The organism is Candidatus Polarisedimenticolia bacterium (genome assembly GCA_036004685.1).
Lineage (GTDB): Bacteria > Acidobacteriota > Polarisedimenticolia > Gp22-AA2 > AA152 > DASYRE01.
Genome location: DASYRE010000008.1, coordinates 57,672 through 115,342 on the forward strand (window position 1 = coordinate 57,672; position 57,671 = coordinate 115,342).

General features: G+C 65.2%; 49 protein-coding genes and 5 tRNA genes (2 of these 54 cut by a window edge). 32 read left to right on the top strand and 22 right to left on the bottom strand.

The window, feature by feature from the left end; genetic code table 11:
* Together VGR67_01660 and VGR67_01665 are read right to left on the bottom strand one after the other, a co-directional pair.
* Positions 1-1,346, bottom strand: partial view of an ATP-binding protein gene (locus tag VGR67_01660; GenBank protein ID HEV8335110.1) — the beginning only. Its footprint begins 2,890 nt before the window's first position; only the first 1,346 of its 4,236 coding nucleotides appear in the window; it begins with the start codon at positions 1,344-1,346; the stop codon falls past the left edge of the window.
* A 56-nt stretch (positions 1,347-1,402) separates the two neighbouring features.
* A complete protein-coding gene (locus VGR67_01665) occupies positions 1,403-1,906 on the bottom strand; it encodes a hypothetical protein (protein HEV8335111.1) in 504 nt (167 codons plus the stop codon).
* A 70-nt stretch (positions 1,907-1,976) separates the two neighbouring features.
* On the opposite strand from VGR67_01665, the gene VGR67_01670 reads away from it, so the two are divergent.
* The 4 genes from VGR67_01670 to VGR67_01685 all read left to right on the top strand — a co-directional run bounded on the left by VGR67_01670 (position 1,977) and on the right by VGR67_01685 (position 5,776).
* On the top strand, positions 1,977-4,220 hold the full coding sequence (locus VGR67_01670; protein ID HEV8335112.1) for a M28 family peptidase: 2,244 nt from the start codon (positions 1,977-1,979) through the stop codon (positions 4,218-4,220).
* 64 nt (positions 4,221-4,284) lie between these two features.
* A complete protein-coding gene (locus VGR67_01675; GenBank protein HEV8335113.1) occupies positions 4,285-4,596 on the top strand; it encodes a sulfurtransferase TusA family protein in 312 nt (103 codons plus the stop codon).
* Positions 4,583-5,650 carry a thiamine biosynthesis protein gene (locus VGR67_01680; protein HEV8335114.1) on the top strand — a complete coding sequence of 356 codons (1,068 nt, stop codon included), beginning with the start codon at positions 4,583-4,585 and terminating at the stop codon, positions 5,648-5,650. Before VGR67_01675 ends, VGR67_01680 begins: the two co-directional genes overlap by 14 nt.
* Positions 5,651-5,701: 51 nt before the next feature.
* Positions 5,702-5,776: transfer RNA gene (locus VGR67_01685), tRNA-Val, on the top strand.
* Positions 5,777-5,835: 59 nt separating this feature from the next.
* Here the strand turns inward: VGR67_01685 and VGR67_01690 are convergent.
* Positions 5,836-6,207 carry a cyclophilin-like fold protein gene (locus VGR67_01690; protein HEV8335115.1) on the bottom strand — a complete coding sequence of 124 codons (372 nt, stop codon included), beginning with the start codon at positions 6,205-6,207 and terminating at the stop codon, positions 5,836-5,838.
* Positions 6,204-6,773 (bottom strand): HDIG domain-containing protein, encoded by a 570-nt coding sequence (locus VGR67_01695; GenBank protein ID HEV8335116.1) that lies wholly within the window; start codon positions 6,771-6,773, stop codon positions 6,204-6,206. The genes VGR67_01690 and VGR67_01695 overlap by 4 nt, the downstream gene beginning before the upstream one ends.
* Positions 6,774-6,846: 73 nt before the next feature.
* On the opposite strand from VGR67_01695, the gene VGR67_01700 reads away from it, so the two are divergent.
* Positions 6,847-6,922: transfer RNA gene (locus VGR67_01700), tRNA-Ala, on the top strand.
* A 159-nt stretch (positions 6,923-7,081) separates the two neighbouring features.
* Here the strand turns inward: VGR67_01700 and VGR67_01705 are convergent.
* Entirely contained in the window at positions 7,082-7,714 is a 633-nt protein-coding gene (locus tag VGR67_01705; GenBank protein ID HEV8335117.1) for a hypothetical protein, read from the bottom strand.
* A 175-nt stretch (positions 7,715-7,889) separates the two neighbouring features.
* Positions 7,890-8,504: a hypothetical protein gene (locus VGR67_01710; protein ID HEV8335118.1), complete on the bottom strand. Its 615-nt coding sequence runs from the start codon at positions 8,502-8,504 to the stop codon at positions 7,890-7,892.
* Positions 8,505-8,875: 371 nt separating this feature from the next.
* Here VGR67_01710 and VGR67_01715 point away from each other — a divergent pair, with 371 nt between their 5' ends.
* Together VGR67_01715 and VGR67_01720 are read left to right on the top strand one after the other, a co-directional pair.
* Positions 8,876-11,254, top strand: coding sequence for a thrombospondin type 3 repeat-containing protein (locus VGR67_01715; GenBank protein HEV8335119.1), 2,379 nt, complete (start codon positions 8,876-8,878; stop codon positions 11,252-11,254).
* Positions 11,255-11,418: 164 nt separating this feature from the next.
* A complete protein-coding gene (locus tag VGR67_01720) occupies positions 11,419-14,682 on the top strand; it encodes a putative metal-binding motif-containing protein (GenBank protein ID HEV8335120.1) in 3,264 nt (1,087 codons plus the stop codon).
* A 30-nt stretch (positions 14,683-14,712) separates the two neighbouring features.
* On the opposite strand, the gene VGR67_01725 is transcribed toward VGR67_01720, so the two are convergent.
* Both VGR67_01725 and VGR67_01730 read right to left on the bottom strand, forming a co-directional pair.
* Positions 14,713-15,831 carry a DNA recombination protein RmuC gene (locus VGR67_01725; protein ID HEV8335121.1) on the bottom strand — a complete coding sequence of 373 codons (1,119 nt, stop codon included), beginning with the start codon at positions 15,829-15,831 and terminating at the stop codon, positions 14,713-14,715.
* Between the two features lie 57 nt (positions 15,832-15,888).
* Positions 15,889-17,064 carry a class I SAM-dependent rRNA methyltransferase gene (locus tag VGR67_01730; GenBank protein HEV8335122.1) on the bottom strand — a complete coding sequence of 392 codons (1,176 nt, stop codon included), beginning with the start codon at positions 17,062-17,064 and terminating at the stop codon, positions 15,889-15,891.
* A gap of 141 nt (positions 17,065-17,205) precedes the next feature.
* On the opposite strand from VGR67_01730, the gene VGR67_01735 reads away from it, so the two are divergent.
* Both VGR67_01735 and VGR67_01740 read left to right on the top strand, forming a co-directional pair.
* On the top strand, positions 17,206-17,997 hold the full coding sequence (locus tag VGR67_01735; protein HEV8335123.1) for a dienelactone hydrolase family protein: 792 nt from the start codon (positions 17,206-17,208) through the stop codon (positions 17,995-17,997).
* 1 nt (position 17,998) lies between these two features.
* A complete protein-coding gene (locus VGR67_01740) occupies positions 17,999-19,177 on the top strand; it encodes an aminotransferase class V-fold PLP-dependent enzyme (protein ID HEV8335124.1) in 1,179 nt (392 codons plus the stop codon).
* Here the strand turns inward: VGR67_01740 and hutU are convergent.
* Both hutU and hutH read right to left on the bottom strand, forming a co-directional pair.
* Positions 19,174-20,838: a urocanate hydratase gene (gene hutU / locus VGR67_01745; GenBank protein HEV8335125.1), complete on the bottom strand. Its 1,665-nt coding sequence runs from the start codon at positions 20,836-20,838 to the stop codon at positions 19,174-19,176. The genes VGR67_01740 and hutU overlap by 4 nt on opposite strands.
* A gap of 31 nt (positions 20,839-20,869) precedes the next feature.
* On the bottom strand, positions 20,870-22,405 hold the full coding sequence (gene hutH / locus VGR67_01750; protein HEV8335126.1) for a histidine ammonia-lyase: 1,536 nt from the start codon (positions 22,403-22,405) through the stop codon (positions 20,870-20,872).
* Between the two features lie 191 nt (positions 22,406-22,596).
* Here hutH and VGR67_01755 point away from each other — a divergent pair, with 191 nt between their 5' ends.
* The 8 genes from VGR67_01755 (at position 22,597) to VGR67_01790 (ending at position 31,575) form a co-directional block, all read left to right on the top strand.
* Positions 22,597-23,913 (top strand): adenylosuccinate synthase, encoded by a 1,317-nt coding sequence (locus VGR67_01755; GenBank protein ID HEV8335127.1) that lies wholly within the window; start codon positions 22,597-22,599, stop codon positions 23,911-23,913.
* Between the two features lie 682 nt (positions 23,914-24,595).
* A tRNA-Lys gene (locus VGR67_01760) sits at positions 24,596-24,671 on the top strand.
* 112 nt (positions 24,672-24,783) lie between these two features.
* Positions 24,784-25,746 (top strand): hypothetical protein, encoded by a 963-nt coding sequence (locus VGR67_01765; GenBank protein ID HEV8335128.1) that lies wholly within the window; start codon positions 24,784-24,786, stop codon positions 25,744-25,746.
* Positions 25,747-27,008: 1,262 nt separating this feature from the next.
* Positions 27,009-27,314, top strand: a complete 306-nt coding sequence (locus VGR67_01770; protein HEV8335129.1) for a hypothetical protein — start codon at positions 27,009-27,011, stop codon at positions 27,312-27,314.
* Positions 27,315-28,296: 982 nt separating this feature from the next.
* On the top strand, positions 28,297-29,334 hold the full coding sequence (locus VGR67_01775) for an AAA family ATPase (protein ID HEV8335130.1): 1,038 nt from the start codon (positions 28,297-28,299) through the stop codon (positions 29,332-29,334).
* 208 nt (positions 29,335-29,542) lie between these two features.
* A complete protein-coding gene (locus VGR67_01780) occupies positions 29,543-30,046 on the top strand; it encodes a phage terminase small subunit P27 family (protein HEV8335131.1) in 504 nt (167 codons plus the stop codon).
* Positions 30,047-30,120: 74 nt separating this feature from the next.
* Positions 30,121-30,759 (top strand): hypothetical protein, encoded by a 639-nt coding sequence (locus VGR67_01785; GenBank protein ID HEV8335132.1) that lies wholly within the window; start codon positions 30,121-30,123, stop codon positions 30,757-30,759.
* Between the two features lie 75 nt (positions 30,760-30,834).
* Positions 30,835-31,575 carry an HK97 family phage prohead protease gene (locus VGR67_01790; GenBank protein ID HEV8335133.1) on the top strand — a complete coding sequence of 247 codons (741 nt, stop codon included), beginning with the start codon at positions 30,835-30,837 and terminating at the stop codon, positions 31,573-31,575.
* Positions 31,576-32,238: 663 nt separating this feature from the next.
* Here VGR67_01790 and VGR67_01795 read toward each other — a convergent pair.
* On the bottom strand, positions 32,239-32,889 hold the full coding sequence (locus tag VGR67_01795) for a hypothetical protein (protein ID HEV8335134.1): 651 nt from the start codon (positions 32,887-32,889) through the stop codon (positions 32,239-32,241).
* Positions 32,890-33,341: 452 nt separating this feature from the next.
* On the opposite strand from VGR67_01795, the gene VGR67_01800 reads away from it, so the two are divergent.
* The 4 genes from VGR67_01800 to VGR67_01815 all read left to right on the top strand — a co-directional run bounded on the left by VGR67_01800 (position 33,342) and on the right by VGR67_01815 (position 37,201).
* Positions 33,342-33,992 carry a S1C family serine protease gene (locus VGR67_01800; protein ID HEV8335135.1) on the top strand — a complete coding sequence of 217 codons (651 nt, stop codon included), beginning with the start codon at positions 33,342-33,344 and terminating at the stop codon, positions 33,990-33,992.
* Positions 33,993-34,691: 699 nt separating this feature from the next.
* Positions 34,692-35,519: a DUF5677 domain-containing protein gene (locus VGR67_01805; GenBank protein ID HEV8335136.1), complete on the top strand. Its 828-nt coding sequence runs from the start codon at positions 34,692-34,694 to the stop codon at positions 35,517-35,519.
* Between the two features lie 414 nt (positions 35,520-35,933).
* The gene (locus VGR67_01810; protein HEV8335137.1) at positions 35,934-36,437 is read left to right on the top strand and encodes a hypothetical protein; all 504 of its coding nucleotides are present in this window, start codon (positions 35,934-35,936) and stop codon (positions 36,435-36,437) included.
* Between the two features lie 194 nt (positions 36,438-36,631).
* Complete coding sequence (locus tag VGR67_01815) at positions 36,632-37,201, top strand: hypothetical protein (protein ID HEV8335138.1); 570 nt, start codon at positions 36,632-36,634, stop codon at positions 37,199-37,201.
* Positions 37,202-37,280: 79 nt separating this feature from the next.
* On the opposite strand, the gene VGR67_01820 is transcribed toward VGR67_01815, so the two are convergent.
* Positions 37,281-37,502, bottom strand: a complete 222-nt coding sequence (locus tag VGR67_01820) for a hypothetical protein (protein ID HEV8335139.1) — start codon at positions 37,500-37,502, stop codon at positions 37,281-37,283.
* Positions 37,503-37,681: 179 nt separating this feature from the next.
* Here VGR67_01820 and VGR67_01825 point away from each other — a divergent pair, with 179 nt between their 5' ends.
* Positions 37,682-38,887, top strand: coding sequence for a site-specific integrase (locus VGR67_01825; protein ID HEV8335140.1), 1,206 nt, complete (start codon positions 37,682-37,684; stop codon positions 38,885-38,887).
* 193 nt (positions 38,888-39,080) lie between these two features.
* Positions 39,081-39,158, top strand: a tRNA-Glu gene (locus VGR67_01830).
* 80 nt (positions 39,159-39,238) lie between these two features.
* Here VGR67_01830 and VGR67_01835 read toward each other — a convergent pair.
* Together VGR67_01835 and VGR67_01840 are read right to left on the bottom strand one after the other, a co-directional pair.
* Positions 39,239-40,792, bottom strand: coding sequence for a pitrilysin family protein (locus tag VGR67_01835; protein HEV8335141.1), 1,554 nt, complete (start codon positions 40,790-40,792; stop codon positions 39,239-39,241).
* Positions 40,789-42,168, bottom strand: coding sequence for a pitrilysin family protein (locus VGR67_01840; protein ID HEV8335142.1), 1,380 nt, complete (start codon positions 42,166-42,168; stop codon positions 40,789-40,791). The genes VGR67_01835 and VGR67_01840 overlap by 4 nt, the downstream gene beginning before the upstream one ends.
* A gap of 365 nt (positions 42,169-42,533) precedes the next feature.
* Between VGR67_01840 and VGR67_01845 the strand changes: the two genes are divergently transcribed.
* Positions 42,534-43,250, top strand: coding sequence for a hypothetical protein (locus VGR67_01845; GenBank protein ID HEV8335143.1), 717 nt, complete (start codon positions 42,534-42,536; stop codon positions 43,248-43,250).
* A gap of 357 nt (positions 43,251-43,607) precedes the next feature.
* Here the strand turns inward: VGR67_01845 and VGR67_01850 are convergent, their stop codons facing one another.
* Together VGR67_01850 and VGR67_01855 are read right to left on the bottom strand one after the other, a co-directional pair.
* Positions 43,608-44,375 (bottom strand): enoyl-ACP reductase, encoded by a 768-nt coding sequence (locus VGR67_01850; protein HEV8335144.1) that lies wholly within the window; start codon positions 44,373-44,375, stop codon positions 43,608-43,610.
* 24 nt (positions 44,376-44,399) lie between these two features.
* Entirely contained in the window at positions 44,400-44,744 is a 345-nt protein-coding gene (locus tag VGR67_01855; protein HEV8335145.1) for a hypothetical protein, read from the bottom strand.
* 30 nt (positions 44,745-44,774) lie between these two features.
* Here VGR67_01855 and VGR67_01860 point away from each other — a divergent pair, with 30 nt between their 5' ends.
* Both VGR67_01860 and rlmD read left to right on the top strand, forming a co-directional pair.
* Positions 44,775-44,993 carry a hypothetical protein gene (locus VGR67_01860; protein ID HEV8335146.1) on the top strand — a complete coding sequence of 73 codons (219 nt, stop codon included), beginning with the start codon at positions 44,775-44,777 and terminating at the stop codon, positions 44,991-44,993.
* Entirely contained in the window at positions 44,962-46,380 is a 1,419-nt protein-coding gene (rlmD, locus tag VGR67_01865; protein HEV8335147.1) for a 23S rRNA (uracil(1939)-C(5))-methyltransferase RlmD, read from the top strand. The genes VGR67_01860 and rlmD overlap by 32 nt, the downstream gene beginning before the upstream one ends.
* On the opposite strand, the gene VGR67_01870 is transcribed toward rlmD, so the two are convergent.
* Positions 46,335-47,057, bottom strand: coding sequence for a DUF4388 domain-containing protein (locus tag VGR67_01870; GenBank protein HEV8335148.1), 723 nt, complete (start codon positions 47,055-47,057; stop codon positions 46,335-46,337). The genes rlmD and VGR67_01870 overlap by 46 nt on opposite strands.
* 301 nt (positions 47,058-47,358) lie before the next feature.
* Between VGR67_01870 and VGR67_01875 the strand changes: the two genes are divergently transcribed.
* The gene (locus tag VGR67_01875; protein HEV8335149.1) at positions 47,359-48,084 is read left to right on the top strand and encodes a hypothetical protein; all 726 of its coding nucleotides are present in this window, start codon (positions 47,359-47,361) and stop codon (positions 48,082-48,084) included.
* 49 nt (positions 48,085-48,133) lie between these two features.
* Here the strand turns inward: VGR67_01875 and VGR67_01880 are convergent, their stop codons facing one another.
* Genes VGR67_01880 through ileS form a run of 5 tightly spaced genes read right to left on the bottom strand, consistent with a single transcriptional unit; the run spans position 48,134 to position 54,156 of the window.
* Positions 48,134-49,012: a Rossmann-like and DUF2520 domain-containing protein gene (locus tag VGR67_01880; GenBank protein HEV8335150.1), complete on the bottom strand. Its 879-nt coding sequence runs from the start codon at positions 49,010-49,012 to the stop codon at positions 48,134-48,136.
* Complete coding sequence (locus VGR67_01885; GenBank protein ID HEV8335151.1) at positions 49,009-49,959, bottom strand: RluA family pseudouridine synthase; 951 nt, start codon at positions 49,957-49,959, stop codon at positions 49,009-49,011. Before VGR67_01885 ends, VGR67_01880 begins: the two co-directional genes overlap by 4 nt.
* A gap of 12 nt (positions 49,960-49,971) precedes the next feature.
* Positions 49,972-50,751: a prolipoprotein diacylglyceryl transferase gene (gene lgt / locus VGR67_01890; protein HEV8335152.1), complete on the bottom strand. Its 780-nt coding sequence runs from the start codon at positions 50,749-50,751 to the stop codon at positions 49,972-49,974.
* A gap of 7 nt (positions 50,752-50,758) precedes the next feature.
* Complete coding sequence (gene lspA / locus VGR67_01895; protein HEV8335153.1) at positions 50,759-51,268, bottom strand: signal peptidase II; 510 nt, start codon at positions 51,266-51,268, stop codon at positions 50,759-50,761.
* Positions 51,265-54,156, bottom strand: coding sequence for an isoleucine--tRNA ligase (ileS, locus tag VGR67_01900; protein HEV8335154.1), 2,892 nt, complete (start codon positions 54,154-54,156; stop codon positions 51,265-51,267). Before ileS ends, lspA begins: the two co-directional genes overlap by 4 nt.
* A gap of 193 nt (positions 54,157-54,349) precedes the next feature.
* On the opposite strand from ileS, the gene VGR67_01905 reads away from it, so the two are divergent.
* The 5 genes from VGR67_01905 to VGR67_01925 all read left to right on the top strand — a co-directional run.
* Entirely contained in the window at positions 54,350-55,519 is a 1,170-nt protein-coding gene (locus VGR67_01905; GenBank protein HEV8335155.1) for a cysteine desulfurase family protein, read from the top strand.
* Positions 55,516-56,628 (top strand): tRNA 2-thiouridine(34) synthase MnmA, encoded by a 1,113-nt coding sequence (gene mnmA, locus VGR67_01910; GenBank protein ID HEV8335156.1) that lies wholly within the window; start codon positions 55,516-55,518, stop codon positions 56,626-56,628. Before VGR67_01905 ends, mnmA begins: the two co-directional genes overlap by 4 nt.
* Positions 56,629-56,673: 45 nt before the next feature.
* A tRNA-Gly gene (locus VGR67_01915) sits at positions 56,674-56,749 on the top strand.
* Between the two features lie 40 nt (positions 56,750-56,789).
* On the top strand, positions 56,790-57,182 hold the full coding sequence (locus VGR67_01920) for a polymer-forming cytoskeletal protein (protein ID HEV8335157.1): 393 nt from the start codon (positions 56,790-56,792) through the stop codon (positions 57,180-57,182).
* 225 nt (positions 57,183-57,407) lie between these two features.
* On the top strand, positions 57,408-57,671 hold the 5' end (the start) of the coding sequence (locus tag VGR67_01925; GenBank protein ID HEV8335158.1) for a sigma-54 dependent transcriptional regulator. 1,209 nt of this gene lie beyond the right edge of the window; only the first 264 of its 1,473 coding nucleotides appear in the window; its start codon is at positions 57,408-57,410; the stop codon falls past the right edge of the window.

Genomic DNA, 57,671 nt, shown 5'->3' on the forward strand with positions numbered 1-57,671 from the left:
CGGGCCCAATCGGGTGGCGAGAACTCCATCCTCAGAAGCTCGAAGCTGGCGTCCCGGGGCGCCTCATCCGAGAGCTTGACGAGGAACGCGCCGAGCAGCGCCAGAACCGGCAGGTGAATCCATGCCGAGAGCCGACGCGTGGAGGAGCCGCGGGCGCATTCGGAGGCCCAGCGATTCCATGCGCCGACATGGATTCCCAGGAACAGGGCGGTCAGGAAGAGGTCCGCCGGCGACATGAGAAGGTCCCAGGCGAGCCAGCAGGCGAACTTTCCGGGGTCGAAGAACGGAAAGCCCCGCAACAGATCGTGAAAGGCGAGAAGCAGAAGTCTTCCGCTCCACAGGAGCAGCGTGAACAAGAGGAAGGAGAGGGCGGGGCGGCGGCCTCGGAAGGAACGATGCAGGAGCCTCGACGAGGCGACCCCGATCGCCAGCAGCGCGAGGATCAGCCCCGCCAGCTGGCAACCGTCAAGCAGTTTCTCGCGAACGGCGTCCACCCGGGAGTCCTGGATTCGGACCACCGCCAGCTCGGGGCCTCCGGGCTGGCGCAGAGAGATGGAGGCGACTGCGGGACCCCCGGCCGGCTCGTCCCAGCGGACGGCTTCGGACTGCCGGGCGGCCCCCGCCGCGAAGGCGGGCTCATCCTCGCGAATCGGCCTCAGGAAGACCCGCTCCTCGCCGGCGATCTTCGCGAGAGTCGGAAGCGGCAGGTAGGGCTGCTTTTCGAGAGGGGACTGGAGGAGATACTCCCCCTGAAGGGTGTATCCTTCGCCGAGTGGAGCGGTCGCCACCAGAAAGACGGCCGCGCCGCTTTGAATCACCCGATAGTCCTTCTGCCCCGAAGCGTCCCGGGCGCCGAGCGCGACGGAAGAGCGGCCCGCCCAGGAATCGAGCTCCCCCGAACGCCACAGAGTCCATCCATAGCGGTCGCGCGTTTCCCCGTACGACGTCACGCGCCGCTCGAGGTCGCGGAAGCGCTCGAGACGGCTCGCCGCCGGGACCCCGGAACGCCAGGAAGAAGGAATTTCGAGGAGCCCGGCGAGGAATCGGTCGAATTCCTGGCGGATTCCCCGGATCGGCGCGACGAGACGAGCCTTCCCCCTTTGGACCCAGACGGAACGCAGCTGATGCTCGGACACGTGGAAGGTCAGGGCGATCGCGGCGAGCGCGACGGAGAGGGCCAGAGCGACGGCCGTCAGGAAGCGCAGCGGCGGAGGGCCTTGGGGCTCTCGGAAGGAAACCATGGCCACGAGGGAGATGAGTAGCAGAAAGGCGCCCTGGTGCCAGGCTGAGAGAAGCGCGAGATCGCCGCGCAGATCCAAGATCTGAATCACCAGGGCGAGAATCATCGCCCCCAGAAAGACCGCGGCGGTCCACCCGTTTTTCAGTCCGGAGCGAGGTTCGGCTACAGGAGCTCCCGGATTTCCTGAAGACACCAGGCGTTCTCCCGGAGGACAAGGGTGAAGGCAATCTCCGCGGTGAAGTCCCGCGAGCCGCCGACCCGGTAGACCCAGCGCGCGACGGCCGTGAGGTTCTGCGAGCGCGGCGGAACGTCGGCACCCTTGAGGAAGTTGAACCTGATCGTCCTGCGTCCCTTGAAATGATCACGGAAGAGAAAATAGACCTGATCCCCGCTGTAATAACCGGGCTCGATCCCGAGGGCCGGAAAGGAGGCATGGATCTTCCCGTCCCCATGCAGCAGGCTTCGCAGGAGGTTTGGGCTGCCGGCCCGGAAGGCGCGAGCGAGCACGTCCAGCGGCGCGGAGAGCGAGGGTCTCTCTTCTTCGGAGTCCGTTCCATCGGCTCGCGTCGGAGTCAGATATCCCGAAAGAAGGATTAGTCCCAGCCAGAGACCAATCCAAGCGGCCGAGGAGGGGGAGCGCTGCGGTTTGCGTCGTTGCCGGTTCAATGAGGCTCCAAGTATTTTAGTTCATTGAAGTTATGCTAAACTCTGCGGCCTTGATCGTCAAGGAGGGGCGATGCAACCCCTGAGAATCGTGTTGGTTTCGGGAGCGATTTCCCTGCTGCTGCCGCTTGGCGCATGCCGATCCCGGCTATCCCAGCGCGACGCTCCGGGAATGGACCGCCTCCTCAGCCACGTGCGATTCCTGGCCGCGCAAATCGGCCCCCGGCCCGCGGGAAGCGCGGCCGACCAAGCCGCGCAGGACTACATCCTCGAGCAGTTCCAGAAAGCCGGCCTCGAGGCCCGGCGGGAGAGCTTCGATCGGGTCTTCCTGCCTTCTGGAGCGCAAGTCGCCGTTTCCACCGCCAACCTGATCGGGATCCTGCCGGGGAGCGCTCCGGAGGCGATTCTGGTGGGGGCCCATCACGACAGCAGGAATCCCTCCTGCCCCGGCGCCGCCGACGACGCCTCCGGGGTGGCGGTGATGCTCGAGGCGGCCAGGATCTTCGCCTCCCGGCCCCACCGCCGCACCCTGGTGTTCGCCTCCTTCGGAGGCGAGGAGACCTTCGGGCTTCCCGGCTCGCGGCATTTCGTCGAAACCTGGCAAGGTCCGCCTCTCCAGAGGGCGATCACCCTCGACTTCGTCGGATCGGGGCGGATTTTCGTGGCTCCTTTTCCGGTCCCGCCGCAGCTCTGGGCGAACCGCATGCTGGCGCGGGCCGAGGGGCGCGCCAAGACGGGGCGCGTGTCGTTCGATCCGTGGCTCGCCATCGTGCCGCGGTTCATCACGATCCCGCATGCCGCCGATCACGAATCGTTCCTGGAGAAGGGGATTCCCGCGCTCAACCTGAGCTGCCAGTTCCCGAGCTGGATCTACCACACCTCCGAGGATCTCCCGCAACGCGTCGAAGGCGAGACGCTTCTCGCCGCCCGGGATCTGGTCGTCGAGATGGTGTCGGAGGCCGACGGGGGGGCGCTCCCGCCCGAACCCGAGGATCGCTTCCATGTTCCGCTCGCGCTCTTCGGGCGGCCATGGTTTCTCACGCGCGAAGCGCTTCTCGGCCTGCTCCTGGCTGCGGCGATCCTCGGGGCCGTCACTCTCGCACGCTTCCGGCGCGAAGTGACTTCTTTCGCGGCCCTCGGAGAGGGGTTTCGCGGCGTGCTGGTCTGCCTTCCTCTCGCCGCCCTGGCGGTCTCCGGCCCGTTTCTGATTGAAACCCTGCTCGGCGCCAGCCGCGGCCTGCAGCATCCTTGGTTCGCGCACCCTCGCCTGCACGTCGCGGGCGCCACCCTGGCGGGAGGGTTCACCCTGTGGCTCTCGCTGTTCCTGTCGCGCTTCCTGAGACCGACGACGCGGCCGGGCGCCTACCTCACGCCCGCGATCCTTCTCCTGGGAGCGATGGGCGGCTCCTTGGTCGTCGTGAATCGCCTCGATGCGTCCTGGCCTTTCGTTCTGGGGGCGGCGGTCATGCTCGCCGGAGCCTGGAGCCAGTTCGCCATCCGGCGCTTGGCGCTCGGATTGATGGGCGCGGCCGCCTTCCTTCCTTTCCTCTCGCCGACGACGTATCGGATGATCCTGGAGCTTTCGGGAATCCCCTTGCCGCCGCATGCGGCGGCGATCGGGGCCGGTATTCTCTTCTTCCCGTGGTTCCTCTTCCTCCAGCATCTCCTGTGCATGCCCGAAGCGCTCTACGCCCGGGCCGGCGGCCCTCTCTTCCGCCCCCTCACCGGGCTGATCCTGGCTTTGCTCGCTCTCGTCGCCGCCTCGGCGAACGCCATCCGTCCGTCGTACGACCGGAACCACCGCGCCTTGGTGGAGGTGGCCGAAACGGTCGACTTGCAGCGCCGCCGGGCGGAGGTCGCCCTCGCCTCCCTCGAGAGCCTGAGATCCGTGCGCCTCGAAGGGATCGGCAAGCTGCCCGACGCGCCGGCGGCCGATCGGATCGTCCCATTTCCGAAGCTTGATCTCCCCGGGCTCCAGGCGGACGTCGAGAGCTTCCCGGATGGGGAGCTGGCGATCCGGATCCATGGCTCGCCTCCGGGCGGCCCGCGGCGCGTGGCGCTGCGCATTCGAGGCGAGAAGGGGCTTCAAGAGGAGCGCGACGGAGGCTGGCGAGGGTTCGAAGAGGTGCGGCGCATCGTTTTCCCCGCAGGAAGGGAAGTGGACGAGACCTTTCGCCTGCGCCGGCAGGGCGCGCAGCACGTCGTTCTGGAGGCGGACCTCTCCTACGATTCGGACCTCCTGGGGCTCCGGCCCCAGGGACCGTTCCAGACCTTCCGCATCGAGGCGAGAGTCCATTATCTCAAACGACTCTCGTGACGGCGGATTTTGTTGCTATACTCGGCAAGGAAACGCATCAGTCTCAGGGGACGGCGGAGCAGCGATGCGCGCGGAAGAGGATGGCTCGGGAGGCCCGGCCCTGCCGCGACCGGACGAGGTTCTCGATACGGTCGGCTTCTTCTGTCCGATTCCGATTATCAAGACGGCGGCGCGGATGCGGGACATGCGCCGGGGGCAAATCCTCGAGGTTCTCTCGGACGATCGCGTCATCCTCGTGGACATGCCGTCGTGGTGCAAGTCGGCGGGCCACGAGTATCTCGGCGATTCGCAGCAGGCGGGAGAGATTCACCTGTTCGTGCGCAAAGTAGGCCGGCCGCGCCGGAGCGGGGAGCAGATCGACGATGGAAAGGAATGAAACGGCCCCAGCCCGGCCCGGGACGATCCGCGCCGTCGGCCTGATTTCCGGCGGACTGGATTCGACGCTGGCGGCGCGCGTCTTGATGGAACAGGGGATCGAGGTCCACGGCTTCAACTACGCCACCGGGTTTTGCAGCAACGATCAGCGAAGGGCCGTGGGCCGGCCCGGCGAAGCCCTGCACCGGCTGCGGAACGAGGCGCTGCGGGCGGGGGCCGATCTGGACATCGAGGTGCGTATCGTCCCGGTCGAGAAGGAATACTTCCAGATCGTCACCCATCCGAAGTTCGGCCATGGGGCCCACATGAATCCCTGCATCGACTGCCGCATCTTCATGCTGCGCAAGGCGCGGCAGGAGATGCTCGAGCTCGACGCTCATTTCGTGTTCACCGGCGAAGTGCTGGGCCAGCGTCCCATGTCGCAGCATCTCGCGGCTCTCCAGACGATCGAAAAGGAAGCGGGCCTCGAAGGTCTTCTCCTGCGCCCCCTTTCGGCCCAGCACCTTCCGGAGACGATCCCCGAAAGGCGCGGCTGGGTGGATCGCGCCCGGCTGCTTTCGATCTCCGGCCGATCCCGGCGTGGTCAGCTGGCGCTGGCGCAGACCTTTGAAATCGGGGAGTTCCCCCAGCCCTCGGGGGGATGCTGCTCGCTGACCGATGACACCTTCTCGCGGCGGCTCAAGGACGTCCTCTCCCACCAGGTGCCGTTCGAGCCCGGCACCGAGGACGCGGTGATTCTCAAGGTGGGCAGGCATTTCCGCGTCTCCCATGAGGTCAAGGTCGTGGTCGGGAGGGACGAAGCGGAGAACGTCTTCCTGGCGAAGCATCGGGCGGGGCGATGGTGGTTCGAAGTCCCCGACGCCGGCAGCCCCCTGGTGATCGTGCAAGGGGATCCCGATCCCGAGCTTCGCCGGCTGATCGCGGCGATCGCGGCGCGCTATTCTTCCCGGCGCGACGAGACGGAGATCGAAGTGACCGCCCGCCGCGACGATTTCGTCGAGCGACTGCGGGTCTCTCCGCCCGCGGACGAAGTCCTGGATCGATACCGGATCTGATCGGCTTCCGGCCTCATGATACAATCGGCCGGTTCCGAAGAGTCCTCCAGTGGGGCGTTAACTCAGCGGGAGAGTGCTATCCTCACACGGTAGAAGTCGCTGGTTCAAATCCAGCACGCCCCACCAGCCGCCCCTTTCCACCGCCCGCCGGTGATCCTTGATTGGGAAGAGAAACGGAAGGTCTTTCAGGCCGGCTCGATGCGGATCGTGGGCGCTCCGGCCGAGCGCCGGAACGCCCCGGGGTCGCCCTCGAAGCGGCCGACCCGGATCACCGGGCTGAAAGCGACCGGCTCCGCGCCGGGGCTGATGGGCGTGGGGCCAAAGAAGATCGCCAGCGCATTCCCCTCGGGCCAGTAGGCGATGTCGCCCACCTGCATCTCCACCCCCGCGCCTTCTTCCGGCGGAAGCGGGTGCATCGGAACCGACAGGTAGAATTCATCGCCCCACGTATTGAAGGAAGTCTCGAGAGGCAGGACCTCGGCCACGGCCCTTCCGGCGGGCGAGTCGAAGAGCTCGCCGCCGATCGCCTCGCTCCCGACCCGCAGGCGTATTCTCATCCGAGACCCAGGCTCGCCGCGATGGAGGCAAGGGCCCCCAGCACGAACTCGATGTGACGATCGAGATCCACTCCCAACGCCTCCGTCCCCTCGCGAATGTGCTCCCGGCTGACGCCCCGGGCGAACGCCTTGTCGTTGAGCTTTTTCTTCACCGAGCTCACGCGCACCTCCGAGAGCTTCTTTCCGGGCTGCACCAGCGCGCAGGCGGTCAGGAAGCCGCAGAGCTCGTCAACGGCGAAGAGCGTCTTTTCCATCGGGGTCTCGGGAACCACTCCGGTGTGCGGCGCGTGGGCCAGGATGGCGCGCAGGATCTCCTCCGGGTAGCCGAGCCGGCGAAGCAGATCGACTCCGAAGGCCGGATGCTCTTCGAGGGTGGGATGCTTCTCGTAATCGAAGTCGTGGAGCAGGCCGGCGATGCCCCAGAGCTCCGGGTCGGCCCCCGCGGCGCCGGCGTAGGCGCGCATGGCCGCCTCCACTGCCAGAGCGTGCTTCCGCAGCCCGTCGCCTTGGGTGTGCTCGCGAAGAAGATCCCACGCCTCGGCGCGCGTCGGGCGGTTAGGGATCATGCTCGCGAGATCCCGCGCGCGCTTGCGACTCTTGACTCCAGGCCCGCTGCTTCCATAGAATCGGTCTTCGTCCGGGCGGTTAGCTCAGCTGGGAGAGCGCTGCGTTCGCAACGCAGAGGTCGAGGGTTCGATCCCCTTACCGTCCACCAACCCCTTTCCTCACATCTCACGACCATCGTCACGACCATCGCGCGCCGGCGCCTGAAGCGGGAAAGCGTGCCGGCATGGGCGCAAACAGAATCGCGGCCAGTCCCAGAGGATCTGGCCGCGAGCTGGAAATCAGAACGGAGCGTGAGGCGCTTGGCGCCCTAAGGAGTCGGCTCCGAGGCGCTCACGTTTCTCGACTTCGTGTTGCACGCCTTGCCGCAGATGCGATTCGTGTGGCTGTCGCTCTGGGCGCCACCCAGGAGATCGCGGCAGCAGGTCTGGCAATCCTGCGTTTTCGGGAGGTTCTGGCATTCGATGATCGACTGCTCGAGCATCGGGGCCGGCGCGCTCGAGGAGAGATCGGCGCCCCCGGTTCTCGAGAAGGCGGGCGAGACGGTTCCCACTTTCGCGGAGAGCGTGCTGCCGAAGATCCCGAGCAGCGAGAGGGCCCGGTCACGGAGCAGCGGGGAAGCGGGATCCTGCGCAGCGAGAGAGATCCCGAGCTGGCCGAAGATGTCGGCGGCGTCCGCTTCGGTCATCGTCGAGGAAAGCTCCGGACGGATCTTGATCCCGGATCGTTGAAGAACCATGACGGCCGCTTCCTGGGTCAACGCGGGCTGGCTGGCATCCGGAATCTGCAGGCGGGAGGCGACGAGGACGGCGAAATCCCCGACGGTGATGGTGCGGGCGGCCGGAACGGGCATCGCCGCAAGAAAGCTCGCGGCCGCCAGGCCCAGGACGACCCGGACCAGAGTGAGTTGTGTCCTTCTATCCGATTTCCCGATACGGCTCATGAGTTGGTCTCCTGAGGAAAAAGGGAAGCGTCGGAAAAACCCTTCTTAATATATTGCGGATTACAAAACAGTCAACACAAAAAAGCGGCGCCGGACGGGCACTTTGACACAAACGAAAAAAGCGCACCCCGCCAAAGCACGAGGTGCGCTTTTTTGTAATTCGTCAGGCGAAATCTTAGGGCGTCGGCTCCTCGGGGCTGACGACCAGGTTCTTCTTCTGGCAGAGACGTCCGCAGGTCTTTCCGGTCAGGCCGAGCTGGTTCTTGCAGCAGTCCATGCAGGGGTTGCACACCGACTGCGGCCCTGAGCAAGGGGCCGGAGGCCGCGGCAGCGACTGGCAGTCGAACGGCGTCGTGTCCAGGGAGGCCGCGTTCAGCGTGGCTCCCGAGGTCTTGGAGGCGAACGAGGTCGTGCCCTTCTCTCCGGCCGCCGCGAGGTTGCTGCCGAAGATCTCGATGAGTCTGGTGGCCCGCTCGTGGTTGAGAATGTTCTCGGGATGTTCCGTCTGCAGCGAGATGCCGAGCTGCGCGAAGAGGTCGGCCGCGTCCTTCTCCGTGAGCCCGCTGTTCAGCTCGGAGCTGACCTTCAGTCCATGCTTGCGCAGGATGTCCGCGGCGACGCCGGGGGTCAGAGGTTTCGAGGTATCGCTCGAGTCGATTTTCGACGCGACCAGGACCGCGAAATCACCCACGGAAATCTGGCTGGTTGGAGCAGGTGAGCCAGCCAGAAGCGTGGTCAGCGCAAGAAGACTAACGAAGAAGCCGGCGAGCAAAATCCTTCTGCGTCCCATATAGAGTATCCCCCTCTTTGGCTGGATTGCCTGTCCGGGCAGGATAGTACGTTGATCCGGGAATGCCGTCAAGGGAGAAATGGCCTGCGATGGTCGTTTTTTGTCGGCGCGGTTCGGGGAGGCTCCTTCCTCGGCAATATAGCCTTCAAGCATGATTCTACCGAAGCAAAATCACCTTGACAACGAGCACTTTAGCCGTATCTAAAGAGTCTCTGACTTGCGCTTCGCCTGTTTTCCACAGTCTGACCGCACCTTCGATGAGGGGCCGGAGAGTCGCCTCGCAGAGAGGGCTTCCGGCGAAGGTGAACGTTGTGCGCTATTTCCCTGCCTATCTTCCGCGCCCCGAGCGCGGCCGAAGGCTATTGAGCCTGTTGATCTTAGCGGCAGCGTTGGGCTGCCTGCTGCCCCCTCCGTCCGCCTTGTCGGATTTTACTTTCTACGCAGATATCGTCTCCTCGGCCACCACCGACTGCGTCCCGACCAGCAGCGGCTGCACCGGCTCCTGCGCCGCTCCGACTTGCGGGAGCCAGGCCCAACCCTGTCACAAGATCCAGGACGCCATCAACATCGCGAACTGCACCATCGGCTCGAACAACGCCTTGCAGGCCGACGTCCTGGTCGCGGCGGGAACTTATCCCGAACGGCTCTACGTCTACCCCAATATCAACTTGATCGGAGCGGGCCGGGACGTCACGACCGTCGACGCCAAAGGGCTGAACCGCTCGGCGGTCATCCTCGCCGGCGGCGGCGCCGTGGGCTTCAACCGGCCGCGCCTCAACTTCTCGATCTCGGGCCTGCGGATCATCCACGGCAGCGGCGATCGCCTGACGCTCACCGACTCGGTCGGGAACCAGTACTTCAATATCGGCGGCGGGGGAGTCATTCTGTTCGGAGAGATCAACCTGCCCGGGTGGCCCCGCGTCACCAACTGCCGGATCGAGGACAACACCCTGGCGAACAACACGGGACTCCCCGCCCCCGACTGGAACGGGGCGGGAATCTACATCGCCCAGGGGCAGCCGGTCATCTCGGGCAACATCGTCCAGCGCAACACCACGACTCCTCCCGATCAAAGCGGCCAGGTATCCGCGCTGGGCTGGGGAGCGGGCATTTTCTCCCTGAACTTCGACTGCCGGCCGGTGATCACCCACAACATCATCCGCAACAACGTCACGGTGGCGCAGCAGGGGAGCGGCGCGGGCATGTTCATCGCCGCCGGCAACGGCACGGTGCTCAGCAACAACCTCATCGTCGCCAACTCAGCGAACATCCAGGGGGGAGGCATGTACCTCTACGCCTCCGGGACGTCGGCCTACGACAACGTCGTGATGGGGAACATCGGCGGAAGCGCCGGCGGGGGGCTCAGCACGGGAAGTCCCTTGGAGGATCTCAACCTGACGAACAACTCGATCGTCGGAAACGTGATGACGGTCCATACCGTGCCGAAGGGGGCCGTCTTCTCCGCCATCGGCGGCGGCGTCTACGCGAGCTTCATCCTCAGCCAGCAGGTCAGCCCGAAGAACCACCTCACCAACAACCTGATCGCCCAGAACGACGCGACCACCGCGGGGGGCGGCGGCGGGCTGTACAGCTTCAACGCCTTCGCGACCAACGACCATGGCGATTACTTCGGGGACCTCCCCAACGAGATCCGCGGCGACTACACCGACGCCGCGGTGATCGGGATCAACGGGAACATCGGCCTCAATCCGGTTTTCACCAATGCCCCCGTCTTTTGGGATCACACCAACGCGAACGGGACCTCCTCGACCGTCGTGGTCTTTGCTTCGACGCGCTATGCGGTCGGGAACCGGATCGAATACAACGACGACGGCGTGTCGCGGCAGATCACCGCGATCAACAACACCAGCAAGACCCTGACCTTCACCCCGGCGTTGTCGTACAAGGTCTGCAGCAACGCCCTGAACGCCTTGTGCACCGTCAACGCCGACTGTCTCTCTCCCGGAACGTGCGCCACCGCCACGACCCGCGCCAGCCGGATCCTGGCGAACTGGGGGAGCGGCACGAACGTGGCCGAGGATCTTCGCCTGACCTCCAGCTCTCCGCTGCGTGAGATGGGAACGAACGCCCCGGGGTTTGGAACCCTGCCCGCCGCCGATTACGACGATCTGCCGCGCCCGGCCGACGGCGATCTCAACGGCTCCTCCCTGAGCGACATGGGAGCCTTCGAGTTCCGCTACCCCGACACCGACGGCGACGGGTTCGTCGACCTCCAGGATTGCGCGCCCGGGGTCAACAGCGTCTGGACGGCGCCGGACCAGGTTCCGGACCCGCTGGCGATCTCGGCCAGCGGCGACCTCTCCTGGCCCCACGTTCCGCAGTCGAACGTCTACAACGTGTATGGAGGGACGCTCACCCTCCCCTTCGCGCCCAACCCGAGCTGCCTCGCCGCCGAGGTGCCCGCCTGGTCCTGGTCTTTGGCGGGGTCGGTGCCGGTGCCGGGCACCGCCTACTACTACCTGGTGGGCGGAAGGAACACTTGTGGCAGCGGCCCGATCCACGGCCCGCCGAGCCTCTACCCGTCCACCGTCTGCCCTCCGTCGGGAGCCGACGGCGACGGGGACGGAGCTCAGAACGTCAACGACAACTGTCCGGCGGTCTCCAACGCCAGCCAGCTGGACGGCGATCACGACACCGTCGGGACGGTCTGCGACAACTGTCCGTCCGTCTACAATCCCTCCCAGGCCGACGCGAACGGCAACGGTCTGGGGGACGCCTGCGATCCGTGAAGCCAGGGCGGCGGAGGAGAATCCGCTTGACTTCCAGCGCCTTCGGGGTATTTAAGTTACCCAGATCCCGGCCATTCTCGCTTTGAGGAAGAGCAAGGAGGGGGGATTTGCCGCGCCCACCGCGAAGTGTTCTCCGGAGAGTGGGGACTCCGGTTAGCCGGTTGATGAAGACGCTCCGCGGAGGCAGCTGGCTCGTCCTCTGCCTGCTCGCCGCCGGGGTGGTGTCCTTCCAGCCCCCTCCCGTCGCCGTGTCGAATTTCACCTACTACGTCGACGCCGCCTCCGCCGGCACGACCGACTGCACCCCCGGCGCGAGCGGTTGCACGGGATCCTGCGCCGTCCCCGCCTGCGGCTCCCAGGCAACTCCCTGCCACACGATTCAGGCCGCCGTCAACATCGCGAACTGCAACATCGGCTCGAACGCCGCCTTGGAGGCCGACGTCCTGGTCGCGGCCGGGACCTATCCCGAGCGGATCTTCGTCTACCCGAACATCCACGTGATCGGGGCCGGCCGGGACGTCACGACGATCGACGCCAAGGGGTTGAACCGCTCCGCGGTGATCTTAGCGGGCGGCGGAGCTTTGGGCTTCAACCGCCCACGCGAGCATTTCTCAATATCGGGAGTCCGGATCATCCATGGAAGCGGTGACCGTCTCACGCTCACCGACTCGGGCGGCAACCAATACTTCAACATGGCCGGCGGCGGCGTCCTGCTGTTCGGGGATGTCCTGACGCCGGGGTGGCCCCGGGTCATCGACTGCCGGATCGAGGACAACACGCTGGCGAATTCCGGCTTGGGCGCTCCCGACTGGAACGGGGCCGGAATCTACGTCGCCCAGGGGCAGCCGGTCATCTCCGGCAACCTCATCCAGCGCAACACGACGACGCCCCCCGATCAGTCGGGCCAGGTCGAAGCGCTGGGATGGGGAGCGGGCATCTTCTCCCTGAACTTCGACTGCCGGCCGGTGATCACCCACAACACCATTCGGAATAACGTCACCGTGGCGCAGCAGGGTAGCGGCGCGGGCATGTACATCGCGGGCGACAACGGCACGGTGCTGAGCAACAACCTGATCGTCGGCAACTCGGCCAACCTGGAAGGGGGCGGGATCTACCTCTATGCGAACAGCGCCTCCGCCTACAACAACGTGGTCATCGGGAACATCGGCGGAGGAGCGGGCGGCGGATTCAGCACCGGCGCCCCCTTGAGCGAAGTCACCATCACGAACAACACCATCGTGGGGAACGTCCTGACGGTCCACACCGTCCCGAAAGGCGCGACCTTCTCGTCCATCGGCGGCGGAATCTACTCCAGCTTCATCCTCAGCCAGCAAGCCGATCCCAACAGCCACCTCACGAACAATCTCATCGCCCAGAACGACGCGACGACCCTGGGCGGGGGGGCGGGACTTTACAGCTTCAATTCTTTCGCCACGAACGACCACAATGACTTCTTCAACGACCGCCCCAACGAGATCCGCGGCGACTACACCGATGCCCAGGTCATCGGCACGAACGGGAACGTCTCGGTGAATCCGGTCTTCACGAACGCTCCGACCTTCTGGGACCACACCAGCGCCCTGGGCACCTCGACCACCGCGATCGTCTTCGACTCGACGCGCTACGCCGTCGGCAACCGGATCGAGTACAACGACGACGGGGTTTCGCGGCAGATCACCGCCATCAACAACACCAGCAAGACCCTCACGTTCACGCCCGCCCTGGCGTACAAGGTCTGCAGCAACGCGATCAACGCCTCCTGCAACGTGAACGGCGACTGCCTTTCTCCCGGCACCTGCAACACCGCGGTCACCCAGACGAACCGGATCCTGGCCAACTGGGGAAGCAACACCGACGTGAGCGAGAACCTGCGCCTTACCTCCTCGTCGCCCCTGCGCGACGCCGGCACCAACGCGCCGCTGTTCGGGACGACGCCGACGACCGACTACGACGATCTGCCCCGGCCGACCGACGGCGACCTGAACGGATCGTCCTTGAACGACATCGGCGCCTTCGAGTTCCGGTTCGGCGACTCCGACGGCGACGGCGTGCCCGACAGCGTCGATTGCTCCCCCTTGTCGAACAGCGCCTGGGCGCTCCCCGATCAGGTCCCGTCGCCTCTGCAGATCAACGCGAGCCAGGTGCTCTCCTGGCCGAGGATCCCCCAGTCGAACGTCTACAACGTCTACTCCGGACTGATCCAGAACCCCTTCAACTACGGCGCCGCCTGCTTCGCCGCCGAGGTGCCCGGCCTCTCCACCTCGATCAATCTCCCCCCCAGTCCCGCCTCCGGAGTCGGCTTCTATTACCTGGTGGGGGGGGTCAACGGCTGCGGCAACGGACCGATCCATCTGCTGCCCACGGTGAATCCCGCGCCCGCGTGCGCGGCCCAGAACCACGACACCGATGGAGACACCGTCTTGGATCTCAACGACAACTGTCCGGCGCTGGCGAACCCCGGCCAGGAGGATCCCGAGCACGACACCGTCGGCACCGCCTGCGACAATTGCCCGGCGCTGTACAATCCGGCGCAGACCGACGTCAACGCCAACAGCCTCGGGGACGATTGCGAGGACGCCGACGGCGACACCTACGTCCTCACGCTCGACTGCAACGACAACAACCCCGCCATCCACCCCGGGGCCGCGGAGGTGTGCAACGGCCTCGACGACAACTGCGCCAACGGCGTCGACGAGGGCGCCGACGCGCTGTGCGCCGACTCCAACTCGTGCGATCAGGATTCGTGCGGCGGCGCCGCGGGCTGCGTGCACACGCCGGTCGCCGACGGCTCGCCGTGCACGGACGCCAACGCCTGCACCCAGACCGACTCGTGCCAGACGGGAGTCTGTCTGGGCGCCAACCCGGTGATCTGCCCGACGGCCGACGCCTGCCACGATCCGGGGGTCTGCGACACCGGCACGGGGGTCTGCTCGGCGGCCACGCCGAAGCCCGAAGGCTTCCCTTGCGAGGATGGGAACAACTGCACGGTCGGCGACAGCTGTCTTTCGGGAATCTGCCAGGCGGGCGCGGCCCGGGACGGCGACTCCGACACCCATCCCGATCCGCTGTGCGGCGGGGACGATTGCAACGACGCGAACGGGCTCGTCTGGCACGTCCCGGCGGAAGTCACGAACCTGACTCTCAGCCAGGCGAGCCCGGCCAATCCGACGTGGGATTCCCAGGCGGTCGCGGCGGGCAGCGAAACGACTTACGATCTCGTCAGCGGGTCGCTCTCGACGCTCAGCGGCATCAGCTTCCCGCCGGCCACCTGCTTGCAGTCAGCCGATCCGGCGACCAGCTACAGCGACGGCCGCCCCAATCCCGCCTCCGGAACCGGCTACTGGTATCTGTCGCGGGCGCGGAATTCCTGCGGCGTGGCCACCTACGGGAGCGCCGCCCGGGACGCCGAAATCCCCAACTGCCCCTGAGCCGCGCCTTCCCCGGGCGCCGCTCCGAACCTACGAGCTGACCCCGCGCCCCGCCTTTTCCGCCGTCTCCGATCCGACCTGGCCGAGCTTCCAGTCCAGCCTGTCGAGCTTGGAGCGCGCCTCCTCGAGGTTCTTCGCGGCGTTGATCAGGTGCTTCGCGAGCAGCTCGAACGATTCCCGGAACCCCTCCAGATCGCCCTTGAGCGCGAGCAGCGCCGAGAGAACGCGGCGGGCCCCTTCTTCGACGCGCATGCCCCTGAGCCCCATGTGGAGCGTCGAGAGATAAAGGGAGAAGGTGTTGGGCGAGACGGGGAAGACCCGCCGGGCCAGGGTCTCCTGCCACAGATCCTGAGCCTCGCCGGAATCGGCGCCGGCCACGAAAGCCTCGTAATAGACGTTCTCCGCCGGGACGTACATCAGCGCCAGATCGAGCGTCCCCTCAGCGGTGCGGATGTACCTCTCGGCGATGTGCCGGCCGTGGCGCCTTACGTCGTCCCGGAACGCCCGGCGGGCGCGGCGCAGCTCCTCGTCCCCCTGGGCGGACAGGATCTTCTGGAAATTCTCCAGCGGAAATTTCGCGTCGACCGGAACAAGCCCGCCCGGCAGGCGGATGGCCGCGTCGACCCTCTCGCCCCCGGCGAACGCATGCTGCAGCGAGAAATCGCCCGCCGGAAGCACGTTCCCGAGAAGGTTCTCGAGGAGCTGCTCGCCGAAGCCGCCGCGCAGCTTGGGCGCCCTCAGGATGTCCTGGAGCCGCCGGAGATCGCGCCCCATCTCGGAGAGGTGCTGAATCTGCTGATCGAGCTGGGCGAGCTTCTCTTGCAGCGAGCCAACCTTCTCGCCCACAGTGCGGGAATGCTGGCCGACCTGCGCCGTCACGCTCATCTGGGAGGATTGCACAAGATCGGTGAGGGCCTTGGTCCCCGCCTGGAGCTGCGATCCCGTCTCACGCGTGATCTGGTGACCCGTCTCCTGCAGGCTGCGGACCAGATCGGTGACCTGATGCTGGAGCTGCAGGAGCGCCTGCGTCCATCCCGCTTCCGCCGCCGCGCCGGGCCGCTTCCGGAAAAGCAGCACGACGACGGAGAGAAAGACCGCCGCGACGACGAGCGCCAGGAGCGCGATGATGAGAATCGATTCGGATGGCATGAGGCGGGTTCCCCGTGGCGGACGTCGCGGGGAGTGTAGAGGCGGGATCGCGGCCTGTCAAGACACGTGAAGGACGGCGAACTTCAGGTATGAGGTCTCCGGAACGCCCGGAAGAACCGGATGATCGGGCGACTGGCCCGCCACCGAGACGAGGCGGGCCGTCCTCCCCGAGTCGGCCACCGCCTCCCGGATCAACGACAGGAAATCGGCGAGCGACAGGTGATAGGAGCACGAGGACGTCAGCAGGCACCCGCCCGCTTCGAGGATCTTCAGCGCCCGGAGGTTGATCTCCTTGTAGCCTCGGCACGCCGCCTCGAGGTTGCGGGCCGACTTGGTGAACGCCGGCGGATCCAGGACGACGATGCCGAACCGGCGGCCCTCGCGATCGAGGGCGTGAAGCCGATCGAACGCGTTCGCCTCTTCAAACTCGCACCGCTCCCCGAAGCCGTTCAGGGCGGCGTGCTCCGCCGCCCGGGCGACGCACAAGGCGGAGATGTCCACTCCCAGCAGCGAGCGCGCGCCGCCCCGGAGCGCGTAAAGCCCGAACCCGCCCGTATTGCAGAAAGCGTCGAGGACCGTCCGGCCGGCGGCCAGCGGAAGAAGCGCCCGGCGGTTCAGCCGCTGATCGAGATACAGGCCGGTCTTCTGGGCCTCGGCCAGCCTCACGTGGAACTCGAGGCCGTCCAGCCGGACCGGTATCGCCGCGGGGACCTCTCCGGCGACCGGCCCGCCCGCCGGCGGCAGGCCTTCGTGCGCCCGGCTGCTGAGATCTCCCCTCTCATAGATGCCGGCCGGATTCAGCCGATCCCGGAGGACGGTCAGCAGGAGGGCGCGGTGCCGATCCATCCCCAACGTTCCGATCTGCACGCAAAGGTAGGCGCCATACCGATCCACTACCAACCCCGGAAGGAGATCGGCTTCGCCGTAGATCAGGCGCAGCGCCGTCTCGCCCGGAAAGACGCGCTCCCGATAAGCCAGGGCCTCGTCGATGCGCCGCTCGAAGAAGGCGCGGTCGATCCCTTCCTCCGGCTCCCGCGTCAGCAGCCGGACGGTGATCGTCGAGGCCGGATTGTAGGTTCCGCGCCCCAGGAACCGCCGCCGGTGATCGCGCACGTCGACGACCTCTCCGGGCGCGGCGCCCTCGTCCACCGAGGCGATCTCGCTCGCGTAGACCCAGAGGTGCCCTCCCTTCAGCCGGCGATCTTTTCCTTTCCCGAGAACCACCGAGGCCATGCCGTTCCCCGCGCCGAAGCGTTTCTTGACCCGAAGCGAGACGCGAGGCTATCATCCGCTCCGCTTCGACGCCAACTGATTTCCGCTCATCGCTTCGAGCGATTGGTCTTCGCCTCGAACGATTCGCCAAAGGAGGGAGCCATGTCGACGAACCCTGGGACGTTCCGCCGCCTGCTCGCCGCCGCCGGTCTGGCGGCGCTTTCGCTCTTGCCGCTCCTGGCCGCCGGGGCCCCGGCGACGCGGCCGGCCCATCCGGGCGCTCTGGTGGATTTGCAAGGGACCCAAGGCGCCTTGAAGGCTTACCTGGTGAAGCCCGCGGGGAAGGGGCCCTTCCCGGGAATCGTCGTCATCCAGGAATGGTGGGGCTTGAACGATCAGATCAAGGGGGTCGCCGATCGTCTCGCGGCGCAGGGATATGCGGCGATCGCCCCCGACCTCTATCATGGGGCCGCCACGGCCGATCCCGAGAAAGCCCACGAGCTCATGCGGGGTCTCGATGAGAAGGTGGCGCTCGCCGATTTGGGGGCGGCGATCGATTTCCTCCGCTCCCTGCCCGAGGTGGGAAAAGGAAGGATCGGGTCGATCGGGTTCTGCATGGGCGGCGGCCTCTCCCTCCAGCTGGCGCTTCATCGCCCGGACCTCGCCGGCACCGTGATGTTCTACGGCCAGCCGGAAACCGACCCTGCTCTCCTGAAGGGGGCGGCCTGCCCGATTCTCGGATTGTTCGGGGAGGAGGATCAAGGGATCCCGCGTGAGAAGATCGAGGCGATGAAGAAGGGGCTCGACGAAGCGGGGAAAGGGGCCGAGGTGAAGATCTATCCCAAGGCCGGGCACGCCTTCTTCAACGAGACGCGCCCCTCCTACTCGCCCGACGCGGCCGCCGACGCCTGGAAGCGCACGCTCGCCTTCTTTCAGTCCCGGCTGAAGGGATGAAGTGAGCGCTTTCTCCGGATGGCGGCCGGCGTTCGATCTCCACCCCGGCGCCGTCTACCTGAACGCGGCGAGCGAAGGCCCCCTGCCGCGCGTGGCGCGCCAGGCCTTGCTCGCCGTCCTCGATCGCAAGGTCGACCCCTTCCGGCTCGGCGGCGAGGAGTATTTCCAGATCCCGCAGCGCGCCCGCGAGTGGTGCGCGCGGCTCGCCGGCTGCCAGGCCGACGAGATCGTCCTGACGACGGGAGCGGGAGCGGGCATCAACCTGGCGGCGGCCGGACTGCCTCTCGAGGCGGGGGACGAGGTCCTGCTCCTCAAGGGCGATTTCCCGGCCCTCTTGAATCCCTTTCTACACGCCCGCGGGCGCGGGATCGTCCCGATCGAGGTCGCTCCCGCGACCAAGTTCCCCGCCGTCTCCGACTTCGAGCGCGCCGTCACTCCCCGGACCCGCGTCCTGGCGCTCAGCCACGTGCACCCCGCCAGCGGCTTTCGGAACGATCTCACCGCGCTCGGGGGCTTCTGCCGCGAGCGCGGTCTGTGGTTCGTAGTGGACGCGGCCCATTCCGCCGGCGTGCTTCCCCTGCGATTTCAGGAGGAGCCGATCGACATCCTGGCGGCCCCGGGGCACAAGTGGCTCCTCGGCTTCACGGGGACCGGGTTCGCCGCCATCCGCGCCTCGGTCATGGAGCGGATGAGGCCCCCCGCCGTGGGATGGATGGGATCGCTGAGCAACGCCGCGCAGTTCATCTCCATCCCGCCGTTCGATCTGACGCTGTTCCGCGGCGGGCGGAAATTCGAGGTCGGGACCACGCCCTATCTGCAGCTGGCGGCCTGGAACGCCGCGCTGCAGCTGCTCGCCGAAATAGGGCCCGAGGCGCTCGAGCGGCATGTCCTGTCGCTGCTCGAGCCGCTGCGCGACTACCTCCGGAACTCTCCTTACAAGACGATCTCTTCCGACGAGCCGGCCTGCCGGTCGGGAATTCTCTCCTTCACGGGAAAGTTCCCGGCGAAGCTCCTGCGCCTCTTGAACGAGCGCCGGATCTTTCCGGCGTTGCGCGCGGGGGCGCTGCGCGTCTCGCCGCATCTCTACAACACCGCGGAAGACATCGACCGGCTGATCGAGGCGCTCCGCGAGCTGGAGAGCGCCAAGCTGGAAGGGGAGCGGAAAGGGGAGAACCTCTAGATTTCGGAGGGAAGATCGATGCCGTGACGCCGCGCCGCCTCCAGCGCCTCCGGATAGCCGGCGTCGGCATGGCGCATCACCCCGGTCCCGGGATCGGTGGTGAGCACCCGCTCGAGCCGGCGCGCCGCCTCGGGACTCCCGTCCGCCACGACGACCATCCCGGCGTGCAGCGAATAGCCCATTCCCACCCCGCCGCCGTGATGCACCGAGACCCAGCTCGCCCCCGACACGGCGTTCAGCAGGGCGTTCAGGATCGGCCAGTCGGCGATCGCGTCCGACCCGTCCTTCATCCCCTCGGTCTCCCGGTTCGGCGAGGCGACCGATCCCGAATCGAGATGGTCCCGGCCGATCACGACCGGCGCCGAGATCTCCCCGCGGGCCACGAGATCGTTGATCGCCAGCCCGAACTTGGCCCGCTCGCCGTACCCGAGCCAGCAGATCCGGGCGGGGAGTCCCTGGAACTGAATCCGCTCTCCGGCCAGCCGGATCCAACGGCCCAGCGCCGCGTCACCGGGGAAGAGCTCGAGAATCGCCCGGTCGGTGCGCCGGATGTCCCGCGGATCGCCGGAGAGAGCCACCCATCGAAAAGGCCCCTTGCCCTCGCAGAAGAGAGGGCGTATGTAGGCGGGGACGAAGCCGGGGAAGCCGAAGGCGTCCTCGACCCCGCCTTCGCGGGCGGCCTGACGGATGTTGTTGCCGTAGTCGAAGGTGACCGCTCCGGCGCGCATCAGGTCGAGCATGCCGCGGACGTGCGCCGCCACGGATTCTTTCGCCCGCTTCTGGTATTCGGCCGGATGCGCCGCCCGCAGCGCCAGGGCCTCCGCGAGCGGCATCCCGTGGGGCACGTAGCCGTTCAGGAGATCGTGGGCCGAAGTCTGGTCCGTGAGAAGGTCGGGGATCACCTTCTCCCGGGCGAACCGTGGGATGAGATCGGCGGCGTTGCCGTGCAGGGCGATCGACCGAGGGCGCTGGTCGCGCAACGCCTGGCGCGCCTTGTCGACCGCTTCCTCGAAGCTCTTCGCCTCCTCGTCGCAGTAGCCGGTCGCCAGGCGCCGCCGGACGCGCTCCGGATCGACCTCCACGGCGATCAGGACGCCTTCGTTCATCGTGGCGGCCAGCGGCTGGGCCCCGCCCATCCCCCCGAGTCCGGCCGTCAGGATCAGTCGCCCTTTCAGGCTTCCGCCGAAATGCCGGCGCGCGGCCGCCGCGAACGTCTCGTACGTCCCTTGGAGAATGCCCTGCGTGCCGATGTAGATCCAGGAGCCGGCGGTCATCTGGCCGTACATCGTGAGCCCCATCCTCTCGTACTCGCGGAAATGCTCCCAGTCGGCCCAGGCGGGAACCAGCATCGAATTGCTGATCAGGACCCGAGGCGCCTCCTCCTGGGTGCGGAAGACCCCGACCGGCTTGCCCGACTGGATCAACAGCGTCTCGTCCGATCCGAGCCGCTTGAGCGTCTCCACGATCCGGTGGTAGGCCTGCCAGTTGCGCGCCGCCTTGCCGGTGCCGCCGTAGACCACCAGGTCGGCCGGCCGCTCGGCCACCTCGGGATCGAGGTTGTTCATGAGCATCCGCATCGCCGCTTCCTGGACCCACCCGCGGCAGGTCCGCGCGGCGCCTCGCGGAGCCCGAATCGTCGTCTGAGGTCTCGGCTCGGTCATGACACCCTCCGCGCGGGGCGGCCCCGGGAGCTCATCGCAAGGAGCCGGTCGTCCGCTCGACCGCCTCGCGGAGCCGGCCGGAACGCATCAGCCCCACCATGCTCTCGATGTCCTTCGATAATACCCGGTCTTCCTCGACCCGCGGGACGACCCGCCGCACCGCTCGCTTCCCGGCCTCCAGGGCCGGAGAGCTCTTCAAAGGCGCGAGGAAGTCGAGGCCCTGGCAGGCCGCGAGGATCTCGATGGCCAGGACGCGCTCCGCATTCTCCAGCACCTGATGCGCCTTGCGCGCCGCCCAGGCCCCCATGCTCACGTGATCCTCCTGCGAGGCCGACGTCGGGATCGAGTCGACGCTGGCGGGGTGGGCGAGGCCCTTGTTCTCCGAGACCAGCGCCGCGGCGGTGACCTGCGCGATCATGAAACCCGAATGCAGCCCCGGATCGGGGGTGAGGAAGGCGGGAAGGCCGCTGAGATCGGGATTGGTCAGCCGCTCGATGCGCCGCTCGGAAATCCCGGCCACCTCCGCCACGGCGATCGCGAAGTAGTCCAGGGCGATCGCCACCGGCTCCCCATGGAAGTTCCCGGCGGAGAGCAGCTCCCCGGCTTCGGGGAAGAGCAGGGGATTGTCGGTGACGGCGTTCGCCTCCCGCTCCAGCACGTCCCGCACGTGCGACAGGGCGTCGCGCGCCGCGCCGTGGACCTGGGGCATGCAGCGCAGGGCGTAGCTGTCCTGCACCCTGCCGCAATCGGCGTGGGAGGTCTCGATCTCGCTGTGCGCGAGCAAGGCGCGCAGGTTCGACGCGGAGGCCGCCTGGCCCGGATGGGGGCGCAGCCGCTCGATCCGGGCGTCGAAGGCCCGCCGCGAGCCCCGCAGGGCCTCCAGCGAGAGCGCCCCCGCCAAGTCGGCGTGCACCAGGAGGCTTTCGGCGCGCAGCAGCGCCAGGATCCCGAGGGCGGTCATCATCTGCGTCCCGTTGATCAAAGAGAGCCCTTCCTTCGCCTGGAGCCGCAGCGGGCGGAGGCGCGCGCTCCGCAGAGCGGCGGCCGCCGCCACCCGGCGCCCCGATTTCACGACTTCCCCCTCCCCGAGCATCGGCAGGACGAGGTGGGCGAGGGGCGCGAGGTCGCCGCTGGCGCCGACCGAGCCCTGCGACGGGATGACCGGCAGGAGGTCCCGGTTGAGCATCGCCAGCAGCAGGTCGACGACGCGCGGCCGGACTCCCGAATGCCCGCGGGCCAGGACGTTGGCGCGCAGCAGCATGACCGCCCGGGTCTGAGCGGCGGAGAGAGGCGCGCCGACTCCCGCGCAATGACTCCTTATCAGGTTGGCCTGCAGCGCCTCCAGCTGGTCGTCGCGTATCCGGACGTCCTTCAAGCGCCCGAAGCCGGTGTTGACCCCGTAGATCTGCTCGTCACTTCCGACCAGCCGCTCGATGACGCCCCGGCTGCGCTCCATCCGGCGGCGGGCGGCGGGCGAGAGGGCGACCCGGGCGCCGCCCGAGGCGACGCTTCCGACTTCGGAAAGCGTCAGGGATTTCCCGTCGATCTGGATGGTGCGGCGGCGCATGGTCTTCATTTCCGGGGGAGTTTAGTCGTTGTCCCGGCGGAGTGTAAAGCGCCCGCCGGGCGGGTGCGGGCGCCGGTTGAAGGCGCCGTTCGGGCTCTGCTAAGATCCGACGCCCAAGAGATGCCGCAGAAAACATCGAGCCTGCCATCGACCCTGGGAAAACGGATCCTCGAGAAAGACAGGTGAAGGCCATGCCGTGTGTCGTCGTCGTGGGCGGACAGTGGGGCGACGAGGGCAAGGGGAAAATCGTCGATCGGCTCACCGAGCGGGTCCACGTCGTGGTCCGTTATCAGGGGGGGCCCAACGCCGGGCACACCGTGGTGGTCGGCGGAAAGCGCTTCGCGCTGCGCCACCTCCCCTCGGGAATCCTCCGGCCCGAGGTCCTGTCGGTGGTCGGCAACGGGGTGGTCCTCGACCCCGCGTCGCTGCTGGAGGAGATCCGCGAGATGCGGGAAGCGGGAATCCGGGTCGACGACAACCTGCGCATCAGCGATCGGGCCCACGTCATTCTCCCCGAGCACCGCACGCTCGACGCCGAGAGCGAGGACGCGATGGGAGAGGCGAGAATCGGCACGACGCGGCGCGGCATCGGCCCGGCTTACGAGAGCAAGGTGGCGCGCCTCGGCATCCGCGCCGGCGACCTGCTGAACGCCACGCTCCTTCGCGCCAAGCTGGAAGCCTATCACGCGGCGCGATTCGCGCCTCTCTCGCGATCGGCCGCGCCTTCCGATCCCGCGAAAGTGCTCGACGATTATCTCGAATACGGAGCGACGCTGGAAGCTTTCCTCACCGACGCCACCGACCTTCTCCATCGCCAGCTCGACGCCGAGAAGAGCATCCTTTTCGAGGGGGCCCAGGGCACCTTGCTCGATCTCGATCACGGCACCTACCCGTTCGTGACCTCGTCGTCGTCGACGGCGGGCGGCGCCTGCACCGGCTCCGGAATCGGGCCGGCGCACATCACCGGCGTGCTCGGGGTCTTCAAAGCCTATTCGAGCCGCGTCGGCTCCGGCCCCTTTCCGACGGAGCAGAAGGGAGAGGTGGGAGAGCGCATCCGGCAGCGCGGCCGCGAGTACGGGACGGTGACCGGCCGGCCGCGGCGCTGCGGCTGGTTCGACGCCGTCCTGGCCCGCTATGCGGTCCGGGTGAACTCGATGAAGGCCGCGGCGCTCACCCTCTGCGACGTGCTGGACGACTTCGACAGCATCCTCGTGGCCGTGGCCCACGAGCACCACGGCGAGAGAATGCCGAGCGTCGCAACCGACGCCGAGACGCTCGAACGCTGCCAGCCGGTGTACGAAGTGCTTCCCGGGTGGAAGCAGCCGATCGGGGACGCCAAGAGCTTCGAGGAGCTGCCGCACCAGTGCCGCGCCTACATCGACCGCCTCGAGCAGCTGATCGGCTGCGAGATCGCGCTCGTCTCCGTCGGGCCGGAACGGGAGAAAACGCTGCACCGCGCCGGGAACCGCGTGGAGCAGTGGCTCCCGCCGGGCGGCGCGGCGTCCTGAAGGACTCCGTCAATCCCGTTTGTGAACGACGATCTTCCTGCCTTCGACGATTTCGACTTTCGGCATGCACCAGCACCCCGGTCCGACGACGTGCTGGTCCTTCTGCCTCGAGTAGACGTGCACCACAGGCTTCGGCTTCTCGGGGGGCTTGGCCGCCTGGGGCGCCGCGGCCGCAGGCGGTGCCGGCTTGGATGCGGCAGCCGCGGGAGCCTGGGGAGCGGCGGCTCCTTGAGTCGCGGCGGGCGGCTGAGCGGCGGCCGAGGCCGGAGGCGGCGCCGGCTTCGAGGCGGTCGGAGCCTGGGAAGCGGCCGGGGTTTGAGCGGGGGCGGGGGGTTGCGGCGCGCTTGCCACGGGCGGAGTACCGGCGTTTGGGTTTGCCACCGGCGGTTGAGCCGAGGCGCCAGCGGGGGCCGAACTCGGCGATGCGGCCGGGGCCGGAGTCGCAGCAGGACTCTCGGCCGGCCCGGGGCTTTGGCTCGGTTTCTCGTCGGGTGCGGCGGGTTGGGGCGGTCCGGCCGGAGTCTTTTCGTCGCTCATTCAGCCCTCGGGAGTTCGAAAAGTCCCGCGCATTCTAAACGAATCCGCCGGGTCTTGCAGCCTAGGATTTCACGGGAATCGTGGCTTCTTTCGTCGGTCGGGGGCTCTGCTATAATCGCCCCCCTCTTTCGTTCCACGACATGATGGGCCGTTAGCTCAGTCGGTAGAGCGTCTGCCTTTTAAGCAGAGGGTCGCTGGTTCGAGTCCAGCACGGCTCACCATTCATTATACTGCATTTAGAGGACTTACGGCGTTCCGCCCGGTCGGTCCGGTTTCCCGTTATGCGCGTTATGAGCAATATTGTGGGCGCCATTGTGACCCATGAGGGAGCCCATGGAAAAGTTCGAAGAGATGGCAAAGGAAAAACTCGGAGAGATCGCGAAGGCTCTACAGCAAACCGCGAAAGAGAAGCCTCCTGATTTCGTCTCGTGGAGGACCTTTCTGGAATCCAGTCCGCCAGGCAGCAGCAGCCTCATAGGCGATCTTCTCGTCCCCAGACGCTACCAAGGATCTGAGAGCTATCAGCTCTGGCTTCCCGACCTCCTGCTCCATTGCCCTTCACAGGTTTGCAACGGCGAGCGCATTTTTTCAGGCACGACGAGCTCGGTCTTCATTAGCGATTGGGAGCCGCGGTTCCTCAGTTACGTTTGCAAGAACTGCGGAGGAACAAACAGGCTTTACGCTGTTTTTATGCGTCAGAAGATGGGCAAGATTGGCGAAGCGATCAAGGTAGGGGAGTGGCCGCCATTCGGTCCGAGGGTCCCAAACCGCGTTCTGGATCTTCTTGGAGACGATAGGCAGCTTTTTCTTAAGGGCCGCGGCGCTGAAAATCTCGGGCTGGGCATCGGCGCTTTCGCCTACTATAGGCGCGTAGTCGAGAACCAGAAGAACCGCATTCTCGATCAGGTCATCCAGGTGGCAAGTCGCATGAACGCTTCCTCAGAGATCATTTCCGGTCTCCAGAAAGCGAAGACGGGCTGGCAGTTCTCGAAGTCCCTTTCCGAGGTTAACCTGCAGCTTCCCGAGCAGCTGATGGTCCGTGGTCAGAACCCCTTGCTCCTGCTTCACGGTGCCTTGAGTCGCGGATTGCATGAACAGACGGACGAAGAGTGCCTCGGGCTCGCAACCAGCATCCGAGTCATGCTAACCGCTCTCGCCGAAAGGATCGGACAGGCCCTCGCCGACGAGGAAGAGGTAAGGCAGGCGGTTGCGAATCTTCTCGAAGCTGGACGTCCCGAAAAGAAAGAGCCAGGGGAGGCCATCGTGGATCCTAAGAGACTCCCCGCCGACTCATGAACGTTCGGCGCCGGCCTGATTACGATCGGGGCCCGCTCCGTGGTGTAAGCTTCACCGAGATCGCCCGCCCCGCCGGATAGCTACCGGGGCCGGTACTCCGACCGGCCAGGGGCGGGTGAGACTTCCCCCGGAGACCTCGCGCGGAGGCGAGGATGCCAGCCAGACGAAAGACTCCCACCTCGAGGAAGGTCCGTGTCCCCGTAGTCACCGGCTGGGAAGAGCCGTTGACAGAGAGCGAGCGCCTCCTCCTTCATTCGAAAAACTTCATCGCTGGGGATCGCAGCACTGTCCCGCCCGAGTGGTGGCGCGAGGTCTGGTCGCATCAACTGCAACCGGAAGAGTGGCTCCTCCGATTCGCGAACACAAAGGTTACCTGGGAGAATTGGAGGGAGATGGGCGTTCCGCCTGGCGATCAACGGCTCACGCTGGAAAACTGGGGCCTCCCGCTAGGAGAAGGAACTCCAAAACGGAAATCTCTTTCGATCGCTGGGCTAGAGGTGGTGGAACTCGAGAAGCAACGAGATCCTCGCTTGTTACTCAGATTTGAGGAGATGCGCGAGTGCACTCGCAGGATCCTTAAACGCTCCATCGAAGGTGGAACATCGGATCCATGCTTTACCCCGAACACCGATCGTCCAGATTTTGTTGTCGCAAAAAGGGAGCCGGCGGGCCGCTTCGGGCTCGGCCCTTCTCCATCTTTCACCCTGGCTGCTTCGCGAAGCTCTCGGATTGACACCATGGACATTCAAGATCGGCATTGGAATGCGCTTCGCCTCCTGGTTGCCGTCCTGAAGGGAGAAGCCGATCCAGTCTTTCCGCAAGGTGCGAAAATACCTCGGTGGTCGCTGCATCTTTGCGAAGCACGCTCCTGCGGTTCCTTCTTCTTCTCCTCGCGCGTTCACGCAAAAACCTGCTCCCATGCCTGCCGAAGCTCTCTGTCCAGGAAGCGCGTGACGGATAAACGGGAAAAGTAGGACTAACCGTCACATTCCGGCCATTTTCTAGTAATTCCTGATTCAAAAAGCGACGTGAATTTGGTTGAATCACGTCGTGGATATGAAGACGCGGGAACTTGGCCGAATGATCGCAGGACGTCGAGTCCATCTCGGGCTCAGGCAATCCGAGGTTGCCAGGCGGGCGGGAACCTCCGCGGCTTATCTGAGCCGCGTTGAGCGTGGCATCGCCAGGCCAAGCGAGGCTCTCGCTCTTCGCATTCTGGACGCTCTCGGAATAGCAATCATCTCGTCTGGGAAGAGCTCCTGATGGGCACCCCTTCGCCCGCCCGTACCGAACCAGAAACCCTTCGAATAATCGAAGTCATTCAGGCAGCTGCAAGGCCCGAGTCGCTCGCAATTCCCAAGGCGATCAGCGCCAGGACGCTCGCCGACCGTCTCGACATCTCTTTGAGCTGGGTACGCGGCTGGCACGCGGCCGGGTTGCTTCCCGGGATCGTACTTCGCGCGGAGTCAGGGCGGGGAAGGGGCCGACTTCTCTTTCTAGAGGCAGACGTCGTCCGGTTCCTCCAGGAGCGCGGAATCGCCGCGCAGAGCGAAGAGGTGGCCGAATGAGCGCAGCGCTCCTTTCGGTCGATTGGTGGCTGCGATCCCTTTCTCTCTGGAGTGTCCGACGCGAAAAAAGAAACCTGGAGCAGTCGATACCTTCCATCAGGCTGACTCAGTCTGTCTCTCAGCGTCTCGATGATCTCGTAATTGCCATCGAAACCCTTGAGCGCCTGCGATGAACGTCGATTCCGCCCTCTCCTATGCCAAGCGCTCCTGGCCAGTGTTCCCCCTCCACAAGCCAGTCTCGGGCGGATGCTCTTGCTCTAACCCCGAGTGTCAGAACGTCGGGAAACATCCGCGCACCTTGCACGGCCTGAACGACGCCACGGTAGAGGAAAAACAGATCCGCGCCTGGTGGACGAAGTGGCCTGACGCGAACATCGCGATCGCGATCCCCGCCGGGTTTGTGGCTGTAGACGTGGACGGCGACGAAGGTGACAAGGCTCTCCAGGATGCCGGCCACGAGCTACCGAGGACTGTGACCTCCCGGACTGGACGGGGGAGGCATCTGCTATTCCGAACAGGAGAGCCGGTCGCTCCGAAAGTCGGAGTCCTTCCCCACGTCGATCTCCGTGGGCCAGGGTCCTACATCGTGGCGCCCCCCTCGCGTCACGCGAGCGGGAAAACGTACGAATGGATCTTGTCGCCCGAGAAGGTGGAGATCGCTCCGGCGCCGGCCTGGATTCACGCTCTCTCGAAGACGAACGGCAACGGGAACGGAACCGCCGTTCCGATCGGCGAGGTCATTCCCCAGGGACAGCGGAACCGAACACTCGCGAGCCTCGGCGGTACGATGCGCCGGCGGGGAATGAGCCCGGAGGCCATCGAGGCGGCCCTCCTCTCAGAAAACCGGCGATGCAATCCTCCTCTTCCGGACGGGGACGTGCGGCGAATCGCCAAGAGCGTTTCGAGGTACGAGCCGGCGCCGCGACCGCAGGAGCAACCTCGCCCTGGAGGAAGCGTCCTCGAGGAGATGGACGTGCGCCGGATGCTTCGCGAAGGGATCCCCAAGCCGGTTTTCGACCTCGAGGACTTTCTGGTCCGGCGAACCGTGACCTACCTGACCGGCAGCCCGAAAGGCTTCAAGACCTGGCTCGCTCTGGCGTGGACAGTTGCCCTCGCCGCGGATTGCAGTTGGGCCGGGCTCAAGACTCAGGGGAATCACCGCGTCGTATTCGTCGAAGCGGAATCGCCGGCCCAGATCCCGGAAAGATTTCACCGCTCCTGCCTCGCGTATCAGGTCAACCCGGACCGCGTCCTCGACCGAGTGAAGTTCCTTTTTCCGAAGCGCGGCCGCCTCCGCCTCGATTTCCCGGATCACTTTCAGGAGCTGCGCCGAATCATGGAGGAGTTCAAGGCTACCTGGCTCGTGATCGACTCGTTCATCCGCATCCACGGCATGGACGAAAACTCCTCCAGGGACATGGCCGGCCTCGCCAATAGCGTCTTCCTCCCGCTCCGGGATCAGCTCGGATGCGGCGTGCTCATCCTCGACCATCCGCCGAAGCCGCTTCATGAGGGTCACCGGACCCGGAAGGAGCAGATTCGCGGGAGCTGGGAAAAGCTCGCGGCCGCCGACGTCCAGATCCATGTCGAGACCAGGGATAGCGAGACCGGGAAGATCGCCGGCGTCTCGGTCGGCGCCTCTCGGATGGGACCCGAACGGGATGAACCGCTCTGGGTCCGATTACGTGATACCCCGAACGGCGGGACGCGCTTCGAAGTGGCCGAGAGTCCAGAGGAATTCAAGGCAGGACGGCCCGGGAGGCCGCCCACTGCGAAAGAGAAGGCGGCCACGGTCATCAACGCGGAAGTGGAGCGAAACCCAGCGCTGACCTTCAAGGAGGCCATGCAGGCCGTGGTAGGCGCGGGCGTATCAAAGGAGACCGGAAAGCGAGCATGGCGGGAGATGAAGGGTCAAGGGTCAGGAGGGTCACAAATGGTTTTGACCCCTGACCCTGGAGTGGAGGGTCGGTTGGGGTCAAAAGGGTCAACCCCCCTTATAGGGGGTGACCCTGACCCCTGACCCCGCTCCGAGATTTATGAGCTCGAAAGGAGGCCGAATGTATGACCCCGAAAGCAAGGACAGCCAGCCGCCCGGCGACGGCCCTGGGGAGCAGGGGAGGGGGTGGGGGTGGGAGGGATATGGGGGTCAAATCTCTGGAGCTTTTCATTGGAACCGGCGCCCTACCACTTCTCGCGCGGTCGCCATCTAACGAAAAAGGAGCACGTTGATGAAACCAGGCCGAAGGACAGAGCCAGTTGAGTTGAAGCTCTTGAAAGGAAACCCAGGACGGCGACGCTTGCCGCGGCATGAAGCCAAGCCACCCGCTGGCGTCAGGGCGCCACGCTTTTTGACGAGCACCGCGCGGGCGGAATTCAAACGTCTGTCGCCCTGGCTGGAGAGACACGGCCTCCTCACGCAGATTGATATCGCCCCCTTCGTCTGTCTGTGTCAGGCAATTGTGGATCATCGTTGGGCGGTCGCCACCCTGGAAAAAGAAGGGATGGTCTCGATGACGAGCAAGGGGACCCCGACCATACACCCCGCTGTCCGGATTCAGAGATCCGCAGCGGACGCCATCTTGAGATTCTCAAATGAATTTGGATTGACCCCAGCCGCGCGAGCCGGCCTCGACATTGTGCCCGTCGACGATGACGATGACGACGAAGCTTTTTTCGGTCAGCTGGCCCGACACCACCGGAAGAGGGCCTTGGCTCAGGAAAAGAAGCGTTGACGAAGAGGACAGAGAGTTTCGGCGACTAAAATCTGGCGCCGGGCGAGGCGCCAAAAACCTGGGAGGAGAAGCATATGGTGCCGTCGCGGTCGGAAGTACAGAGGCTCTTCGCTCAACTTGATTCCATGAAGCTCCTGGACGACGAGATCGTGAAGGCGTGGTCGAAAGCGGTAGACGCAACGGCTGCGGCGACCGCGGTGCCAGGACCTCCCGAGTACTACGAGCTCCAGAGTGCGCGGACGAAAGTCGAGCAGGCTGGCGAGTCTGGGGATCGGGACAAGTTGCGCAAGGCGCTCTCGGAGCTCACCGGGATCAACCGGCTGCGCACGGACCTCGTAAAGCGGAAGGAACGGGCAGTCGAAGATGCATTCAGCGCCCGCTACGCCGCTGCGCTCCTGACCAGAAAGCGGATCGGGAAGGTAACCAAGGAGTGCGGTCTGCGAATCGATCGCCTCTGCAAGGAGACCCTGATCGAGGGGGTGATTATGCCCGCGATGATCCCTCGCGAGGTGGTGGATCTTTATCATCGCGCGAACGCGGCGGCCAGGATTCTCATGGAAAACGTCATGAGCCTTCCGAATGACATAGCTGCCGGAGAGCCAGTGCTGGGAGCGATCTCCTACGTCGGGTATCCGTACCGGAAAAGCGTGGCGACGTGGGCCGGATTCAAGGTGCGCGAGACGAGTCCCGCAGGCGCCGCCGGCGCCGTCTGAGCGCGCAAAGTCTCGCGCCGCACAAGGGCGAAATCGGATTGCGTGCGCCGTGGCGCGGCCAGGAGAAGGAAGGCAATGCCCAAGAGGAATCACGAGATCGAAAAACGAACCTTCCCCGCCTCGCTGCAGCTGCGCGGCACGGCACGCGAGCCCGTCCTCGAGGGGCATATCGCCGTCTTCAACCAGCTCTCGGAGGACTTCGGGGGTTGGCGGGAGAAGATCGCCCCAGGCGCCTTCTCGGAGACGATCAAGCGCGACGACATCCGGGCTCTCTGGAATCACGAGGACGGCCTGGTCCTCGGGCGCCTCTCGGCCGGCACTTTGAACCTCTCCGAGGACGCGACAGGACTAGCTTTCAGGAACACTCCCCCGAATACCACCTGGGTGAAGGATCGGCTCGTGAGCGTTCGCCGCGGCGACGTGACCGGGGCGAGCTTTGGATTCTTCACCGAGGATGACCGCTGGGATCAGCAGGCCGACGGGACCAAGCTGCGGACACTTCTGAAGGTCACGCTGGTCGAAGTTTCCCCCGGCGTCACGTTCCCGGCGTACCCCCAGACGGACGTCGCACAGCGTTCGATGCGGGAGTGGTTCGGCTCTGGAGCGCGCGCCGGCGTCGACCCGAATGGCCTCCGGGAACGCCAGCTCCGGCTGCACGAGATGTCCTTAGGATTGCCCAAGGGCTCGTCGCAGTCTCCGAACCTGGCACGGATCATCCGGCTCAAGGAAATGGAGCGGCAGCTCGAGGCGGACTTGAAGAGGGCCGGCCAGGAGATCGCCGAACGGGCGCGCCGGCTGCGCCGTGAGAACCTCTGATGAAGACCTCGGACCTTTTGGAACACCGTCCGCGTAGCTTGGAACATCGCCGGGGCCACGCCGTCGAAAACGTTCGACGTCACAGCCTACGCGAAATAGGTCTCAGAATCCGCAACAGGCGACAGGATGAAGGGAGCCGGAAACTCCGCAGTCAGAGTGCCCGTCTCCATCATGGCAGATGATCGGCGCATTACCAGATGGTTCCGTCATAATCCACGCGACGGTAGCGAACGCAGGGGGCGGTGGAATGGACCTGGCAAGGTCAGTATCTTCACACACTCTTGTATTAGCGAACTCGGCGGCGCAAGCACGACTCAGCACGACGATCTTCAGTCCTTGACCTGCAACCGAAAGCGTGCCGCTAGTCAGGCCTACGAAATGCGGAATGAATGTTCCTCCCACCCTAATGTTCCCGTTACCGTCGACCGGGAGATTCCCGACGCTTACGGTCCCGGAAACGCTTTGCACGGCCGGGAAATTCGTCACCTCGACTTGAGCTGGTTTCGAGGCTGCGGCCAGGGTCACAGCTCCATCCGGAAGCAGGGCTCTCCTCTCCACGGGAACGCCGGCGAGGAACGAAAGCGCGGTGACGCAGGCGAGGACGATGCCGAACAGGACGACCTTTCGCATGATGAGCCCCCGAGAGATTTGATGAGCGAGAATCTACGACTTCGCCTGCCCTTGCACGCCCTTGACGTAGCACGTAACGCCCGCATCGCACTTCCCCTTCCCGGTCATCTTCGGCGCCACGTTGAACGGGTCCTCGCTCTCACCGATGGTCCCGGAGCAGTAGCAGGCGCCCGGCGCGTCCTTGGCGGAGTCGCCGAGCTCCGGGAACGCGAGGGAGTAGGCGGCCGCCTTGACGATCTCTCCATCGGCGGCGACGCGCGGGTCAGAGGAAAGGGAGCCCCAGATGCCGATGTTGTAGACGCCGCCGCGGGCGTTGATCCGAAAGTCCACCGGATTCCAGAGTGTCGGGTCTCCGCCCATGATGGCCTTGATTTCGAATCCCTTGACCTGGATGAAGTACAAGGTCGAGCCGAACCCCCCGTCCGGCCCCTGCGAAGGATAGACGCTCTTCTCCGCGGCGAAGGCGGGGCAGGGGAGCAGGAGCAGGGCGAGGATGAGCAGCGGAAGCGCTGGCTTTACCCCCGTCGGCGCTTGCCGCTTGCCGACTTGCTCTCCATCCAGCGGAGGAACCGGCTTCCCTTCGAGGATCCTTGAGATCCGATTCAGGCGCCATTTGATCCCGTACACCGCGAAGGGGAGAAAGGCGTAGGCGATTCCAAAGAAGAGGATCGCGGCCCACTTCACGATGGAGAAGAATTCATCCCCAGATATGAGCGGCCCGGCGAAAGGATTCTGCTGAAATAGGGCGAGCGTCAAAACGTGTGGCATAAAGGGTCCCTCCTTTGGCCCCAGGATATACGGTGCTTGCCTGCATCGGTCAAGTCGGAAGCAGTCTGCCACGGCGGTGACTGCGCGGTGAACCGGAGGAGTCTCTCACTCGGAGACTATTCCGAGCACCTGATTCGACATCGCGGTCCGGATCTTGATAACCTTTCGCGTGGCGCCGCGGTACATCTTGACTATTACTCACTTGTGAGATAGTTTGTCGGGGGATTGCCAATGCGGTTACCAACTCTCCGGTGCAAACGATGCGGTCATACTTGGTTTCCGAGGATTCAGCGGAAACCTAAGCGCTGTGCCTCATGCCGATCGCCGCTATGGGATAAGCCTCGCATTCGCGCGAGGAAGAAGGCTAGATGAGCATTCGCGAGGGAAGGAGCAGGCCCATGCGGCGCCAGCCCGGCCTCGACCGATTCCGGATCACGCCACTTTTTCTGTCGGTTGTTTTCCTGGCTATGCTGCAGGTGGAAGGAGCGGCTGCCACCCAACGGACTTGGCTCGGAGTGACCGTGTGTAAGCGCCTGGTCATCCGGAAAATCTTCCCCGGGAGCCCTGCCGAAGCCGCGGGACTCAAAGCTGAAGACCGCATAATCGCCGTCGCGGGCGAGGGGAACGTCGTCGACATTCGAGACGAGCTCCGCGATCTCGAACCGGGCGATCCGGTCATCATTCGGTTCCAGCGGAGCGGTGCAGCTCAGGAAGTCGTCGCTATTGTCGGGCCAGCCAGAGATGAGGAAGTGTCGCGCGGCACGACGGTTCATCTTCCAGCGCTCTCACACGTTGCGGTGCCGCCCGGCGACCCATTGGCGAATCCGGAGTGCAAGGAGAAGTGCGCCGCCATGGTTCCGACTTGCGCGGACATCCTTCTGGAGGGTCAGGGTGGGAAGCGGACGATCGGGCGCTGGAAGGGACGGCTGGTACTTTTTGAGGAGGATCTCCGCGGGAACACGTTCAGCGACGAGAAGGAATGCAAGGAAGCAGTGGAACACTCGTGCGTGAGGTTATGAACTGCGCCGCTATAGGAATTGGATTTGGCTGCATCGCTGGACGTCGGGGCTCGGAATGCCCTTCTAGAGATCGAGTCCGTTGGTAATGCAAGACAAGGAGGTTCGAGGATTCCAAAATGACAACCTGGATCTTGCTAGTGCTTCTCGTCATGGTTACCGTTATCGTCTGGGATTTCCATTCCTTATTGACTCGTCTCGCGGATATCGAAAGCAAGGTCGATTCGCATGATAGTGCACTCCAAGAGGGCCTACGCGAGGGTCTATCGGCAGTGCGACGCGCGATAGAAGAGAGTAGCGTCCGGATTACGCAGGCTATTTTGCGAGAAGGTGAATTCTCCGAACTTAAGCGGGCAAGATTCAGGCAGGAACAGGAAGAATTCAAGCAAGAGCTTGATGAAATGATATCTGGGTCCATGAAAGACGAAGACCCCCATCGAGATCCAGGATCAGGGGGTGACTCATCTTGAACGACCGAAAGGGACCCAACAACACTGTACGGATGCGAGATGTACAGGCGGACGCCGACGCGTGGACGCTTGGTTGCGATTCACGATTCGTTCTATGTCATGCCCGAGGGAATTCCGAGGGGTCCGCGGAAGCTTCCGGACGATCGCCGATGAAGAATCTATCACACGCGAGCGGGCCGCTTGACGCTGGAGGCAGTTACGTTCCGGATCGTCCGGGGCGGGAAGGAAGCTGATGGACGATAAAGAATGGCATGAGTTTGTGACGGAAAGGGGGTTGAACTACGAAGCCATCGAATATGTCCGTCGACTAAACAGACGCCTGATGAAGGCCAGCATTGCGCTCGAGGAAGCTCTGCACGCCGAACCTATGAGTTCGACAGTCAATGGGAGAATCATTGTTTCGCTCTACCGAAAGGCGGTCAAGACGTTCAGGGCCATTGAACTCCTGAAGGAGCAAGATCTAATCGAGGAAAGCTGGATCCTCTTGAGAGCGCTGCTAGAGACGCATGTGAATCTAATCTACTTTCTCCAGAATGATGCGAAAGAGATGTCACGTCGTTTCGTGGACTGGATGTCCTTGGACCTCGTAAGGCGAGCACGAGACGCCGAATACTTCCGCGGCATTCCTCTTCCAGAAAAAGTTGAGAAGGAAGAATTTGAGCGAACCGAGGCCGAAATCCGCTCTCGCTACACAGTCGCGGAATTCGACTCAATCAAGAAAAAGGGCTTTACTGGACTTTCTTTCGAGAAGCGGTCAGAAGCTGTTGGATTTAATGCGGATACCTATGCCTACTATAGGGTCTCATCGCGCAATCTTCACACTCTTGATCCAGTTGATTATCCAGCCTTATGGCGCGACATCCCAGAGGATGGCAGGATGACAGAACTACTCCTACGATCAAGGCTCCTCGAGCTTGAGACCAATCAAAACATGTTATTGGGCAAGCTCTCGCTTATTCTAAATGGAAGCGTTTTCAAGAACGGTTCGATCGGTGCCGAGCTCCGGGAAATCGAAACAGCCTTCATGGCCGGCCCCCCAAGGGGCAGCGAAGAAAAGTGATGAGCGGTACATCGGGCCAAAGAGACGGTACGGCGGCGGGATGTACAGCCGGACCCCGGCGTGGAGATTCGCAATTCGTTCTGCGTCATGCCGGACGGAAAGAAGCCGCCTCGCGCCGGGCTCAGGACCGTTGACACAAAGGTGATGGACTTCAAGACTCCGAAGACGGTTGCGGCTTAAGCGATGCCGGAGGGCGAGAGATTGGCTGCGAAATGGCTCATCGGATTCTGCGTGATCGCCTTGGTGCTATTTGGGATCTCTGTGGCCGACTGCATCAACAATGATAGTCAGTGTTCTGCAGATCCTTGCGTTCGCCAATGGGTCCACTGTGCCGCAAGTGTCGTAACACCCGCACTACTCACGGTCGGCCTTGGGGGTCTAGTCGCATGGTGGTATCAGCGTCGCAACAAGGTAATGGAGTTTCAGTTCAACGCAGTCAGAGAGGCAAACCGAGCCTACAAGGATCTTTTCGACGCCGGGTGGGGCCAATTCAACCATGAGGTAAGAATGGCTCGCCCGGAGCCGCATCTAGAGCGGTTGAAGGAGAAACACCGGGAACTCGACGCTCTAAAGAGCGCCCAGCGCAAGGCGAATATCGAAGCTCTCGCAGTCGGACAGATGAATTGCCTGCTGTTCGTGACTTCCACTCAGGAGCATTGGCAGAGACTCGTGAGCAGATTCGAGATGGCATTTCGCTCTAAGAGCCTATGGGATAAGTTTGAGATGCTGGAGTCTATGAAAGAGGACAGGAGCAAGTTTTTGCGTGCGGCCGGCCAGGAAATCGGTCTGCCTTATAGAGAGCTCATCCCTGAGGATCCAGAGGGACGGGAGTGCAGGCGAGCGGAGACTCTTAAAAGCCTAGAGGAAATTGAACCGAGGGACGGCCCGAAGCCTCCGAACCAGACCGGGCGGAATTGAGGAAACGGCGAGCGATGGAACGAACTCGAGATTCGCAATTCATTTTGCGTCATGCCGGAAGGAATACCGAGAGGTCCACGCGGAGGTCTCCGAACAATCGAGATGAAGCCGAAGGCCGTTGATCCTATCAAACACGAGCAGGCCGAGGCGATGACGTTCCGGCTCGTCCAGGGCGGGGAAGGAGGGGGTAAGCCGTGGAATTCCGTCTGACCTATCGGGGTGATCTGAGATCGAACGGAGACCTTCGTCACAAGTGGGAGATCAGGAAAGCGTTTCACCCTCAGCTGAAGGATCTGTGGGGCCAGGAACCTCTGATAGGGGTCGCCCGCCCGGACCAGTGGGATCTCGGCGAATTATGCGTTATGAAATCGCCGGGGGAATGGCCGGTCAGCATCCCGATTCGCGGATTCACTTTTCAACCTCTCGTGAACGACCGAATGCATCTCCTTGCCGAGCTCGACATCCTGATGTTGAGGCCTGGGCCTCCAGGCTCTCTCGTTCGTCACGGGGGAGACATAGACAACCGTCTGAAGACGCTTCTTGATGCGCTCCGAATGCCGAGCGCAGCTGAAATAACGTCCGGGCCCAATTCCGACGAAACGCCCTTTTACTGCCTGCTCGAGGACGACCGCTTCATTACCGGTCTCCTCGTAAGGACTGACCGCCTTTTAGACGCGAGAGATCCGGCTGAAGTGGTCTTGACCATCAAGGTCAGGATCCATGCAGGGAAGACGATCATTTCCAACCTGGGGATTATTGGGTGATTGGATCTGATCAGCGATGCGCGGGAAACGATGGTACGGTGGCGGGATGTGCGGCCGGACGCCGACGCGCGGCCCGGCCTCAGCGTAGCGATCCGGAGATTCCTGATGCGGTCGCGGTGGACCCGACGACGGTCCCGTCCCCGTACAGCCACGCGGGGTAGTCCGGCGTCTCCGTGTGGGTGTGCGGCTGCTCGGCGGATGCGACATGGCCGCGGAGCACGGCTTTCACGTCCAAGGCCTCCTCGTAAGTGCCAGCGACGAGGACGAACACAACCGCTCCGGCAATCAGCTTCTTCTCCATTTCGCGTTTCCCTCCAGAATCCAGGGTCATTCTGACGGGAACCGGCCGTTCGCGTCAAGAAGAAGAGGAGGCAGGGAAGATGACGGAATCAGCGACCTGGTACGGCGACGGGATCCATTCGAAGCCCCGGGAGGACGGGACGGGAAGGAATAGTTCATGTCGGATGGGAGACGCTTCTGATGAGCGATCGAAAAGATCCTAAGAAGTGGTACGGCGGCGGCATGTACAGCCGGACTCCGACGCGAGGCCCGGCCAAGGGGACCGAGGTTTTCTACGGGAAGGTTTGGATCAAGAGCGAGCGCCGGCGCCGGCATTTCCTCCTCGGCCCGGGCTTCCTGCAGGCGAAGAAGAAGCTCGCGGGGATCTACGCCGACCCGGAGAAGGCCCTGGTCGAGCTCACGCGGAGGCGTGTGACGGTCCGGACCTTCGAGGCCATTCTCGATGAGTTCCTCGAGAAGTACCGGAGCCGCGCGGGGACGTCGGATTACTACCGCGTCGTCCTGAAGCCTGCCCGGGCGTTCTTCGGGAAGAAACCAATCATGGAGATCACCGTTGACACGATCGATCGCTACCTGGCTTCGAGGCGCGGCGAGAGGACGAAGGGCGTCCCGCGAAAGGTCAACGAGGAGATCGTGATGGTCGGAGCCGGCCGGCGGAAGGTGGGGGAGGCCTCCTTGCGCAAGGAGATCATCGCGATGGGGACCGTCTTTCGATGGGCCGAGCGCCGAGGCCTCGCGGGTCGGAACCCGATCGCGCGCGTCGAGAAGCCGAAGGACCCGGCCGAGCGCAGCATCGCAATCCTCTACCCGGAACAGGAGAAGCTCCTCGAGGAGAAGTGCCCGGCCTGGGCTTGGGATGTCGCGGAGTGGGCGCTCTACTCAGGAATGAGGCGGGGGGAGGTCCTGGCGCTCAGGTGGCGCGACGTCGACCGGGCCCGCGGCGTGATTCACGTCCTGGGGGGAAAGACGGGGAAGAGCCGGATCGTCCCGCTCACCTTGAGCAAGCGGCTCGGCGCCTTCCTCGATCGCCATCCGCGGCGCACGGACACCGATCTTCTCTTCCACGAGACGAACGGCTCACCCCTCGACGTGGACCGGCTCGATTCGGCCCTGGAGGGCGCCGCCGCGGCCGCCGGCGTCCCGAAGGAGAGAGGAGTCCTCTGGAACCGACTTCGCCACACCTGGGCGACCAGGCTGGCGCAGAGCGGCATCTCCGTTCTGGAAATCAGCAAGCTGATGGGGAACAGCGTCGCGATCTGCGAGAAGCACTACGCCGCGTATCTTCCGGGAGCTCACGAAAGGCTGGCGGGGATTCTGGACGCGCCGCCGGTGGAAAAGAAGGAGCCGCCGAAAGAGCCGCTCCAGGATGTGAAAGTGGGCGCCTAGGTGACCCACGAAGAAGGGCCGGTCTGGTAAGATGCGCTCTTCGAGTCGCTTGCCGAATCTACCTTTGCCCTTTTAAGCAGAGGGTCGCTGGTTCGAGTCCAGCACGGCTCACCATTCGCTCCCCCTCGGGGAATTTGCTGGACAGGAGCGTGGGCGAACCCCTATCATCTTCGCCCGCACTGCGGAACCGGACGTCCCCATCGTCTAGTCTGGCCTAGGACGCCGCCCTTTCAAGGCGGCAACACGGGTTCAAATCCCGTTGGGGACGCCAGCCTGCCTCCGGCCCTCCGGAGTCCGATCGGTCTCGCGCCTCGGCGCTCTTCGAGGTTTTGACTCGGGCGCCCCACGGGATCAGCGCTCGAAGAGCTCCGCGGAGGTCACGATGCGCGAGCGCTCCGCATTCAGCTTCACCGGAAACTTCTCGATGATCTTGTCCTCGGCGAGAATCTCGGCCGGCGTCCCGGACGTGTCGTAGCGGATCGGCGTCGGCTTTCCCCCCTGCAGCGCCTTCAGGAAGCCCTGGGCGTCTTCCGTCACGACGGCGACGACGAGATTGTCGGCGCGGAGATGCTTGCGCACCGCCTCGTTCACCTGATCCCGCGTGAGGGTCGGGAGGCGCTTCTGCACTTCCGTGAGATAGTCGCCCGTCCCGTAGAAATCGGAATCCTGGCGGTAGCCGAGCCGCTGGTCCAGGCTCTGGGCCCACAGGCGGCTGTAGGTGATCAAGAACGAGCGCGTCTGCTCGAAGTCCGCCTCCGAGATCCCTTGCCGGACGAGCCGGTCCAGGTGATAGAGAGCCCCTTTCAAGCCGAACAGCGCGTTGGCGTGCGGGATCGGCCGGAGCCAGAACGAGAAGTATTGCTGGCGGCGGGGGATGTTGGGCACCGGAAAGGTCGAATCGCCGTCCTGGATGAAGTTCTCGATGTACGAGTAGTCTCCGTAGTTCAGCCCCCGCTTGCCCCTCAGCTCGTTCATCAAGACGCCGTTGAAGGTCCGGTGCTCTCCGAGATAGGAATTCGCCACCAGCAGCGGATACCAGTCGTCGTCGTGGCGCGTCACGCGCGTCGGGAAGCCGGCCGAGATCGCCGTCGCGATGCACGGCTTCTTGACCACGACGAGCTCGATCCCCTCCGGCGTCCGCGGCGCCGGCAGCGGCGGATGCTCGGCCTTGCCCGAGGCGAGCTTGGCGGCGAAATCGTGCGTGATCCGGGACACCAGCTCACGCGTGTAGCCGCCCGCCAGTCCGACGTCGACCGCCTCCCGGGTGAAGCGCGTCGCGTAGAACTTCTTCACGTCGTCGAGGGTGATCGATTTCAACCCCTGGACCGTCCCCGCGTCGACGTGACCGTAGGGATGGCCGCTGTACAGAGCGGTCTGGAGCGTCCACTTCCCGAGATTCTCGTCGTCATTGCCGCGCAAGCCGTTGACCAGGTAGTTCTCGGCCTCGTCGCGAAGCCGCTCGAAATCCTGGGAATCGAGCCGGGGATCGAGCAGGACGTCCCGCAGGAGCGGGTAATAGCGATCGAGGTGATCCCGGTGGCAGCGGCCGGAGATCACCACCATCTCCTTGTCGGCCTGGACGTCGATCCGGGCCGCCATCGGATAGAGGGTCTCGAGCAGCTGGGAATAAGTGAGGGAGCGGGTGCCTCCTTCCCCCAGCATGCGCGCCGTCAAGGCCGCCAGGCCTTCCTTCCCGGCGGGGTCGTCGATCGAGCCGACGCGGAAGAGAATCCGGAAGTAGACGATCGGAGAATTGGCGGAAGGCAGGAGGGTCGTCTTGATGCCCGGGGCGGGAGAGCCGCCGGGCGACGCTCCCCGGTCGCCCACCGAGCAATGCATCGCGATCAGGGCGGAGGTCACGGCGAGAGCCAGCGTTCCGGCGTTGCGGCGCGGCAGACTCTTCATCGCCCCACCTCCTTGGGCTTGCCTTTCTCCGCGGCCAGGAGGACCACGGTGCGGTTCTCGGGGGAGAAGTAGCGCACCGCCGCCTTCTGGATGTCCTCGGGGGTCAGCGAGTCGTACGTGGCGTAGAGCGTGTTGTAGTCCTCGGGATCGCCCGTCAGCTGAAGGATGTGGGCGAGCGTCTCCGCCACCGAGTCGGCCGTGTTCAGCCGCATCTGGAAGGCGTACTTGAGATGGCTCTTGGTGTCGGAGAGGCGGCGCGCGTCGACGGGATTCTTCTTCAAGTCCTCGAGGGTCGCCTCGATGGCGGCCTGGACCTCCTTGATCTTGGCTTCGTCCTTGACCCGGGCGCCGATCACGAAGAGGTTCGGATCGCGGTGATCCGACGCGGAGCCGTAGAGAGCGTCCACGAGCTGCTCGTCGATGACCAGCTTCTTGTAGAGCGGCGAGGTCTCCGAAAACGCCACCTGCGTGATCAGATCCAGCGCCGGCATGTCCTTGTCGCGCGGCGAGAACGCGGGGCTGTGATAGCCGAGGGTGAGATAGGGCAGGGTCGGGTTCTTCCAGGCGATGGAGACCTTCTTTTCGGCGGTCTGCGGCGGCTCGGCAGGGATCTTGACCTCGTAGCTGCCGCGCTTCCAGGGGCCATAGTGCTGGGCCGCCAGCGCGAAAGTCTTCTCCGGATCGACATCCCCCACAACCAGAAGGATGCAATGCTCCGGGCGGTAGTAGCGATCGTAGAAGGTGAGGGAGTAGTCGTACTGGTTGGGCATGTCCTCGATATCGCGCAGAAACCCGATCGTCGTGTGCTTGTAGGTGTGGGTTCGGAAGGCGGCGTCGTAGAGCTTCTCCTCGATCGTGCTCTCGGGAAACGAGAAATTCTTGTTGTACTCGCCGAGCACGGCGCGCGCCTCCTTCTGGAACGCCTCCTTGCCGTACCGGAGGTTCATGAAGCGATCGCTCTCGATCTCCATGATCCGGGGGAGCGCGTCCGATCCGGCGAGGATGTGATAGGCGGTGAGGTCGTCCGAGGTGAAGGCATTCGAGTCGGCGCCCATCTCCTTGAGGATGGAATTGTATCGATCGGCCGGGATCTTCTCCGTCCCCCGGAACATCATGTGCTCGAAGAAATGGGCGAATCCGGAGTGGCCGGGCTCGATCTCGTTCCGGCTTCCGACCCGGACGATCACCCAGTGGGCCACGAGGCCGGGCGATTCGAACGGGACCACCACCACCTTCAGCCCGTTCGGCAGGGTCTGCTGATGGATCGGATAATCGAAGACGCGGGAGCCGCCCCCGGCGGGCGGGGAAGCGAGTAGCGCCAGCGGCACGGGCACCAGAATCGCGGCCAGGAGCGCCGGATAAAGGGTTCGAATCACGCGAAAACCTCCTCCCTGGGAAAGGCGGAGCGGTGAGATGGAGCGCTCCGGAAGCGGGCCATCTTAGCCGCCGGATCCAGTCCCGTCAACGCGCTCCGGGTCGTGGTATCGTCGTGCGGAGGTGATCCCTGAGGAACGATCCGCGCCCCGCGTCGCCCCAGCCCCGAAGGCGTTTCTCGATCGGGACCCCGCCCGGATTCAGCCTGGATCAGACGGTTCTCTCCCACGGATGGCATCAACTTGCGCCCTTCCGATGGGAAGGGCGGAGATCGGTCCTTTGGCGAGCCGAGACGCTTCCCGGCGGAAGAGCGTGCCTTCTTGAAATCGGCCAGCCGGGCGGAAAGAGTGGTCCTCTACGGGTGTCGGTGAGCGCGGTAGAGCGCGGCGCCGCGGACCGGCTGTTGCTCGCCTCCCGGGTGCGCCGGATGCTGAACCTCGATCTGGATCTCTCCTCTTTCTATCGGCTTTGCCGAAAGGAGAAGCGGCTGAGGTACGTGCCCCGGGCCGGAGCCGGCCGGTTCCTGAGCGCGGGCAACGTCTTCGAGGACGTTCTCAAGGCGATCTGCGCCACGAACATCTCCTGGCGGCAGGCGGTGGGCGCCGCGAATCGCATCGCGGCGATCGGGAAGCAGCCCGGCGAAGACGGGATGCGGGAGTTTCCCGCGCCCGAAGAGATTCTCGCCCTCGGGCCGGAGCGCCTCGCGCAGGTTTCACGGCTGGGCTATCGCGTCCCCTCCCTCCTGGCATGGTGCGGGCGGGTGGCGTCCGGCGATCCCGCCTGGCTCGCGGCCGAAGAGGGAGGCCTGGGACACGAGGAGCTGAAGCGCTTCTTTCTTTCGATCCGCGGGGTAGGTCCCGCCTCCTGTCACTACCTCCTGATGATGCGCGGGATGGCTCATGACATTCCGGTCGACAGCTCGGTGTTTCTTTATCTCAAGGAGAACCGGTTCGCCGGGAAAACGCCGACTCGGGCGCAGATCCTGCGCCTTTATGAGAAGTTCGGCGCCTGGAAGGCGTACGCCTACTGGTTCGAGTTCCTCCCCTGGGCGCGAAGCCACTGGGCGCTGGAAGGAAAGGGTTGAAGGGGGTTGGGGGGGCCGTTCTTTTCCGATCCCCGAGAAGCGGCGCTAAGCGGCCGGATGGAGAGGGAGAGGGGGCCTCCCCGATCCGTGGATGATCTGACCGCCTTCGCGCCACTCCCCAGGGATCAAGCTCGCCAGTCCTCGAACCGACGAGGGTGAATATGACCGAGCTGTTTCCGAGCGAATAAATCGTCTTCCTTGATATGTCTTAATAGCATCAAAGCCGCATGACGTCAAGGAGATTTTTGCAGATTTCGCTCGCAGGGTTTCGAAGGTGACGCATCGAAGAAACCACACTCCGCACGGACTTTACGGGATGCCGGCCCCGAATGCGGCATCTGACATGATTTTCAACAGCTACAGGCCGGAGATATGATAGCCGGCGTCGACGAAAACCACTTCGCCGGTGATGCCGCGCGCATAAGGGCTCAGGAGGAAGGCGGCCGCGTCCCCGACTTCGGCGGCCTCGATGTTCCGCCGCAACGGCGCTTTCTGCCGATACTGCTCGAGAATCCCGGTGAATCCCGGAATCCCCCGCGCCGCCAGGGTGCTTATCGGTCCGGCCGAGATGCCGTTGACCCGCACGTTGCGCGGCCCGAGATCCATCGCCAGGTAGCGGATGCAGGCTTCCAGCGAGGCCTTGGCGGCGCCCATCACGTTGTATCGGGGAATGGCGCGCTCGCTTCCGAGATAGGTGAGCGCCAGGACGCTGCCCCCCTCGCCGGAGAAGAGGGGAAGCGCAGCCCGGACCAGGGCGACGAGGGAGTAGGCGCTGACGTCGTGAGCCAGGCGGAAACCCTCGCGGGAAGTCTTCACGAAATCGTTCTCGAGATCCTCCCGGTTCGCGAACGCGATGCAGTGAACGAGGAAATCGAGCCTGCCGAAATCCTTCTCCAGCCGCCGGAAAAGCTCCTCGACCTGCGCATCGTCGCTGACGTCGCAGGGAAGCACGACGGAGTCCTTGAGGGAGCCGGCAAGCTCGCGCACGTTTTCCTCGAGCCGATCCCCCTGATAGGTGAAGGCGAGCCTCGCCCCCTCACGAGCGGCCGATTGGGCGATCGCCCAGGCGATGCTCCTCTTGTTCGCGACCCCGAGAATCAGCCCTTGTCGGCCTTGAAGGAGCATGGCGTCCTCCCGAGCGGTGCCGCCTCAGGTTCCGGCGGGCGCCGTCTCATCGACCCGGAAGAATTCCTTTTCGGTGGTCCCTTCGTAGATGCGGCCGAGAACCTCCCAGGCCATGACGCTCGCGATGCCGCCTTCCTTCACGAGGCCGGCCCAGAGTCTTCGCATCTCCTCGGGGCGATCCTGGAATTCCTGCAGGGACCGGGAGTGGGGTGCCTTGCCTTTCCAGGGATCGCAGCGCTCCCGATGCACCACTTTGATCGAGGGAACTCCCGGCTTGTCCTTCGTCGTGGACCAGACCACCAGGCCGTCCGAGAGATTCACAATGTCCCGGTGGCAGGTCTGGCAATGGATTATCTCGCGGACTCTCACGCCGAGCTCCTCCGGCGGCAGGCGCGGGGGATGGTAGCCCAGGGTCTTCGCGATTGCAACCCTTGGGCGGCGCGCCCGGCGGCCGATTCCGTTGACGACCCCGGCTCACGCCGCTATACTCGCGCCCTCGAGAGCGCCCCATCCGATTTGGAGAAGATGGTGTTCGTCAACGCAGCCCTGAGTTTCCTGACCCTCTGGCTGCTCGTCGTCCTCGTCCATGGCATTGCGCGGGCCCGGCGAGAAGCCTAGCCTCCCGAGCGCCACCGCTCCCGGAAACCGGCTCCCGTTGCGCATCGATTCCCTCGCCTTCGGGGGCGATGGAGTGGCGCGCCGCGAAGGGCTGGTGATTCTGGTGGAAGGGGGGCTGCCGGGAGAGATCGTCGACGCCCGGATCGAGCGGCGCTCCCGGAGCTTCGCGCGAGCCCGGGCGGAGCGCATTCTCTCCGCCTCCTCCAGCCGCATCGCGCCGGCCTGCGTTCATTTCTCCGAATGCGGCGGCTGCGCCTACCAGAGCCTCGAATACGAGGCGCAGCTCGTCGCCAAGCAGCGCCAGGTCGCCGATCTTCTGGAGCGCATCGGGGGATTCGGCGACCCCCCCGTGGCGGCGATTCGACCCGGGCCGGCCGCCTATTCCTACCGGCGCCGGATGACCTACGCCCTGCCGATCGCCAATGGCGGACCCGGGCTGCACCGGCGCGGCTCGCCGGAGAGAATTCTCGAAGTCGAAGGATGTCTCCTTCCCGAAGAAGGATTGCAGCGGGCCTACCGGAGGCTTCTCGCCGATTTTCGCTCCTTGAGGATCGCGTCACGTCCCGTCCAAATCGAGCTGCACACGGGGGATCGGGATCGTCCCGTCGCCGTGCTGCGCGGCCGGAGCGCGCCCGCTGCCGAAATCGTCCGGCTCGCGGCGGCATGGACTGCGGCGGACGGACCGCTGGAGGGCGTTGTCTGGCAGCGGTCGGCCGACCCAATCCGCCGCGGCCGGCAAGGAAAAAGGACCCTCCTCTCAGGGGAGGATGACCTTCGAACGCGCTTGGGGCCGTTCACGTACCGGATTCCCGCCGGCTGCTTCTTTCAGGCGAACGTCCTTCAGGCGGAGCAGCTGTTCCGGGAGTCGGCGCGCCGCTGCGAGGCCGTGGCCGGCGACATCCTCGAGCTCTACTCGGGAGTCGGCGCCCTCTCGTTGTTCCTGGGCGCGACAGGCCGCCCCTTGCTGGCGGTGGAAGGCGACGCGTGCGCCGTCGCCGCCGCCCGCGAGAACAGCGGCGCGAACGGCATGGAGACGATCGTGTTTCAGGCGCAGCCGGTCGAACAGGCGGTGAAGGATCTGGCCGCTTCGGCGCGACGGTTCGGCACCGTCGTGGTCGATCCTCCGCGGACGGGGTTGCCTCCGGGCATGGCGCGAGCTTTAGGAGGCCTGGCGCGAGAGCAGATCCTGTATCTGTCCTGTAATCCCGCCACGCTGGCGCGCGATTTGAAGGAGATCACGTCGGGCGGGGAATTCCGCGTCCGCGACGTCGTGCCTTGGGACCTGTTTCCTCAGACGGCGGAGATCGAGTGTCTGGCGGAGCTTCGGAGGGAGAAGGAAGATCAGCTCGGGCACTCGCGAATCTCTCCGAGCCGGAGCGCCTCGTAGAGCGCGGAATAGGCTTCGAATTCTCCCTGGCCCGAGAGCTTGGCGATCTCTTCGAGGCTCCGGGATCCGTTCAACAGCGCCAGGACCTTCTTCTCCTCGGGCGTCGGCTCGTGCTCGCGCCCGCCGCCCGGCGATTTACCGGGGACGGCCTCCAGCAACATGCCCGGATCGGAGAGGCGCGTGGTGAACTTCCGCCACTCGTCCAAGCGGCGAATCCCCTCCATGACCACCTTCGTGGTGGAGATCGCCAGGACGATTTTCTCCCGGGATTCCACCTTCCCTTCCAGGAACTCGAAGAAGCCGCTCGTCCAGTGGAACAACCCGTAGACAATCTCGAGGACCTGGTTCTTGACCGCCCACCAGAGCTGCTCCGTGGTGATGTAGCCGAGACGGACCAGGACCTTCCCGTGACGGGTGTCGGGGGTGATTCTCCGGGCGGACTCGGCGTTCTGCTCTTCGGTGATCAGCCCCCTGCGGACCAGGAAGTAGCCCAGGCTGTCACGCACCGAGTTGGAGCGCGCAAAGACGATCTCTCCCTGCTCCCAGAGGACGGTCCGGGACTCGGCCCCCCTCGTGCAGCGCAACGCTCCGGTCTTCTTGGATAGGGAAATGAGGGAAAAAAGGTCCGAAAGGGAAATCGAGCTCAAATCACCGCTTAGGACGGGTCGAGTGGACACCCTGGCCCCCGAAAACGCGTCATTCTAGGGGTCTCGCTCCGCGAGTGTCAAACCGCCGCCGGATGGCGCCGGCGCTGCAGATGCCCCGCATCACCGGAAGGCCGGGCCTTGACGGGAAAAGCCACCCGCCGTACAGTTCAACCACTTGAGGTGTAGGACCCCGAAGAAGATCGCCGGAGCGGCGGGATTGACAGATCGCCTGTCCCTCTTTAACATGGTGTAAACCATATCTGAACAAGCAGGGCGATTGATCAACGAGTTCTGTCCGAGCCGGTGCGCCAAAAGGGGGAGCCGAGGGGTGGTGAAAAAGCAGTCGTGCATCCTGGCGGTTTCGCTGCTGATCGTCTTCTTCAGCGGCTGCAAGAAGTCTGAAGGAACGAAGATCAATAGTGTCTTCGGAGCTGCTCCCGAGATCTCCGAGGTCTCCGTCACCAAGGAACGGAAGGAGTTTGATTGTTCCACCACGGTGGACGTATGCAATGACCCGCCTGGTATTTGCCAGTTCAATTTCCTTCAGGAAAAGGTCGCGGACCTGGACCGTGTCACGGTGACCGCGCGCGTCACCGATCCCACCGCGCCGAACAACACCGACGTTCTGGTCGTCGTCGTCCACTTCCTGGATCCGCCCCTGTCCACCGGCATCACGCAGATCAACCAGATCGCCCTCCAGATGTTCGACGACGGGTCCGTGCCCCTGGAAACGATCGGAACGGGCGCCGTGATTACCTCGGGCGACCTCCAGGCGGGCGACGGCATCTATACCCGAGTATTCTACTTCGCTTCCACCAACCCCCAGCCCAACACCTGCCCGGAGGACACCGATCAGGAGAGAATAGGCCACACCTTCTCAACTTATGCCACCGTGCAAACGATCGCTCCAACGGCCACACTAGACTTCGTGTTTTCCGTCCAAGCGATCGATAAATCGGGAAACATCGATACTTCCACCGATACGACCCTGGGGATTCAAGGCAGCGTCCGGGAAACCGCTCAGATCACGCTGCCGTGCCCACCGCCTTGTCCCTGATCGGCATCGCCGCACTGCTTTAGAAGCCCGGTGCTCGTCTTCTCGGCCATCATTCCGTCTCCTCCACCTCCAAGACGCGCCGAATCCGCCTGGCAGACGAAGGCCTGATCCTTCCGGAGCGAGCAGCCAGGTCGAGGGTGTGCGCGGCAAGTCCTCGATAAAGCGCCCTCCACACAGCCGGGAGCCGCGCGAGCGCCTGCCCGTGAGCGCGGACGGAAACGACGTCCTCCCGCAGAATCGGCCCGGTCAGCGCGGCCTCGATGCCGCGGGCACGGGCGTTCCGAAGCGTCGATTCGGCCAGCGCCAGGAACGCCCTCCGCAGGAGGGCCGGGTCGGCCGAGCCGGCGGCGATGCGGCTTGCCGCCGCGTCCAGAAGCGCCAGGAGATAGCCCGAAGCGAGGCAGGCTCCGAGATGGTATCGAGCCTTCCCTGTGGCCCGAATCTCCAGGCTTCGACCCCCGGCGTCCCGGGCAAGCCGGCGGGCCCATCGGCTGGCTTCCGGGTCGCCCTCCACTCCGAAATAGATGCCCCGAAACAGACCGGGACCGGGATCGGGAAATGGAATGCTGACGAGCGGATGCAGGGCGCCCACTGAAGCTCCTTGAGCGCGCAGGGGCGCGAGGACCGAAGCGCGCAGGACGCCGCTGGTGTGCAGCGCGAACCGCCCCTCCCAAGAGCCTCGCTTCGCCCAGGAGCGGGCCACCCGGGAAACCTCCCGATCAGGCACCGCGATAAGCAGGAGATCGAAGGCGGGCGGGCGCCCGCCGGCGCGCGGCGCCCGCCGGCGCATCAGCCTCCAGGCGCGCGCCCGCGCCGGCGCCGTCCCGCCGCGCACGCCGGCGCACACGTGCCCCGCGCCAACCCAGGCGGCCGCGAGGCTCGTCCCGAGTCTTCCGGGGCCGACCAAAAGGAAGCGCAGCTTCTTCATGGAATCGCCCGGAGGCAATCGAGCAGGCGCTCGAAATCCTCCGGAAGGGGAGCCTCGAAGCCGAGGGGCTCGCCGCTCGAGGGGTGACGGAACTCGAGACGATGGGCATGCAGCGCCAGGCGGGGGAACGAGGCGAGGCAGGCTTTCGCCGTCGCCGAGCGCAACGTCCGGCCTCCTCCCCCATAACGGGCATCTCCGACGATCGGATGCCCCAGGTGCGCGAGATGGACGCGAATCTGGTGAGTCCTCCCCGTATGGATGCGAACTTCCAGAAAGCTGAACGGGCCGAGACTCTCGCGCGTGGCGTACTCGCTCACCGCCTCTCGGCCCCCCGCGCGCCGCACCGCCATCCGGGTGCGCGACGCGGGGTGCCTGCCGATGGGAGCTTCGATGCGGCCCCGGGCCGGAACGGGCCGGCCCCACACCAGAGCGAGATAGACCTTGTGGACGCGCCGTCCGGAGAACTGGCTCGAAAGGGAGCGATGAGAGGCGTCGTTCTTGGCGACCACCAGCAACCCGGAAGTGTCGCGGTCCAGCCGGTGCACGATGCCCGGGCGCTCCTCTCCGCCGATCTGCGACAGGCCGCCCTGGCGGGCCAGGAGGGCGTGCACGAGCGTCCCGCTATGTGCTCCGGCGCCGGGATGCACCACCATTCCCGGAGGTTTCAGCAAGACGATCAGATCGTCGTCTTCATGGAGGATCTCCAGAGGAATGGGCTCGGGAATCAGGCGGGTTGGCGCCGCCGCCGGGATCGCCACGCGGACGCGGTCTCCGGGGCGCAAATGGGCCGAGGGCTTCGGGCGCTTTCCCTCCACCGTCACGTTCCCGGAGAGGATCCAGCGCCGGATCGCCGCGCGGCTGCTCTCGGGAAGATGGCGGACGAGGAAGAGATCCAGCCGGGGCCGTCCCTCCGAGGGATCCACGACCAGGGCCACGATGCGCTCCACTTCCGGGATTCCTCAGCTCGGTCGCGGACGTGCTCTCAGGGTGATCAGGAAGAAGACGGCCGCGGCGGCCGCCACCAGGCTAATGAGCTGCGAAGTGGAGAGGAGTCCTCCGAAGACGTCCCCGCGGAAATCGCCCCGGTAGAATTCGATGATGAAACGGAGCACGGCGTACCCCAGCGTATACATCCAGAAGACGACGCCGTCGGCCCACTTCCGGCGGTAGAACAAGACGAGGAGCACGAAGAGTCCGAGATCGGCCAGGCCGTGGTAGATCTGGGTGGGATAGAGCGGCACGCCCAAGGGGACGCCGGTGAGGTCGTGCGCCCGGGGATCGACGAACGTCAACGACCAGCGCGACGTGGTCGGCTTCCCATAGCAGCACCCGGCGGACAGGCAGCCGACCCGGCCGATGGCCTGCGCCAGGGCCAGGCCGGGAGTCGTCGCGTCCGCAACTTTCCCCAGGGGGAGCCGGTTCTTGCGCACGTACAGCGTCCCGACCGCGACCGCCGCGAGGAATCCGCCGTAGAAGACGCCCGCCGAGCGCCAGTTGTAGAGAATCTCCATCTTGTGGCGCCAGTAGAACGGCAAGTCGATCAGGACGAGGAGCGCCTTGGCACCAACGATCCCCGCGAGCAGGACCCAGATTCCCAGATCGACGATGCGTCCGGGCTCGATCCCCTCCCGCCGCGCGTAGGCCATGCTGACGCGCACCCCGACGAGGAAGGCGACGGCGTAGAAGAGTCCGTAAGTCCCGAGAGTGAAGTCTCCCAGATTCACCAGAACGGGATGCATGCCATCCTCACGAGGCAGGAGCCGGGTGCCGATCGCGCCGATAGAGATCGAGCATCAGCGTGAACACGCCCAGGCAGATGCAGGAATCGGCGATGTTGAAGGCGGGCCAATGGTAGCCCGCCAGCGAGAAATCCAGGAAATCGACCACGTGGCCGAAGCGGATCCGATCGTAGAGGTTGCCCAACGCGCCGCCGAGGATGAGCGCGAGACCGGTCTGGGTGAACAGATCCCCCTGGCGCGAGCGGAGCTGAAAAACCACGATGAGCACGATGGCAACCACCGGGATGGCGATGAAGATGAAACCCCGGAGAGGCGAGGCCAGGCCCGCCATCAGCCCGAATAGAGCGCCCGTATTGGCCACGTGGGTCAGATGGAAAAAGCCCTCGACGACCGGAACCGACTCGTAGAGAGGCAGGTGCCGGACGACGAGCGCCTTGGTCGCGCGATCCATTCCGAAGAGGATGAAGCTCAGTCCAAGATAGAGAAGGCGCAGGGCCTGGGGCTGCGAAGACCTCATGAGGGGGGTTGTCCCAGAATCTCACGGACCGCCCGGGCGCATCGGCCGCACAGGTCGGGGAACTCGCCGTCCCGGCCCCGATCCTCCCTGTAGTTCCAGCATCGGCCGCATTTCTCTCCTTTGGCCCGCCCCACTTCAATCCGCAGCCCTTCGATCCCCTCGGCCGGCCGCGCGCCGGGTCCGGCCGGCCTGAGCTCAACCGCGGAGACGATGAACAGCGACGCGAGGTCGTCGCGGTGCCTCTCCAGAAGCGCCGCCACCTCTCCCGTCGCTTCCAGCGTGACGCAGGCCTCCAGAGAATTGCCGATCCCGAGGCTCGCGCGGGCCCGCTCCAGATCCTTGAGAACCTCGTCCCGGATTTCCGCCAGGCGCCCCCAGCGCGACAGCAGGTCCGCCTCGTCGGGAAGCGGGATCGGCGAAGGGAATTCCTGGAGGTGGACCGACCCGGACAGAGTGTCGGGATCCGCCCGGACCGTCAGGTGCTGCCAGATCTCCTCGGCCGTGAAGCTGAGGACGGGAGCCATGATGCGGCAAAGCACGTCCAGGATCCTATGGAGGGCCGATTGCGCCGACCGGCGCGCCGGCGATCCTGGAACCGAGGTGTACAACCGGTCCTTGAGAATGTCCAGGTAGAAGGCGCTGAGCGTCACCGAGCAGAAGTGGTTCAACGCGTGGTAGACCCGGTGGAACTCGAAGGCTTCGTAGGCCGATCGGGCGCGGGCCAGCAGATCGTTCGCCTGGTGCAGGGCCCATCGGTCCACCTCCAGGAGCCGTTCGAGGGGAACGAGATCGCGAGCCGGATCGAAATCATAGAGATTCCCGAGCAGGAACCGGCTGGTGTTGCGGATCTTCCGGTAGGCCTCCACGTTGCGGGCCAGGACTTCCTCCGAGAGCCGCATGTCGTCCACGTAATCCACCATGCAGACCCAGAGTCGGAGAATGTCCGCGCCGTATTTCTTGACGATGTCCTGGGGAGAGAGGACGTTCCCCAGCGACTTCGACATCTTCCGCCCCTCGCCGTCGAGGGTGAATCCGTGGGTCAGCACGCCGCGATATGGAGCCTTCCCTTGGGCGTTGACCCCAAGAAGCAGCGAGGACTGGAACCATCCCCGGTACTGGTCGGTGCCCTCCAGGTAGAGATCGGCGGGCCAGTCGGCGGCGGCTAGCGCCGCGAAGCTCGACACCCCCGATTCGAACCAGACGTCGACGATATAGTGCTGGGGGCGGAGGTCCTCCCTTCGCCCGCAGCCGGGACAAGCCGTTTCCGGGGGAAGGAAATGGTCCAGCATCTCCCGAGGGCTGCCGTAGGCACGGAACCAGCTGTCGGAGCCCTCTTCGCGAAAGACCTGCGCGATCCGGGCGAAGCTGGCCGCATCGCGGACGAACGCGCCGGAGTCCGCCGGGAAGCAGCGCGAGCAGACGAAGATCGGAATCGGAACTCCCCAGGCGCGCTGCCGGGAGATGCACCAATCGGGACGGTTCTCGACCATGTTGGAGATCCGCACCCGGCCGGTCTCCGGAATCCAGCGAACCCGCTCGATCTCGGCGAGGGCCTTCTTCCGCAGGCCGGTGGTTTCTAGCGAAATGAACCACTGATCGGTCGCCCGGAACAGGACGGGGTTCCGGCACCTCCAGCAATGAGGATAGGCGTGGCGGTAGCTCCGCTGATGAAGCAGCAGCCCGCGACGCTCGAGATCCTCCAGAATCCAGGCATTCGCGTCCCCGACCCGCCGGCCGTCGAGCGCCGCGGCGTAGGGCTCCGCGGAGTGAAACATCGAGCCGACGAAGCGGCCCTCGTCGTCCACCGGGGTGTAGGGCGGAAGGTGATAGCGGGCTCCCACCTCGAAGTCCTCCTGCCCGTGACCCGGCGCGGTGTGGACGCATCCGGTGCCCTGATCCAGGGTGACGTGCTCCCCGAGAATCAGCTCGGCGAAAGGCCGGTCGTCCTGAGGATACGGGCGCAACGCCTTCCCCGATCCTTCGAGCTCGCGCCCCTCGATCGTTCCGAGCGAGGCGTCGACCCGGAAGCCGCACTCCTTCGCCACCTCCGCCACGCGGTCCCGCGCCATGAGAAGCACCTCGCCCCCCGTCTCGATGAGCTCGTAGACGAAACGCGGATGAAACGCGATCGCCAGATTGGCCGGGAGCGTCCAGGGAGTCGTGGTCCAGATCAGGATCGAGATCGGGCGCTTCCCCAGCGCGGGAAAACGCTCGCGATGCTTCCAGGACGCCAGCTCGAAACGCACGTAGATCGAAGGAGAGACGTGATCCTCGTACTCCACCTCGGCCTCGGCGAGCGCGGTTTTGCAGAAGGCGCACCAATGGACCGGCTTCTTGCCGAAATAGGCCGCCTTCGAGACGAAGAACTTTCCGAGGTGCTCGACGATGGCGGCCTCGTAGCCGGGATCGAGGGTCAGGTAGGGGCGCTCCCATTCTCCGAAGATCCCGAGCCGCTTGAATTCCTCCCGCTGCAGGCCGATGTACTTCTCGGCGAATTCCCGGCAGGCCTTCCGGATATCGAGCGGGCTCATCTCCCGCTTCCGGTTTCCGAGATCGCGCTCGACGCGATGCTCGATCGGCAGGCCGTGGCAGTCCCAGCCCGGGCGATAAGCGGCGTCCCGGCCCATCATGTTCCGCGACTTGACCACGACGTCCTTCAGAATCTTGTTGAGGGCCTGACCGAGATGGATGTCCCCGTTGGCATAAGGAGGGCCGTCGTGCAGCAGAAAGCGAGGGGAGCCGCTCCGGGCGCGGCGGATTCGCGCGTAGAGATCGAAGCGCTGCCAGCGGGCCAGGTAGGCCGGCTCCCGCTCGGGCAGGTTGGCTTTCATGGAAAAGAGCGTTCGGGGCAAATTGATCGTGTGCTTGAGATCCGCCGAGCTCTTCACCTTCGACCTCGTGGCCGGGAGACACGGAGGGGTGTCGAGTCGGGCTCGCCCTTCCGCTTCGTTGGCACGGAAAGCGTTGCAATTTATCATCGGCGTCGTAAAAGATCAAGGCGGCGCCGCATCGATTGACTCGTCGCCGGAGCTATGTTAACTTCCAGCCGCCCAAACAATTACGGAGAGCCCGCCGATCGAAATCTACCTCGATTACAACGCCTCCGCCCCGGTGCGCGCCGAAGCCGCCGAAGAGATTTCCCGCGTCCTGCGCTCGGGCTACGGCAATCCTTCCAGCATCCACCGCCGCGGACATCGGTCCAAGATCCTCCTGGAATCCTCCCGCGAATCGGTGGCGTGCCTCATCGGCGCGCGGCCCGAGGAGATCGTCTTCACGAGCGGGGGAACGGAGTCGAACAACCTCGCGGTTCTGGGCGCCGCGCTGCGCGCGGGGAGCGGCCACCTCGTCGTCTCCGCCATCGAGCATTCCTCGGTCCTCGAGGCCAGCCGCCACCTCGAGACGATCGGCTTCCGCGTCTCGAGAGTGCCGCCCGGCTCCGGCGGGGTCGTGGATCCCGGCGCCCTCCTCGACGCGGTGCGGCCGGAGACGGTTCTCATCTCTCTGATTCATTCGAGCAACGAAATCGGCACGCTGCAGCCCGTGACCGAGGTGTGCCGGCGGCTGGGACGGCCCGAGGTGCTGGTTCACAGCGATGCCGTCCAGAGCGCCGGGAAGACGCCGCTCGACGTGGCGACGCTGGGAGCCGACCTCGTCTCTTTTTCCGCGCACAAGCTCGGCGGCCCCCCCGGCGTGGGGGCCCTGTGGATCCGCGGCGGAATCCGGCTGGCGCCTCTTTTCCACGGAGGAGGGCAGGAGTCCCACCGCCGCGCCGGGACCGAGACCCTGCCGCTGATCGCGGGTTTCGCCGTGGCGGCGAGGCTCGCGGCCCAGGAGATCTCGGGCGAAAGCCTGCGGCTCGGCGCGCTGCGCGACGCGCTCGAGGCCGCGCTGGCCCGGAGGATTCCTGGCGTCCGGTTCCATGGACGCGGCGCGCCGCGGCTTCCCAACACCCTCAGCGTCGCCGTCGAAGGATGCTCCGGAGAAGCGCTGGCGATCGCGCTTGATCTCGAGGGGATCGCCGTGTCGACGGGCTCCGCGTGCGCCGTCGGGACCGTCCGCCCCTCGCACGTCCTGCTGGCGCTCGGCTGCTCGGAGCAGGTGGCCCGGTCGACCCTGAGGATCAGTCTCGGAAGGGCCACGTCGCCCGCCGAGGTGGAGCGCTTCGCCGAGGTTCTGGAGGCGGTCGTCGGCCGCATGCGCGCCCCGGCCGAGTGCCTCTCCGCGGCGGCCGATTTGCGGAGGCGCGCTTGAGCGATTCGGCCCCCGCGGCACCGGCGAGCGGCCGGATCGCCGTCGCGATGAGCGGCGGAGTGGACAGCTCCGTGGCCGCGCTGCTCCTCCATCGCGGCGGGCACGATCTCGTCGGAATCTCCCTGCAGCTCCACGACCGCCCCGGAGGCGAGGCGGCCGATTTCGGGCGTTGCTGCTCTCCCCGCGATTTCCTCGACGCGCGCCGCGTCGCGGACCACGTCGGCTTTCCCTTCTACGTCCTGAACCTGGAGGAGGAGTTCCGGCGCGCCGTGCTGGCCGACTTCGTGGCGGAGTACGCGGCCGGAAGAACGCCCTTGCCGTGCGCGCACTGCAACAGCGAGGTGAAATTCGGGGACTTCGTGCGGCGGGCGGAGAGCCTCGGTTACGAGCGAATCGCCACCGGGCATTACGCGCGGCTGCGCCGGGACCCTCTCACCGGAAGGATGCGCTTGCTTCGGGCCCGGGATCTCGACAAGGACCAGTCGTATTTCCTGTTCGGGCTCACCGAGGACCATCTGGAGCGCGCCCTGTTCCCGGTGGGGGATCTGACCAAGACCGAAGTCCGGCGGATCGCCGAGGAGGGCGGCCTCCGCGTCGCGCACAAGCCCGAAAGCATGGATGTCTGCTTCCTCTCGCGCGACGGATACCGCGGCTTCCTGGAGGCGGAGATCGGGGAGGCGGCGCGCGCCTCGGGAGAAATGGTCGATCGCCAGGGCCGCCTCCTCGGAAGGCACGAAGGGATTCACCGGTTCACCGTGGGGCAGAGGCGGGGCCTGGGAGTCACGGCCCCCGAGCCCCTCTACGTCCTCGAGATCCGGTCGGACCGCCGCCAGGTGGTGCTGGGCAGGGAGGAAGAGCAGTATCGCAGCGAGTGCTTCGTGCCGGCGCCCAACTGGATCGGCGTCGATCCGCCTCGCGACGGGATCGAGGCCCGGGTGCAAATCCGCCATCGCCACGCGGGCGAGGAGGCGCGGATCGAGCCCGACGGAGGCGGAGGCGTCGGCATCCGGTTCCGCCGCCCCCAGCGGGCGATCACGCCGGGCCAGGCCGCGGTCTTCTACCAAGGTGAGCTCGTCCTGGGAGGAGGCTTCATCGGCACCGCCCGTTGACAGGGAGCGAAGGGGAGGTCTATATTCGCGTCGAATAGCAGCGGTGCGGGCATAGCTCAGCTGGTAGAGTGCAAGCTTCCCAAGCTTGAAGTCGCGGGTTCGATCCCCGTTGCCCGCTCCATTTCTCATCGCCTCGACCGGATCCGCGGAGCTCTCCTTCGATGTTCTTCCGAAAGCAGCCGAAAGGCCCCGTCGCTCCGGGCGGCGGCATGGCGCGTTCCGCCTCCGAGGCGGCGACGAGTGTGATCGGCCGCAACACGCGCTTTCGCGGCGAGGTGACCGGCAAGGGGCCGCTCGTCGTCCGCGGCCAGATTCACGGGACGATTGGGATCGAGGATCGCCTCACCGTCACCGAGGGCGGACGGCTCGACGCCGAGGTGCGGGTCTCCGAGATGACCATCGCCGGCGAGGCCGAGGGCAATCTGCGGACCCGCGGCACCCTGCTGATCCGCCCGACGGCGACGGTGACCGGACAGATCTGGGCCGGGCGCCTGCGCGTCGAAGAGGGCGGCATCCTCCAAGGGACGATCGCCCGCGTCGGCGCCGACTCCTGAAGGCCGGCAGTTTTCCAGTCAACCCCCTGACGATTATTCGTAGCTCTCCTGACATTCCACGTCACTCCGTTGACACTCGCCGCGACGCGGGTTCTCTAATCGCTTACTTCTAAACGCACTTGACCGGGACGAAGCGGCCCGTCAGGCCTGGCACACCTCTTGCCTTTCCTGGCGTGGACGTCCAGCCGCTCGTCCACCCGATGGCGGACGCGAGAAGGAGCAACGGTGAAAGAGAAGATACTGGTCATCGACGACGACCCCGGAGTCCGCCAGGTCCTGATCGACTCGCTCTCGGGCATGGGGCATGTGGTGCACGCCGCCGAGAGCGGTGAAAAGGCGCTCGGGACGATCCGTGAGCAGGGCTGCGACCTCCTCATCCTGGACATGGTTCTGCCGCACATGAACGGCATGGAAGTGCTCCAGGAAGTTCACCGGCACCATCCCGAGCTCTCCGTGATCATGATCACCGGCTATGCCTCCGTCGAGACG

Bases quoted from the DNA above. Each gene is read 5' to 3' on its own strand.
- VGR67_01835 (HEV8335141.1), bottom strand. From the start codon at position 40,792: ATGAAGAGTCTGCCGCGCCGCAACGCCGGAACGCTGGCTCTCGCCGTG.
- VGR67_01775 (HEV8335130.1), top strand. From the start codon at position 28,297: ATGCTTCGCGAAGGGATCCCCAAGCCGGTTTTCGACCTCGAGGACTTT.
- lgt (HEV8335152.1), bottom strand. From the start codon at position 50,751: ATGCATCCCGTTCTGGTGAATCTGGGAGACTTCACTCTCGGGACTTAC.
- VGR67_01800 (HEV8335135.1), top strand. From the start codon at position 33,342: ATGAGCATTCGCGAGGGAAGGAGCAGGCCCATGCGGCGCCAGCCCGGC.
- VGR67_01780 (HEV8335131.1), top strand. From the start codon at position 29,543: ATGAAACCAGGCCGAAGGACAGAGCCAGTTGAGTTGAAGCTCTTGAAA.
- VGR67_01675 (HEV8335113.1), top strand. From the start codon at position 4,285: ATGCGCGCGGAAGAGGATGGCTCGGGAGGCCCGGCCCTGCCGCGACCG.
- VGR67_01705 (HEV8335117.1), bottom strand. From the start codon at position 7,714: ATGAGCCGTATCGGGAAATCGGATAGAAGGACACAACTCACTCTGGTC.
- VGR67_01805 (HEV8335136.1), top strand. From the start codon at position 34,692: ATGGACGATAAAGAATGGCATGAGTTTGTGACGGAAAGGGGGTTGAAC.
- VGR67_01920 (HEV8335157.1), top strand. From the start codon at position 56,790: ATGTTCTTCCGAAAGCAGCCGAAAGGCCCCGTCGCTCCGGGCGGCGGC.
- VGR67_01725 (HEV8335121.1), bottom strand. From the start codon at position 15,831: ATGCCATCCGAATCGATTCTCATCATCGCGCTCCTGGCGCTCGTCGTC.
- VGR67_01860 (HEV8335146.1), top strand. From the start codon at position 44,775: ATGGTAGCCCAGGGTCTTCGCGATTGCAACCCTTGGGCGGCGCGCCCG.
- VGR67_01730 (HEV8335122.1), bottom strand. From the start codon at position 17,064: ATGGCCTCGGTGGTTCTCGGGAAAGGAAAAGATCGCCGGCTGAAGGGA.
- VGR67_01720 (HEV8335120.1), top strand. From the start codon at position 11,419: ATGAAGACGCTCCGCGGAGGCAGCTGGCTCGTCCTCTGCCTGCTCGCC.
- VGR67_01690 (HEV8335115.1), bottom strand. From the start codon at position 6,207: ATGAGAATACGCCTGCGGGTCGGGAGCGAGGCGATCGGCGGCGAGCTC.
- VGR67_01770 (HEV8335129.1), top strand. From the start codon at position 27,009: ATGGGCACCCCTTCGCCCGCCCGTACCGAACCAGAAACCCTTCGAATA.
- VGR67_01785 (HEV8335132.1), top strand. From the start codon at position 30,121: ATGGTGCCGTCGCGGTCGGAAGTACAGAGGCTCTTCGCTCAACTTGAT.
- lspA (HEV8335153.1), bottom strand. From the start codon at position 51,268: ATGAGGTCTTCGCAGCCCCAGGCCCTGCGCCTTCTCTATCTTGGACTG.
- VGR67_01755 (HEV8335127.1), top strand. From the start codon at position 22,597: ATGCCGTGTGTCGTCGTCGTGGGCGGACAGTGGGGCGACGAGGGCAAG.
- VGR67_01680 (HEV8335114.1), top strand. From the start codon at position 4,583: ATGGAAAGGAATGAAACGGCCCCAGCCCGGCCCGGGACGATCCGCGCC.
- VGR67_01880 (HEV8335150.1), bottom strand. From the start codon at position 49,012: ATGAAGAAGCTGCGCTTCCTTTTGGTCGGCCCCGGAAGACTCGGGACG.
- VGR67_01710 (HEV8335118.1), bottom strand. From the start codon at position 8,504: ATGGGACGCAGAAGGATTTTGCTCGCCGGCTTCTTCGTTAGTCTTCTT.
- VGR67_01790 (HEV8335133.1), top strand. From the start codon at position 30,835: ATGCCCAAGAGGAATCACGAGATCGAAAAACGAACCTTCCCCGCCTCG.
- VGR67_01735 (HEV8335123.1), top strand. From the start codon at position 17,206: ATGTCGACGAACCCTGGGACGTTCCGCCGCCTGCTCGCCGCCGCCGGT.
- VGR67_01810 (HEV8335137.1), top strand. From the start codon at position 35,934: ATGGAGTTTCAGTTCAACGCAGTCAGAGAGGCAAACCGAGCCTACAAG.
- VGR67_01850 (HEV8335144.1), bottom strand. From the start codon at position 44,375: ATGCTCCTTCAAGGCCGACAAGGGCTGATTCTCGGGGTCGCGAACAAG.
- VGR67_01695 (HEV8335116.1), bottom strand. From the start codon at position 6,773: ATGATCCCTAACCGCCCGACGCGCGCCGAGGCGTGGGATCTTCTTCGC.
- VGR67_01825 (HEV8335140.1), top strand. From the start codon at position 37,682: ATGAGCGATCGAAAAGATCCTAAGAAGTGGTACGGCGGCGGCATGTAC.
- VGR67_01820 (HEV8335139.1), bottom strand. From the start codon at position 37,502: ATGGAGAAGAAGCTGATTGCCGGAGCGGTTGTGTTCGTCCTCGTCGCT.
- hutU (HEV8335125.1), bottom strand. From the start codon at position 20,838: ATGACCGAGCCGAGACCTCAGACGACGATTCGGGCTCCGCGAGGCGCC.
- VGR67_01765 (HEV8335128.1), top strand. From the start codon at position 24,784: ATGGAAAAGTTCGAAGAGATGGCAAAGGAAAAACTCGGAGAGATCGCG.
- rlmD (HEV8335147.1), top strand. From the start codon at position 44,962: ATGGCATTGCGCGGGCCCGGCGAGAAGCCTAGCCTCCCGAGCGCCACC.
- VGR67_01670 (HEV8335112.1), top strand. From the start codon at position 1,977: ATGCAACCCCTGAGAATCGTGTTGGTTTCGGGAGCGATTTCCCTGCTG.
- hutH (HEV8335126.1), bottom strand. From the start codon at position 22,405: ATGCGCCGCCGCACCATCCAGATCGACGGGAAATCCCTGACGCTTTCC.